This window comes from Ferrovibrio sp. GW821-FHT12E11, from assembly GCF_058806975.1.
In genome coordinates this window covers 1-54291 of record NZ_JBXAQG010000002.1, presented here as the reverse complement: position 1 = coordinate 54291, position 54291 = coordinate 1, and the positions used below count along the sequence as shown (strand labels likewise).

Genomic DNA, 54291 nt, shown 5'->3' with positions numbered 1-54291 from the left:
CACCGATGCGGCCAAGTAGATCACGGCATTGAACAGCAACCCGTCCATGCTGCGGCCTACCGGTCGATCGCCGGCACCGCCGGCTTGGCGCAGATGGCGCTGGCCTTGGGATGCGGATAAGCGTCGAGCCAGGCACGATAGGCCTCGGCATGCGCCTCGACCTCAAGCTGTTTTTTCAGGCGTGCGCCCTGCAGCAGGAAGGGTTCGCGATAGGTCATGCCGCAAAGCGCTGCCGAGCGTTCGAAGGGACGCAGCAGCTCGGCCATGGTGATGCCGTTATAGCCATCCGTCTTGTAGGCGTCGTCCGGCCCGCCGGTGGAAACCGCCTGGGCCAGTTCCTTGCCGCGCAGCGCCTCGCCACTGGTGCCGTAGGCCCAGCCATATTCAAGCACCGCATCCATCCATTCCTTCAGGAGCGACGGGCAGGAATACCAGTAGAACGGATGCTGCATCACCACAACATCATGGGCAGTCAGCAGCGCCTGCTCGCGTCGCACATCGATATGGAAATCCGGATAGATTTCGTAAAGATCGTGCAGGGTCACATGCGGCAGCTCGCGGGCCATATCCGCCATGGCGCGGTTGACCCGCGACAGATGCGGATAGGGATGCGCAAACAGCACCAGGATTTTCGGCTTTTCCGTTTCCGGCACTATGCTCACACGGCCCTCGTCTTTCCGGCCTCAGGTTATAGCCAGACCATCATCGGCGGCAATGATCGCGCCATTGATGAATCGGGCTTCATCGGAGGCCAGCAGCATCAGCAGGCCGTCCAGGTCCTTGGCCTCGCCCACCCGCCGGCGCGGCAGAATCTCGATCAGCTTCTGGCCACCCGGTGTCGCCCAGTAGTCGCGGTTGATCTCGGTTTCGATATAGCCCGGGCAGATCGCATTGGTGTTGATCCCGTAGCGCGCCCATTCCAGCGCCATCGCCTTGGTCATATGCACGACAGCCGCTTTCGACATGCAGTAGACCGACAGCTGGCTCAGCACCCGCAGTCCGGCAACCGAGGCGATATTGATGATGCGCCCTGCAACCTTCCTGGCAATCATGTCCCTGGCCGCCGCCTGGGCGACAAAAAAGGCGCCCTTGGCATTGGTGTTCATGGTGAAATCGAAGTCTTCCGGCGTCACGTCGACAATGCGGCCCTGCTTGCTGACCCCGGAATTGTTGACCAGGATATCCACCCCGCCCAGTTTTTCAGCAATCTCGGCAAAGGCCGACTGAATGTTATCGTAATCGTTGACGTCCAGTTTCACCGTGATCGCCGTGCCGCCGGCTCCGGTGATCCGCTCGGCCAGCGCACTCAGCCGGTCGGTGCGGCGCGCCGCCAGCGCCACGCTGGCCCCGGCCCCGCTCAGCAGTCCGGCGAACCGTTCGCCCAACCCGCTGCTGGCGCCGGTCACCACCGCCACCTTGCCCTTCAGACTGATACCCTGGCCCATCGAATCCTCCTGTTTTGCCAGCCGGATCGTCGGTTTCTCGTCCCCTGCGGTCAAGGGGCTGGTCTGGCCGGCAACCCTGCGCTACCGTTGCGGCATGCGCATCGAAATCGTTTCTGACGTCATTTGTCCCTGGTGCTTCATTGGCAAGCGCCGCCTCGAACAGGCGCTGGCCCAGCGCCCGGATGTGGAATTCGAGATCGGCTGGCGACCGTTCCAGCTCAACCCCGATATGCCGCGCGAGGGGGCCGACCGCAAAAGCTACCTAGAAGCCAAGTTCGGCGGCCCGGCCCGCGCGAAAGACATTTATGCCCGGGTTTCCGCTGAAGGCGCCAAGGAAGGCATCGCCTTCGACTTCGACGGCATCAAGCGTACACCCAACACCCTGGCCGCTCACAGCGTCCTGCGCTGGGCCCTTACCGCCGGTGCGCAGAACGAATTGAAGGAGCGGCTGTTCCGCCTGTATTTCCTCGAAGGCCGGGATATCGGCGATCATCAGGTGCTGGCCGATGCCGCGGCTGCCGAGGGCATGGATGGCGCTCTGGTGAAACAGTTGCTGGATGAAGGTCGCGACGCCGACGTCATCCAGTCCGAAGACATGATGGCACGCGAGATGGGCATCACCGGCGTCCCCTTCTTCATCTTCGAGCGCAAATATGGCGTTTCGGGCGCACAGCCCGCGGATGCCCTGCTGCAGGTGATCGACAAGGTTGCCGCCGAACCCCGTGAACAGGCACAGGCCGCTCAAAGCTGACCATGAACGTCGAGAGCTCCGCCATAACGCCGCAGGGCATGCCACACCTTGGTTTTGCTGCGGACGCCGAAAGCGTGCAGGACTCCAATGTGCGGCAGTTTCTGCAGCTATGGTTCGACGCGCGTGCCGCAGGCGAAATGCCGGGCAAGGAATTCCTCGATCCCCTGCGCCTGCGTTTCCTGCTCGGATCTCTGTCCCTGCTGGAAGTGCATGCCGATCCGCTGCGCTTCCGGTATCGTCTGGTCGGCACCGACATCGTCGAACGGCTCGGTCATGAACTGACCGGAAAATGGCTCGACGAACATCCCGATTCCAACTGGCGTCCCTTCCTGCTCAAGGGCGCGACCATGGTCCATCACGCCGCCATGCCGGTCTACGGCCATGTGAAGTCCCGGGCACTGGGGCAGGACTGGCTGCTGGAAGTGGTGGCCGTGCCGCTCTTCGGCCCCGATGGCGAAGTCGCCTATATCGGCGCAGGCCAGAGCTTCCCGCCCTATAAGTCCGAACTGCCAGGCCGCCCCAGCTAGGCGACTTTCTTTTTCGCCTTGCCCGCGATCTCGGCCAGCCGCAGGGCGGCATGCAGCACGCCCTTGAGGCGATCATGCGGCTCGGGCCAGTCACGCATCAGCACCACTTTATGGTCCGGCCGCAGCTTGGCGCCGCGTTCCGACTGGATGAACATCACCAGGCCGGCCGGATCGGCAAACAGGTTGTCGCGGAAGGTGAGCGTCGCGCCTTTCGGCCCGGCCTCGATTTTCAGGATATTCGCTTCCAGGCAGAATTTCTTGATCGCCACAATGTCCAGAAGATGGTTCACCTCCTCGGGCAAGGGCCCGAAGCGGTCGATCATCTCGGCGGCAAAGGCATCGATATCGGCGCGGCCATCCAGATCGGCGACGCGGCGATAAAGCTGCATGCGCAGATTGAGGTCCGCGACATAGCTTTCGGGAATGAGAACCGCCGTGCCGATCTGGATTTGCGGCGACCATTTGTCGCCCGAACCCGCCTTCTCGCCGCGCGCCGTCGCCCGGGCAGCGACAATCGCCTCCTGCAGCATCTCCTGATACAGCTCGAAGCCAACCTCGCGGATATGGCCCGATTGTTCCTCGCCCAGAAGATTGCCGGCACCGCGCAGGTCGAGATCGTGGGAGGCCAGCGTGAAGCCGGCGCCGAGCGTATCCAGGCTCTGCAGCACGCGCAGCCGCTGTTCCGCCCCGGTGTTGAGCAGGCGTCCGCCCTGATAGGTAAAATAGGAATAGGCGCGCAGTTTCGAACGGCCGACGCGGCCACGCAGCTGGTACATCTGCGCCAGGCCGAACAGGTCGGCGCGATACACCACCAGCGTATTGGCCGAAGGGATATCCAGGCCGCTTTCGACGATATTGGTCGCCACCAGCACGTCGTAGCGCCGGTCGTAGAAGGCGTTCATCACGTCATCCAGCTCGGTCGGCGCCAGTTGGCCATGCGCCACCACGGCCTTCAGTTCCGGCACATGGTCGCGGATGAAGGCCATGGCGGTATCGAGAAATTCGATGCGCGGACAGACGAAGAAGCTCTGGCCGCCACGGAAATGCTCGCGCAGCAGGGCCTCGCGGATCACCACTGGATCGAAGGGCGTGACAAATGTGCGCACGGCCAGGCGGTCGACCGGCGGCGTGGCGATCAGGCTGAGCTCGCGCACGCCCGACAGCGCCAGTTGCAGCGTGCGCGGGATCGGCGTGGCCGACATGGTCAGCACATGCACCTCGGCCTTGAGCTGCTTCAGCCGTTCCTTGTGCTTGACGCCGAAATGCTGCTCTTCGTCGATGATCAGCAGGCCCAGTCGTTTGAAATCGATGCTCTTCGACAGCAGGGCATGCGTGCCGATCACGATGTCGACGGTGCCCTCGGTCAGGCCCTTCTTGGTATCCGCAGCGGACTTCGCCGTCACCATGCGCGAAAGCTGCTCGATGCGTAGCGGCAGACCCCGGAAACGCTGGAAGAAAGTGCGGTAATGCTGGCGGCAGAGCAGTGTGGTCGGGCAGATCAGCGCCACCTGCTGCCCCGACATGGCGGCCGCGAAGGCCGCGCGGATCGCTACCTCGGTCTTGCCGAAACCGACATCGCCGCAGATCAGCCGATCCATCGGCTTGCCGCTGGCCAGGTCGTCCAGCACCTCGTTGATGGCGCGGTCCTGATCCTCGGTTTCCTCATAGGGGAAGCGGGCGCAGAATTCCTCGTACAGGCCGTCCGGCGGCGTGACGCGTTCGCCCTGTCGCAACTCACGCTCGGCCGCCACCTTCATCAACTCGCCGGCCATGTCCTTCAGGCGCTGCTTCATGCGCGCCTTGCGGTTTTGCCAGCCGACACCGCCGAGCTTGTCGAGCGTTACTTCCGCATCGGGCGAGCCGTAACGCGACAGCATCTCGATATTTTCGACCGGCAAGTACAGCCGGTCGCCGCCATCGTAATGCAGCAGCAGGCAGTCATGCGGCGCACCGGCCACATCCAGCGTCACCAGGTCCTTGTACTGGCCGATGCCGTGGTCGATATGCACGACGAAGTCGCCGGGCTGCAGCGCGCTGGCCTCGGCGATGAAGTTCTCCGCCCGGCGCTTTTTCTGGCGCGGGCGCACGAGACGATCACCGAGAATGTCCTGCTCGGCGACGACGCAGAGGTCCTTCGCCTCGAAGCCATGCTCCAGCGGCAGTACGGCAATCGCCGGTACGCTCTTCGCCAGGGCGTCGATGTCGTTTGCCGCCTCGATGATCTGCGGCATCGGCAGGCCGTGATCCTTCAGCACCAGGGCCAGACGGTCGCGCGCGCCGACAGAGAAGGTTGCGAACAGCACGCGCTTGCCGGCCATCACCTGCTTAGCCAGATGGCCGCCCAGCGCATCGTAGACGCTGACCACGGCCGCCTTCTTCTCGGCGGCTTGCGCCGCCTGTGTGCGTTCCGGCGCGAAATCGCGGCCGGGCCGGGCGCCAAGATCGACCACGGTCACATCCGGACCGCCAACCGCCTCGAATGGATACAGCATGCCGACGGCACGGCGTTCCTGTCGCGCCGCCCATTCGCCGGCGGTCAGATACAGCCGGTCGGGCGGCAGCGGCTTGTAGGGCGCTCCGCCCTCTTCCAGCCCGCGCTTCATGGCGGCGCGGCGGGCGTCATAGTGATCGGCAATCGCCTTGAAGCGCTCGTCCACCGCATCGCCGGCCAGATGATCGAGGATCACCGCCGCCTGCGGCACATAATCGAACACGGTGGCCAACTGTTCGAAGAACAGCGGCAGCCAGTGCTCCATGCCGATCTGGCGGCGGCCGGAGGAGACGGCTTCGTAGAGCGGATCTTCCTTGGTAACGGTGCCGAACAGCTCGCGATAGCCGCCACGGAAGCGCGCGATGGCATCCGGATCGAGCGGCACTTCGCTCATGGCTGTCAGCGACAGCTCGGTCACCGTATCGATGGTGCGCTGGGTGGCCGGGTCGAAACGGCGGATGTTCTCGACCTCATCGCCGAAGAAATCCAGACGGTACGGCGCCTCGGTGCCGGGTGGAAACAGATCGACCAGGCCGCCGCGCACGGCATATTCGCCGGGTTCGTTCACGGTGGAAACGCGGCTGTAGCCGTTGCGGCTCAGATACTCGATCAGCGTCTCCGGTTTGACCCGGCCGCCCTTGGCGGCGCGGAAGCCGGTGGTGGCCAGATAACCCGGCTGCGGCAGGCGCTGCAGCGCCGCGTTCACCGTGGTCAGCAGCAGCCACGGCACATCCGGCCGCTCACCGGCCAGACGGTTCAGCGTGTCCATGCGCCGTGCCGCGATCTCGGCATTGGGCGACACGCGATCATAAGGCTGGCAGTCCCAGGCCGGCAGGGTCAGCACCGGCAGATCGGGAGCAAAGAATTTCAGTGCCGCTTCCAGCGTCGCCATGCGGGCGTCGTCGCGGCAGACATGCAGCACCCCCTGACCCTTCCGGCGGGCAGCGAGCGCGATCAGCAGGCGCGCGTCCTGGCCCTCCGGCGCGCCGGCCAATGCCCAGCGGCCCGACCGGGTCAGGATATCCGGCAGCACGAAACTCATGGCGTCATCACGGCAATCGGCGTTACAGGGGGAGCTTGTAGGCTTTCAGCAATTTCATCACGCCGGTATCCAGGTGCGGCGGCACCGGATCGCGGCCAATGGCCCAGGCATAAATCTGGGGATCGTCGTAATTCTCCAGCAGCGCCTCGTACTGATCGAGCTCCACATCGGTGAAGGTCTGCAGGTGACGGCGGGCGAAACTGCCCAGCAGGATGTCGACCTCCTTCATGCCGGTATAGAGGCTGCGATGCAGCAGGCGCTTGCGGCGGGTCTCGATATCCTCGGCCATCTGAAATTGCCCCTGGGGGTGTTTCCGGAACGTGGGCAGGATATAGTACGCGAACCGATGGATTCTCAAGGTTTCCCAAGAATTTTCCCTCAGTCATGCGCCCGGAATCGCTGTTTCCCGCCTTCGCGCCGATCACCAGCCTGAAAGGCTGCGGACCCAAGCTCGCCCCGCTGGTGGAAAAGCTGGTTGGCGGCGGCCGGGTCGTGGACCTGTGGTGGCATCTGCCCTCAGGCATCGTCGACCGCCGCTACCGCCCGGCCATCGCCGAGGCCGAGCCAGGCCGCATCGCCACGATCCGGCTGACCATCGACAAGCATCTGCCGCCGCGCAACACCCGCATGCCCTACAAGATCACCGGCCATGACGGCAGCGGCCGGCTGACGCTGGTCTTCTTCAACGGCCGCGAAGACTTCCTCCGGCGCAACCTGCCCGAAGGCGAGAGCCGCGTGGTCAGCGGCATGGTCGAACTGTTCGACGGCCAGGCGCAGATGACGCATCCCGACCGCATCGGCACCGAAGAGGAAATCGAGCAGCTTGCCGCCGTCGAACCGATCTACCCGCTCACCGCCGGCGTGATGCCGCGCGTGCTGGGCAAGATCGTCGATGGCGCGCTGGCCCGCGTGATGGACCTGCCGGAATGGCTCGATCCCGCCTATCAGAAGCGCGAAGGCTGGCCCGGCTGGCGCGAGGCGCTGCTGACGGCGCATCGGCCGGAGAATGCCGATGACCTGGAACCGTTCACCAAGGCGCGACAGCGATTGGCCTTCGACGAGCTGCTGTCGAACCAGCTGGCCCTGCTGCTGATCCGGCGGCGACTGAAACGGCTGTCGGGCCGGCCGCTGACGGGCGACGGGCGCTTGCGCGACCGGCTGGCGAAGCTGCTGCCCTGGCCGCTGACCAACGCGCAGACCCTGGCCATTGCCGAGATCGCCGGCGACATGGCCTCGGGAAAACGCATGCTGCGCCTGCTCCAGGGCGATGTCGGCAGCGGCAAGACCATGGTGGCGCTGAACGCCATGCTGCTGGCGGTGGAAGCCGGCGCGCAGGCGACGCTGATGGCGCCGACGGAAATCCTCGCCCGCCAGCATGCCGAAACCCTGCGCCCCTACGCCGAGCAGCTCGGCTTGACGCTGGCCCTGCTGACCGGCCGCGACAAGGGCAAGCCGCGCGCGGCTTTGCTGGAGAAACTGGGCAACGGCGAGATCAATATCCTGATCGGCACCCATGCGCTGTTCCAGGATGACGTGGTGTTCCACGACCTTGCTCTCGCCGTGATCGACGAGCAGCATCGCTTCGGCGTCAGCCAGCGGCTCGGCCTCGCCGCCAAAGGGCAGAGAGATAAAGGCGGCGTCGATGTGCTGGTGATGACGGCGACACCGATTCCGCGCACGCTGTCGCTCACCGCCTATGGCGACATGGACATCTCGCTGCTGACCGAAAAGCCGCCGGGCCGCACGCCGGTGGACACACGCACCATCGCCGCCGACCGCTACCAGGACGTTGTCGCTGCTGCGAAGCGCAAGATCGCTGCCGGCGAGCGGGTCTACTGGGTCTGTCCGCTGGTCGAAGAGAACGAGCAGATCGACCTCGCCGCCGCCGCCGAGCGTCACTCGGCCTTGAAGCTGGCGCTGGAGCCCGAACTCGGCGAGGGCAGCATCGGACTCGTTCATGGAAAAATGAACCCTGCGGAAAAAGACGCCGCGATGGAGGCCTTTGCTGCCGGTCGATCGAAGCTGCTGGTCGCCACCACGGTGATCGAGGTCGGTGTCGACGTGCCCGAGGCGACGCTCATCATCATCGAGCATGCCGAGCGCTTCGGTCTGGCGCAGCTGCATCAGCTGCGCGGCCGGGTCGGACGCGGCGGCAAGCCCGGCGCCTGCCTGCTGGTCTATTCGGGACCACTGGGCGAGACAGCGAAAGCGCGGCTGAAGATCATCCGCGAGACCGACGACGGCTTCCGCATCGCCGAGGAAGACCTGCGGCTGCGCGGCGCCGGCGAAGTGCTGGGCACCCGGCAGAGCGGTCTGCCGGAATTCCGCGTTGCCGATCTGGCCGCCCATGGCGATCTGCTGGCCGCCGCCCGCGACGATGCAAGGCTGATCCTGGAGCGCGACCCGAAACTGGCGAGCGAGCGCGGCAAGGCGCTGCTCACCCTGCTGTATCTGTTCGAACGGGATGCGGCGATTCAGTACCTCCAGTCGGGTTAAGCCTATGATTTTATTGAGATCACATGCGCGGCCGGAGCCGGCAAACCTGCCATGTCGAGCCAAACCGGACCAAACTTTGCCATTTCGAGCCAGCGGCACGCCAAGTTTGACCATCCCTGGCCATTTCGGACCTTTTCGAGCCTTCTCTGTCCCACCCTGCACGCGCCGCCCTCCGGTTTCGAACCCTGCCTTGGGCCTCGTAAGAACAATTAGGAAACATTTCTCTGAAATCAAGTTCGACATACAGTGGTAATTGAGAGTTATTCGCAGTCCAGCTAAGGTGCGCCACCTAACCCCGGACACCTCGTTTGCTCACCCTCGATTTCGATCTGCTGTTCCGCCGCCACGGCCGCGACCTGCTGCGCTTCCTGCGCCGCCGCCTGTCGACGGCACAGGCCGCCGAGGATGTGGCGCAGGAAGCTTTTGTGCGGCTGCTGCGCCATCCGGCTGCCGGCGAGATGCGCGATCCGCGTGCCGTGCTGTTCACCACCGCCGCCAATCTCGCCCGCGATTACGGCCGTCACGAACGTGTGGCGCGGGTTCTGGACGATCCCGATCCCACGCTGGTAATCCTGGCCGATCCGACCCCGAATGCCGAAACCGCTGTCGGCGACCGCCAGGTGCTGGCGCAAGCGCTGGCTGTGCTGGACACCCTGCCCGAACGCACCCGCATTGCATTTGAAATGCACCGCCTGGGCGGATGCAGCCAGACCGAAATCGCGCGCGAACTGGGCGTGTCCACAACCCTGGTCTGGCGTATGATCCATGAAGCTTATGCGCGACTGCGCGATGGCCTCGGCGAACAGGCCCTCGCGGTCGATGCCAATAAATCGGACCGACCGGTAAAAAAATGACGGCGTCATTCGTCTTATAGGTATCAAGACCACCAGGCCACGCCCGAACGCAATGACCGCCTCGTATCAGCCGCCCGATCCTTCCAGCGACGATGCCCTGTGGCAGACCGCAATGGAGTATGTGCTGGCGCTGAAGGCCTCGCCACCCGTGCCGCTGGGCACGGTCATGGTCCGCGCCCAGGCCGAAGCCTGGTGCAACGCCGATCCGCGCCATGCCAAAGCCTTTGCCGAAGCCGAACGCGTCTGGACATTGGCTGGCGACCTGCCGCCCCGCTACAGCCATAACCGGCCCAGGCCTGCCCTGCAGACGCGGCCGTCGCGCCGCCAATTGATCGCCGGTGGCGGCCTCGCCCTGGCCGCCAGTGCTGCCGGCGTCGCTGTTCTGCCGCAGGCCACGCACTGGCTGCGCGGCGACAGCATCACCGGCGCAGCAGAAATGCGACGCATCGATCTGCCCGATGGCAACCGCATCACCCTGGGCCCGCGCAGCGCCATGCGCATGCTGGACAAGGGCGACCGGAACCGGCATGGCATCGAACTGCTGCATGGCCTGGCTTTCCTCGAGCTGCGCCCATTGGGCGATGGCAGCATCCTGATCCAGGCGGGTCGCCTGAGCGCGAGCACCACCAGAGCCGACTTTGAACTGCGTCATGACGACGACGCGAGCGCGATCGCTGTGCAGCAGGGCACGCTTGAGATCGACTTCGGTGCGGAGCGCAAACGCCTGACCGCCGGCGAGTGGCTGGCGCTGCAGACCGACCGCATCGACAACGGCCATACCGACCCGCAGCGTGCCGGACAATGGCGCGATGGCATCCTGACGGTCGAGAACAGACCGGTGCGCGCCGTGACAGCCGAGATCGCCCGCTGGCATCGCGGCCGCGTTCTGATGCTGGACGACTCCCTGGGCCAGCGTCAGGTGAGCGGCGTGTTCGATCTGACCCAGCCCGAAGCCGCCCTCCGCGCGATGCTCAAACCCTTCGGCGGCCGCCTGCGGACTGTCTCGCCCTGGCTGACCTTGATCGACCTCGCCTGATTTTTTCGGCGCGGCTGTTAAAAATCCCGCCCCTCGTCCGTCCTGAAAGTGCGAATGCGTCGCAGAATTAGCCCTGCGTCGCCCATTTTGTACTGTTCGGACGCCTTGGGGGGCGATTTTATGAATAAATATCAAGGTGTTCCCGTGTGGCTGCTGGCCCTGATGCTGAGCGCCGCCCTGCCGGCGGGCTTTGCCGCGGCGCCGGCCCGGGCCCAGTCCGCCACCCAAGCCATCGCCTTCGATATTCCGGCCGGCCCGCTTGGCACCGCCCTGGCCAACCTCGGACGCCAGGCCCGCCTGCAACTGGCCTATGACCCGGCCATTATCGGCAGCCGCCAGTCCAGCGGTCTGCGCGGCAGCTTCACGCCCGACCAGGCCCTGCAACAGCTGCTGGCCGGCAGCGGACTGACGCATCGCTTTTCCGATCCCACGACCGTGACCCTGATCGAGGCGCCGCGATCCGGCGGCGCCACGGTGCTGCCCTCCATCGCCATTCAGGGGACGCGCACCACCGATCCCGCCCGCACCGAAGGCAGCACGTCCTATACCGCCGATGTCGCGACCGTCGGCGGCAAGGGCGCCACCGCCATCCGCGATGTGCCGCAGTCGGTGTCCGTGGTGACGCGGCAGCGCATGGAGGACCAGAATCTCGTCACGCTGCAAGACGCGATGAAGCAGACGACGGGCATGACCGTCACCCGCTTCGATGGCGCCGGCCAGTTCAACACCATCCAGGCCCGTGGCTTCGATATCGATGCCGTGCTGCTGGATGGCGTGAACATGACCACCAACGGCAATCTGGCCACTGCGCTCGACAATGTGATGTACGATCGTATCGAGGTGCTGCGCGGTCCGGCCGGCCTGTTCCAGGGGTCGGGCGAACCGTCCGGCGTCATCAACATGGTGCGCAAACGCGCCCTGCCCGACCTGACAATGAGCGGCGGCTTCATGGTCGGATCCTGGGAGACCTATCGCGCCGAGGCCGATGTCACCAGCAAGCTGGTCGAATCCGGCCGGGTGCGCGCCCGTCTTGTCGCCGCAAACGACGAACGCGACTCCTTTGTCGACATCCTGTCGTCGCGCAAGAAGTTCGCCTACGGCACCATTGAGGTGGACCTTACGCCAGACACCACGCTTTCCTTCGGCGGCACCAACCAGGAAGTCGAATCCGTTCTCGACCAGGGTCTGCCGGCCTATGCCGACGGCAGGCTGGCCAATATCAGGCGCTCCACCTTCACCGGTGCGCGCTGGAACCAGCTCGACACCGACTCCCGGGACATGTTTGCCGATCTGGAACATCGCTTCAGTAACGGAGCGACGGCCAAGCTGAGCATGCATCATTTCGATCGCAGCATGCTGTATTACGGCTACCGGGCGAATACCGCCATCAACGCGACGACCGGCGCCTTCAGCATCCAGCCGTCGAAATTCGATCTGAGCCGTGAAGACCTTTCGACCGATGCCAACTACACCACGCCGTTCGAGGCCTGGGGCCTGACCCACAACCTGACGGTGGGCACCGACTATCGCCAGAACAAGGATACCAGCCTGTCCGGGACAGGGACAAATATCGCGTCCAACATCTTTAACCCGGTCAACGACGTTCCGGTCATCGGCGTACCCTATACCTCGCAGACCACCGCAGAGCAGGAGCAGTATGGCATCTACAGCCAGCTCCGCATCAAGCCGGTCGCCTGGACGACCCTGATCGGCGGCGCGCGGGTCAGCCGCTTCAATGCGCAGAGCCACAACCTGCTGACCAATGCCCAGACGGCCGGTTATGCCGTGAAAGACGAGATCACGCCTTATGCCGGCGTGATCTTCGACCTGAACAAGCATCTGGCGCTGTATGGCTCCTATGCCGGAATCTTCAAACCGCAGTCGAACACCACGGTGGCCGGCGAGTTCCTGCCGCCCCGGACCGGCGAGCAGTACGAAGTCGGCATGAAGACCGATCTGTTCGATGGCAAGACCAATGCGCATCTCGCCTTCTTCCAGATCAACGACAGCAACCGGGCGATGACCGACCCGGCCAACACGACGTTCTTCATTGCGGCCGGTGAAGTGGAAAGCCGGGGCATGGAAACCGAAATCAGCGGCTCGCCGGCACCCGGCTGGGACCTGCTGGCCGGCTATTCCTACGTGATAACCGAACACGTCACCGGCACGACAGCGTTGCAGGGCACGCCCTTTGCGACATTGACCCCGAAGCACACTGTGAACCTCTGGGCCAAGCACAGCTTCCAGGATGAACTGCTGAAGGGCTGGTATGTCGGCGCCGGCCTGCGTGCGGTGAGCGATTACTATTCCCAGAGCGGCGCGGTTCGCCTGACCCAGGAAGGGTATGCGATCGTGAATGCCAGCGTCGGATACCAGTTCACCCCCAATCTGGGTGTGGCGCTGACCGTCAGCAACCTGTTCGACGAAGTCTATTACGAGAAGGTCAGCGGCACGACGCGACAGAACATGTATGGCGAACCGCTGAGCGCCATGCTGGCCGTCAAAGCGAAATGGTAAGGATCATGATGAAAACCGCAACACTGCCGGCCCTGATCATAGCGGCCCTGCTCAGCCTCCCCGCCCACGCCCATCAGGTCTGGGCCGAATGGACCGGCGGTTCGGAAGCCAAAGCCTATTTCGGCGAATGGGAAGACGACCTGCGCGAAGGCCGCGACTTCCTCGCCAAATATGCGGCTGAACCGCAGTCGGTCACCGTCAATGCGCCGCCGCGTGCGGCCACGCTGAATGACGGCTTCTTCACTTTCCCTGTGGCGCCCGGCGGCGATGCCCGCCTGACCGCCGGCTATGTCTCCGACCGCGGCTCGGCCTCGATGTTCCATGCCCGCGCCGGCCGCAGCGACATCCGTGGCGCGCTGGCTCTGGAGCTGGTGCCGGTGACCGCCAATGGCAACAGCTTCCGGCTGCTGTTGAATGGTCAGCCGGTGGCCAAGGGCAAGGTGGTGGTGATCGGTCCGCCGCGCTGGACCAAGCACCTGACCACCGATGCCGAGGGTATCGTCAGCATCCAGACGCCGTGGCCGGGCCAGTATGTGCTGGAAGCCATCGTCGAGGACAACACCGCCGGTAGCTGGAACGGCAAGGCTTATACCAAGCTGCGTCATGTGACGACGCTGTCGTTCACGACGGCGCCTTGACGCCGGCCCTGCATATCATCCAGCGCGTGATAGCCGCCCTCCCGGGCGGCTATGGCGTTTCTGTGCTGGCCTCCATCGGACTTGCGCGCATCCTGCCGATGGAACGGTCGGAAGCCGTGATGACGGCGGTGATGATCGCCTTCTTGCTGCATGCCTGCGTGGCGATCTGGGCCTTTGCCGCCAACGGCCTGCTGCGTATGTGGACGTGGCTGGCACTGGCGACGGCACCACTGGCGGTGCTGACATGGATGTGAAGGCGTACGGGGGTTCAGGGACGTGAAAGACGGTTTCCGGCAATCGATGGCGTGGTTGCATACCTGGGCCGGCCTGATTCTTGGCTGGCTGCTGTTCGCCATGTTCCTGACCGGCACGGCCAGCTATTTCCGGCCGGAGATTTCCAACTGGATGCGGCCCGAACTGTCGGCACCGACGGTGTCGAATACGGTCGCCGCCGACAATGCCCTGCGCACATTGACACAGCTCGCCCCCGGTTCGCCGCGCTGGTTCATATCGCTGCCGGACGAGCGCGACCACGAACTGCGCATCTCCTGGCAGGATGGATCGCGGTTCCAGAACCGTCTGCTCGACCCCGCCACCGGCGACCCGATCACGGCGCGGGAGACCTATGGCGGGCAGTTTTTCTACCGCTTTCATTTCGAGCTGCATATGCCGCGACCGTTCGGGCGCTGGCTCGCCGGTGCCGCGGCCATGACGATGTTCGTCACCATCATCAGCGGCATCATCACCCATCGCCGCATCTTCAAGGACTTCTTCACCTTCCGCCCGCGCAAGGCGGCGCAGCGCTCCTGGCTGGACGGCCATAACGCGCTGGCGGTGCTGGCCCTGCCCTATCACCTGATCATCACCTATACCGGGCTGATCACGCTGATGTTCACCTACCTGCCCTGGGGCATGACGCCGCTATATCCCGAGGGACGCCCCACCGCCACCGCCGAGATTTTCGCGGTGCCGGTGCCGCCGAAGCCGGCCCGCCAGGCTGTGCCGCTGGCGCCCACCGCACCGATGGTGGCCGAAGCCGCCGCGCGCTGGCCCGACATGCCGATCGAGCAGATCGGCGTCTTCCTGCCCGGCGACGCCAATGCCGTGGTCGAGCTGGGTCGCTATGGCACCGACCTGCAGCACCATCGCCGCGCCCTGCAGTTCAATGGCGCCACCGGCGCTTTTGTGGCCGAACTCGAGAATGACCGGCCGGTGTCGCAGATCCGCCAGACGCTGTATGGCCTGCATCTGGGCCGTTTCGGCGGCCTCGACCTGCGCGGCCTGCTGTTCTTCTGCGGGCTGATGGGCACCGCCATGGTCGGCTCCGGCCTGGTGCTGTGGGTGGTGAAGCGGCGCGAGCGCGCCGAAACCCGCGCCGCGCGCTTTGGCATTGCGCTGGTCGAGCGGCTCAATGTGGCCGTCATCCTCGGCCTGCCGATTGCGATGGCCGGATTCCTGCTCGCCAACCGCCTGCTGCCGGTCGGCATGGCCGGGCGTGCCGATCGCGAGGCGCTCGCCTTCTTCATGGTCTGGCTGGCGGCCGCGCTGTTTGCCGCCCTGTGTCCGGCGCGGATCAGCTGGCGCGCCCTGCTGCTGACCACCGCGCTCACCAGCGTTTCTGTGCCGGTGACCGGCTGGCTCACCGCCGGCCTGCGCGATGCGGCCTTCGACACCGCGCTGTTCGCAATCGGTCTGGGCTTCCTGCTCGTCTGGCATCGTCTGCATCGTCGCAAAAGAGCCATCGCATGATGCTGCTGGCCGCCGGACTGATCTTCGCCGCAGCCGCAGCGTTATGCATGGCGATGGAGCGACATCAGGGACAGGTGCTGATGGCGCGGCTGCAACCGCCGACGGTGCTGATCCTGCGCAGCACCGCGGTGCTGCTGCTGCTGGCGGCCTATAGCGCGACGGCCGCGGCCAAGGGCTGGAGCATCGGCGCCGTCGCCTGGTTCAGCCTCTGCGCAGCCGCGATCTCGGTTTTGGTGCTGCTGCTGACCTATGCGCCGCGCCTGCTGCCGCGGCTGGCGCTGCTCGGTCTGGCCGCCGGCGGACTGGCCGGTCTCGCGGGGCTGTGACGCCGGTGGGCCGTCAGTAGGGGTTCATGCCGGCATTGCCACCGGGACTGGCTGGCTTGATCACGGTCGAACGCGGCAGGATTTCGACTTCAGTGATCCGCACTTCGCTGCCATCGGGCACCAGACGATATTTGGCGAACATGCCAGCCGGCTGCGGCACCCAGGAATGATAACGGAAGAAGATATAATAACTCTGCAGCATCACCATCACGTCGATGCCGGCGCCGGAAGCACCGACCAGATCGTAGTAGCGCACGCCGTCAAGCTTCAACTGACTCGGATCCGGGGCCTTGGCCACACTGTTGTAGAGCCAGCGGTTATCGGCATGGCCGAAATGATCGCGCACCGCGCGCTCGACAGCGGGCCAGTTGCTCTTGACGTAATCCTCGCCGGTGCGGCGGTCGAAAGCGGTGAGCGGTGCCGACAGCGACGCCACCTGGGTCTGGGTGGCGGCGCGCGCCGCAGCTTCCGCCTCAATCTGCTGGGTGCGCACCAGCGCTTCCTTCGCCGCCTTGTCGGCCGCATCGCGGGCGGCCTTGGAAATCTGCTCGTCGCGCGCCGCGCTCAGCACTTCGATGCGGCGTTTGGCCAGACCCACATACAGGCCGCGCGGCTGCGCTTCCAGATAGGTGCGGTAATCGGCCGGATCACTGCTGTCCTTCACCGCATTCCACAGCGCGGTATCGCCATCCTCGGCCGCAGGCGTCGCCGGGGTGGCCTGCTGGCGGAACACGAAATTGCCGATCACCGAGGAGGATTCCCACGGTGTCTGCCGGCCATTCGACTTGTTCACCACCTCGGCGCGCGCCAGCTTGAAGGTCTGTTCCAGCGGCAGATTCGGCGTGCGCAGCGCCGAAACCAGTTCGCCGGTGTAAAGTCCATTGGCGCCCTGCCCGTCGGCCGCCACCGAACCGGGCGCCGTGGCATAGGCGATCAGGGTGCCGCGCGGTGCGCTGATCGCGGCCAGACCGCTGCTCGGCGAGCGGAAAACACGCTCGAAGGGATTATTGCGGCAGGCATCGAGAATGACGATGTTGAACTGGTTCTTCGCCGTCGACATGCGGGCCAGAATGTAGTTCACATCCATCGCCTCGACTTCGACCTCGTCCTCGCCGGCCACATGCGCGCCGATCGGAATCAGGTAGTTGTTGCCGCGCACCTGCATGCCGTGCCCGGCGAAGTAAAACAGCCCGACTACGTCATCCTTCAGCTTGCGGCCGAAATCCAGGCTGGCGCGCTGCATCGCCACGCGGTCGGCATTTTCCAACAGGGTAACGTCGAAATTCAGTTCCCGCAGGGTTGCGGCCATGGCACGCGCATCGTTGACTGGATTGCGCAGCGGCGATTCCGCATAGGCGCCATTGCCGATGACCAGCGCCACCCGGCGCTCGCCTGCGGCATGGGCTGAGCCCCAGACTGCAAGGCCAAAGCACAGAACGGCAATCAGGGCGGCGATGCGGGCCGGCTGCATCAGTATGGATTCATGCCGGCATTGCCGGTCGGCGCCTGGCGATAGCGGGCAGCGATTTCATCCTTCCAGACGCGCGAAAATTCCCGGATCGTCAAAGTGCCATCCGCGCCATCGAAGCCATATTTGATGAAGACGGAGAAAGGCTGCACCCCGCTTGTCTGGATTGCACGCGACATCGGCCAACTGCCCTGCATCAGCACCAGCACGTCCACCGACCCCGTCCTGGATGGCACGACGTCATAGAAGGACACCTTGCCCAGCGAAAGACGGGCGCCATCAACCGGCCTGATCTGGCCGTAATAGAACCAGTTGTTCTCGGTATCGTTGAAATGCGCCCAGACGGTCTTTTCCATGGCCTTCCAGTTGGCCTTGACATACTCCTGCGCATTGGCGGCGTCGTAGACTGCCAACGGTGCCGGCGACAGTGACGCGACCTGCTTCTGGCTAGCCGCGCGGGCGGCTTCGGCCTCGATCTTCTGGGTCCGCGCCAGGGCTTCCTTCGCCGCCTTGTCGGCCGCGTCGCGCGCCGGCTTGGAAATCTGTTCGTCGCGCGCTGCGTCCAGCACTTCGATGCGGCGCCGGGCCAGGGTTGCATAGACCCCCTGGGGCTGGGCATCCAGATAGCCGCGGTAGTCGGCCGGATCGCTGCTGTCCTTCACAGCGGTCCACAGCGCGGTATCGCTGTCTGGCGCCGCCGGCGCCACCGCCTGCTGGCGGAACACAAAATTGCCGATCACCGAGGAGGACTCCCAGGGTGTCTGCCGGCCGTTCGACTTGTTCACTACTTCGGCACGCGCCAGCTTGAAGGTCTGTTCCAGTGGCAGGTTCGCCGTGCGCAGGGCCGAAACCAGTTCGCCGGTGTACAGCCCGTTGGCGCCCTGTCCGTCGGCCGCCACCGAACCGGGCGCCGTGGCATAGGCGATCAGGGTGCCACGCGGCGCGCTGATCGCGGCCAGACCGCTGGTCGGCGAACGGAAGGCGCGCTCGAAAGGATTGTTGCGGCAGGCATCGAGAATGACGATGTTGAACTGGTTCTTGGCAGCGGCCATGCGGGCCAGGATGTAGTTCACATCCATCGCCTCGACTTCCACCTCTTCCTCGCTGCCGACCTGGGCCGCAATCGGGATCAGGTAATTCACCCCGCGCACCTGCATGCCGTGCCCGGCGAAGTAAAACAGCCCGACCACGTCGTCCTTCAGCTTGCGGCCGAAATCCAGGCTGGCGCGCTGCATCGTCACCCGGTCGGCATTCTCCAGCAGGGTGACTTCGAAATTCAGATCGCGCAGGGCCCCGGCCATCGCGCGGGCATCGTTGACCGGATTGCGCAGCGGCGCTTCCGCGTAGCTGCCATTGCCGATGATGAGCGCGACGCGGCGCTCGGTCGCGGCAGAAGCAGGCGATATCAGCCCCGCCATCGCAATGGCGCAGATCGCAAGCCCCAGAATGCGTAAAACCGTCCCCCGAACCATGCTGTCCCCAACCGCCGCCACCCGGTCACCCTGATTGGGCTACCCAGCCCAGCCAACCCAGTACACAGGGCTGTAAAATCTTACCGCAACCGGCGAAAAGCGTAAAGAACGAACAAAAAACATCGGCTGCGGACGAATTCTGCCATGTGCGACCTCACCATTTCGGGAATTTTCAGCCACGCAACGATCACAGCCTGCCGTGGAAAGGTGCCGATCCGGACACAAAGCCGCCATGAGCGGTTCGTGAACTAGAGGTGCAGGTCGTCGAGGAGTCGCCGGCCGCTTCCCAGGAGTCAGCATGTCCACGCATCGAGGGTTCACTGTCGCGATCAGGGTCGCGCGGCACGCTCTTGTCGCCTGTGCCGCCACAAGTCTAATCGCGAGTACGGCACTGACGCCGATCGCCAGCGCCTTTGCCCAGACTGCGCCGCAAGCGCAGGCACAGACCGGGGACACCAAAGCCTGGCCCGGGCCGCCGATCACGGCGCAGAAGGCTGCCAACGATCCCCCGGCCCGGGTCGGCCGCATCGCGAAGATGACCGGTACGGTGTCGTTCCACACCGCCGATGAGGACCAGTGGGGACCGGCGACGCTGAACTACCCGCTCACCGCCGGCAACGCGCTGTGGACCGAACCGGGCGCGCGCGCGGAACTGCAGATCGGCAGTGCCAACCGCCTGGTGATGGACAGCGGCACCGAGCTTAATGTCAGCACCCTGAACGACACCGGCTTCGAAGCCGGGCTGCCGCAGGGATCGGCCTATCTCAATCTCAGCGACGTGGCGCCGGGCGACAGTTACACGATCCAGACACCGCGCGGCACCGTGCAGCTCACCGAACCGGGCCGCTATGTCATGACGGCCGGCGATGACGACACGCCGACCAGCGTAACTGCTCTGGACGGCGGCAAGGCACAGCTCAATGGTCGCGGCCTGAACCAGACGGTGCCGGCCGGTCAGACCGCGACACTCAGCGGGCCGCTGGATGGCGACGAACCGGTGAAGGCAGCGCTGGCGCCGATGCGACCGAACAGCTTCGCGCAATCCCTGCTGGCCGAGGAAAAGACGCCGCCCCCCGCACCGGCGATGGCGGCAGCACCCGCTCCCGCTGTTGCCCCCACGGCGCGGCAGGCCGGCGCACCAGCCGCAATACCGGCCGCCATGCCGGCGCAGGTGCAGGGCATGACCGGCGCGCAGGATATGGCCGCCTATGGCTCATGGTCGACCGCACCGGATTATGGCAGCGTGTGGTATCCGCCGGTGCAGGCCGGCTGGGTGCCCTATCGCCATGGCCACTGGGCCTATATCCAGCCCTGGGGCTGGACCTGGGTGGCCGACGAACCTTGGGGCTTCGCACCCTTCCACTATGGCCGCTGGGTCATGGTGCACGACCGCTGGGCCTGGAGCCCGGGCAAGCACCATCGACACCACCATCACCATCCGCGGCCGGTCTATGCGCCGGCGCTGGTGGCGTTCTTCGGCACCGGCAGCGGCCTGTCGATCAGCATCACGGCTGGTAATGTCGGCTGGGTCCCGCTGGGCTGGCATGAGCCTTACTATCCCCCCTACCGGGTCAGCCGCAGCTACATCCGCAATGTCAATGTCACCCATGTCACCAATATCACGCGGGTGACCAATGTGACGAACGTGAACAACGTCACCGTGAACCGGTATGTGAACCGCAACAGCGCCACGGTGGTATCGGTAGACGCCATGCGGCGCTCGCAGCCGGTGCAGCGTGCTGTGCAGACGGTGGATCGCCGCCAGGTCGACAATGCCCGCATCGATCGCCGCGCCCAGATCCAGCCGACCGCGGCCACGGCCGGGATGTCACCGCAAGCGGCACAGCGCATGGGCATGCGGGATGACGGCAATATGTCACGCCGCCCGGATGCCCCGGGCCCGCAGATCCGCCAGTCCGATCCGCGCCCGACGGACCTGCGCCGTGACAGCCGCAGTCAGCCGATGGCAACGGCAGCGCCCCAGCCGTCACGCCAGGATGCGCGTCGCCAGACCGCCGCGCCCGCGCAGGCCAATGACCCTGCACCGCGGCCGATGTCGCGCGAACAGGCCGCGCAGCCCGGCAATGCCCGCCAGTTCGAGCAGGGGCAGCGCGCCCAGCGGCCGGCTGAGCAGCGCAATACCGCACGCGGCGCTGACGAACGGCCGCAGGCCCAGCCGCGCCAGCCGGTGCGCAGCGAACCCCTGCCCCAGCAGCAGCCGGATAACCAGCGTCAGAATGCCCAGCGCCAGCAGGAACAGGCCCAGAGGCAACACCAGGACATGCAGCGCCAACACCAGGAGCGTCAGCAGATGCAGCAACAGAGCCAGCGACAACAGGAGACGCTGCGGCAGCAGGCGGACCAGCAGGCACGTCAGCAGCAGGAAATACAACGCCAGCAGCAGCGTGAGGTACAACAGCGTCAGCAGGATGTGCAGCAGCAGCGCCAGCAGGAAGCGCGGCGCCAGCAGCCGGAGACACAGGCTGACACGCCGCGCCAGCGGCGCCGCGACACTGCCGACTAGGTCACTGCGCCGACAGCTCCAGGCCCGGCGCGTAATCGCCGGGCTTCTCCTTGACGATGGCCTGACCAGCAATCACCTTCGCTTCGTCCCAGGTTTCAAGCCGGAAGGCCAGCAGGCCGGCCTGCACGATCAGGCTGGCGATCACCAGGAAATCGTAGCGCACCAGCATGGCGTCGCGCGGATACCACAAATGTGTGGCGATCAGCAGCGCCAGCATCAGTCCGCCGAACAGGCAGGCCCAGCCCTGCTTGATGCCAAAAACCAGAAATTCGTAGGCATAGGCCGTCCAGCGCCCATGCCGGATCGCACGGTCGCCCAGACTGTCCTGAAGAGCCAGCAACCGCGTCGCCAACGAACCGTCGACGCGGGCTTCGTTCAGAGCCATCTCAAGCGAATTCCAGGATCACCTGATCGACGGCCAAGCTGTCGCCCTTCTTGGCATTGACCTTCTTCACCGTGCCATCGCGCTCAGCGCGCAGCACGTTTTCCATTTTCATGGCTTCCACCACGGCCAGCGCCTGGCCGGCCTTGACCGGCTCGCCTTCGGCAACGGCAATCGATACCACCAGGCCCGGCATCGGGCAGAGCAGGTATTTCGACATGTCGGGCGGCAGCTTTTCCGGCATCAGGCGCGCCAGCTCGGCCGCACGCGGCGTACGAACCGCCACGTCCAGCTCGGCGCCGCCATGGACGACGCGCACGCCGTCCGGCCGCGCCGAAACGCGGGCAACAACCGTCTCGCCGTTCACGGTGCCGCGGAAGAACGGCTCGCCCGGCTTCCAACTGCTGCGCACCTTCAGCACTTTGCCTTTGCCGATCTTCACATCGCAGCCGCCTTCGGCATCGGTCACGGTAAGCGGATATTCGGTCTTGTTCAGCACCGCGATCCATGCGGCATCAGGCACCCATTCCGGCAGGCCCAGCTTGCCGCCCAGATGGCGGGCACGCAGTTCGTTGCGGATATGCAGCAGGGTCGCCACCGCGAGTGCCGCGTTCTGGCGGTCTTCGGGCAGCACCGTGCCGCCGAAACCGTTGGGCCATTCCTCGGCAATGAAATTGGTCGAGATATTGCCCGAACGAAAGCGCGGATGATCCAGCACGGCCGAGAGGAAATTGACGTTATGGCCGATACCGCTGATCCAGGTTTCGTCCAACGCCGCCGACAGGGTCGAGATCGCCTCGGCGCGGTCTTTGCCGTAAGAGCACAGCTTCGAGATCATCGGATCGTAGAACATGCTGATCTCGCTGCCTTCGACCACGCCGGTATCGTTGCGGATCACCGCAGACTCCGGCGCGGTGCGCCAGCGCGAGAGGCGCCCGGTGCTGGGCAGGAAGCCACGCAAGGGATCCTCGGCATAGATGCGGACTTCCAGCGCCCAGCCATTCAGCTTCACGTCAGCCTGCTTGATCGAGAGTTTCTCGCCGGCGGCGACGCGGATCATCTGCTCGACCAAGTCGATGCCGGTGATCAGTTCGGTGACCGGATGCTCCACCTGCAGGCGGGTGTTCATTTCCAGGAAGTAGAAGCTGCGATCCGGGCCGACGATGAATTCCACCGTGCCGGCGCTGTCGTAATTCACGGTCTTCGACAGCGCGACGGCCTGCTCGCCCATCGCCTTGCGGGTCTTCTCATCCAGGAACGGGCTCGGCGCTTCCTCGACAACCTTCTGGTGGCGTCGCTGGATCGAGCATTCGCGCTCATGCAGGTAGATCACATTGCCATGCTTGTCGCCCAGCACCTGGATCTCGATATGGCGCGGCTGCTCGATGTATTTTTCTATGAAGACGCGATCATCGCCGAAGGAGTTCTTGGCCTCGTTGGTGGCCGAGGAAAAGCCCTGCGCCACTTCGTCGGCCGAGCGCGCAATGCGCATGCCCTTGCCGCCACCGCCGGCCGAGGCCTTGATCATCACCGGGAAACCGATCTCGGTGGCGATCTTCACGGCTTCGTCTGTCGATGCAATGGCGCCCAGATAGCCCGGAACCGTCGACACGCCGGCCTTCTGCGCCAGTTTCTTGGACTCGATCTTGTCGCCCATGGCGAAGATCGCCTCGGGATTCGGGCCGATGAAGGCGATGCCGGCGTCTTTCAGCGCGGCCGCGAACTTGCGGTTCTCCGACAGGAAGCCGTAACCCGGATGCACCGCCTGCGCGCCGGTCTGCTTGCAGGCCGCAACGATCTTCTCGATCACCAGGTAGCTTTCGGCCGCCGCCGCCGGACCGATATGCACCGCTTCGTCGGCCATGCGCATATGCAGCGCGCCGTCATCGGCGTCGGAATAGACCGCCACGGTCTTGATGCCCAGCCTGCGGCAGGTCTTGATGACGCGGCAGGCGATTTCGCCGCGATTGGCGATCAGGATTTTCTTGAACAGTGTCTCGGCCATGATACGCGCTACCCTTACAACGGAATGTTGTCGTGCTTCTTCCAGGGATTCTCCAGCTTCTTCTCGCGCAGCATGGCGAGCGAGCGGGCGATCCTGTAGCGCGTGTTGTGCGGCATGATCACATCGTCGATGAAGCCACGATGGCCTGCGACGAAGGGGTTGGCGAATTTCTGGCGGTATTCTTCGGTACGCGCGGCGATCTTCTCGGCATCGCCGATCTCGCCGCGAAAGATGATCTCCACCGCGCCCTTGGGGCCCATCACCGCAATTTCCGCCGAGGGCCAGGCATAGTTGACGTCGCCACGCAGATGCTTGGACGACATCACGTCATAGGCGCCGCCATAGGCCTTGCGCGTGATGACCGTGACCTTCGGCGTGGTCGCCTCGGCATAGGCGAACAGCAGCTTGGCGCCATGCTTGATGATGCCGCCGTATTCCTGGCTGGTGCCGGGCAGGAAGCCGGGCACGTCGACAAAGGTGACGATCGGAATGTCGTAGCAGTCGCAGAAGCGCACGAAACGCGCGCCCTTGCGGCTTGAGTCAATATCCAGGCAGCCGGCCAGCACCATCGGCTGGTTGGCGACGATGCCCACGGTCTGGCCGCCGATGCGGGCGAAACCGATGATGATATTCTTGGCGTAGCCGGGCTGTACCTCGAAGAAGTCGCCCTCGTCCACCACCTTCTCGATCAGCTCCTTCATGTCGTAGGGCTTGTTCGGATTGGGCGGCACCAGCGTGTCGAGCGAGGATTCCTGGCGACTGATCGGATCCCAGGTCTCGCGGACCGGAGCTTTTTCGCGGTTGTTCAGCGGCAGGAAGTCGAACATGCGGCGCGTCTGCGCCAGGGCCTCGACATCGTTCTCATAGGCATTGTCGGCCACCGAGGACTTGGTGGTATGCGTCACCGCACCGCCAAGCTGTTCCTGGGTCACCACTTCCTGCGTCACCGTCTTCACAACGTCAGGGCCGGTGACGAACATGTAGCTGCTGTCCTTCACCATGAAGATGAAGTCGGTCATCGCCGGTGAATAGACCGCGCCGCCGGCGCAGGGCCCCATGATGACGGAAATCTGCGGCACGACACCGGAGGCCAGTGCATTGCGCTGGAATACCTCGGCATAGCCGGCGAGGCTGTCGACGCCTTCCTGGATACGCGCGCCGCCGGAATCGTTGAGTCCGATCACCGGCAGGCCAACCTTCATGGCGCTGTCCATGATCTTGCAAATCTTGCCGGCATGGCTGGCCGAGAGCGAGCCGCCGAACACGGTGAAGTCCTGGCTGAAGACGAAGGTGGCGCGACCGTTGATGGTGCCGTAGCCGGTGACGACGCCGTCGCCGGCCACCTTCTGCTCGGCCATGCCGAAATCCGTGCAGTCATGCTCGACGAACATGTCCCACTCCTCGAAGGAGCCGGGATCGAGCAGCAGTTCGATACGTTCGCGGGCGGTCAGCTTGCCCTTGGCGTGCTGGGCCTCGATGCGCTTCGCTCCGCCGCCCTGCCGCGCCTGCGCGCGCTTTTCTTCCAACTGCCGGATGATGTCCTGCATGCAACTCCCCGTTATTGGCGCTGACTGCTGGGGCGCCTTATGACATGGCCGTGACACGGCAATAGCACATCGCGCAAGCCGGCAAAATAGCCGGCGCTGCAGTGCAATAGTCTAGTAGAAAACCCTGCGATAAAAGGAATTTATCGGGTCTGATATATCAGACCGCAGCGCGTGTCAGGACTGCCGCTGCGGCAGCCGGGCCTCGGTCAGATCGGCACCCTCCAGCAGGGCACGCGCCATGTCGGCATCGTCCAGCCAGGCCTGTCGCAACCTGGCGCCGCGCAGGTCGGCGTTGCGCAGCAGACAGCGCGTCAGGTTCGCCGGGAAGGATCGTACCTGGCCCACCACCAGCGGCCCCAGATCGGCATCGCGCAGATCGGCACGCACCAGCTGGGCGCCGGTCAGGTTGGCGCCGCGCAGATCGGCAGCGAACAGGTTGCAATCGCGCAGATCCGCGTCCACCAGTTTGGCACCCTGCAGCGATGCACGCTCCAGGTTCAGTCCCTGCAGCACCGCCCCTTCCAGCACGGCGCCGGTCAGCACCAGGCCGGGGCGCGGGCCGATGCTGCGCAGATCGAAGCGGCTGAAATCGAACAGCCGTCCGCTGGTGCCATCGGTCTCGACCCACAGGCGATAGAGCCGGAAGGCCTCGTCGATTGAAACATCCAACTCGGCGATCGAACGTCCCCGCGGCGTATCGTCCAGCACGTCGCGCAGATCCGCATCGGCCAGCTGGGCATTATCCATGCGGATGCCAACCATGATAGCACCGCGCAGCTGGGCGCCGCGCAGGTTGGCATTGCTGAGATCGGCACCGGAGAGATTCGCGCCGGAGAGTTTTGCCGCGGCAAGGTTGGCCCGGCCAAGCATGCAGTTGATCAGAACCGCATCGCTGAAATCGGTGCGGCCGGCATTGACGCCGCACATGTTGGCGCCGGTGAGATTGGCGGCCACCAGCTTGGCGCCGCCCAGGTCGACGGCATCATGCTCGGGCTTGGCGATGCGTGCCGAGCCATTCGCGTCGCGGCCGGTGGAAACACCGTCGCAAAGATCGGCTTCCTGCAGTTGCGCGCCGGTCAGATCGGCGCCGCGCAGCGATGCGCCGCGGAGATCGGCATGGTCCAGCCGCGCATGCTGCATGCTGGCACCGCGCAGATCGGCACCGAGCAGCGTGGCGCTGCTGAGATTGGTATCGGCCAGATTGACGGCTTGCAGATTGCAGCCGGTGAAGTCGGCCCCGGCCAGATCGGCGCCGGCCATGGTGAGATGCGACAGGTCGCGGTAATGCAGGATCGCCCGACGCCCGCCGGGCAGTCGCTGACGATACTTTTCATGGTCCGCGATGGTCGCGAGCAGCTCACCATAGCCAACCTTTGGCCGCTGGCGCTGCAGTGTATCTTTACCTGCCATTATGTCGGGCCCCCCCAAAGGCCGACATCAGAGTCCCTGTTCAGGATACAACTATAGCAAGCGATTTGCCGGTTCAGTAGAAAAGGTTGCAGCCAGAGGTGACATACAACTTTCGGCAATAAGCCTAAGGGGTCACCTGTAGCAGAGCTAGAAATTGCTCGGTAGCCCGCAGATCGGCGGCCAGATTTGACCGCCGATGGGTCGCCTCGGCATCCTCGCCCCATAGTCCGACCTGATACAGCTCGTCGAGCAGGCTGGCTTCCCAGGCTGTTTTTGCATCGACTCGCCCTTCCAGCAGCGCAAGGCCAAGGACCACCGAGCCGGTATTGGTGGTGGCCGCATGCAGGGCGGTCAGCCGGAAGGGATCGCAGTCATCGCAGGCCTGCCGCAGCCGGGCCTGCAGCGCCGGCGGCTGTGCCACGGCCATGATGCCGCCGGCAACGGCCAGTTCGATGCCGTAGCGCTCGCGGAACCAGTCGAGCAGCGGCTGCCAGACGGCTGCCTGCCGCGCCATCAGTTCCACCGGCTCGGTGGCCCGGTAGACCAGCAGATCAGTCTGGCCATACCGCAGGATTTCCTCGGCGGCGATGGCAGGATTGAGCTGCACACGGTCGATGGCGGTGGCGGCCAGCCGGGTCAGCGGCATCGCATCGGGCCGAATCTCGGTCTGCTGGGCGTCCCACTCGGCGGCGATCGCCGCGGCCAGGGCCGGCACGGGCAGCCGCATCTCCGCCTTGGCCGGCGTTTTCAGGGGCCGGCCGTCCAGCCGGATGGTGGCCGTGCCGTCAGGCTCGGCCTGCGCCGTCGCCGTCTTGTAAAAACGCTTCATGGCCGCGGCTTATAGCGACGCCGCCAGGCAACGGCAACCAGCCCGGGTCACCGGCCGAACAGGCGCTTCAGATTGTCGACCGGATTGTTCGACTGCGGCTGCTGCGGCTGGGTCGCTCCCGGCTTGGCGGTCGAGGCCGGCACCGGACGCCCTTCCGCCAGCGCGACCGCCTTGGAACAGGCGGTGGCCGCATCGTCGCCACCCGAACCCAGCGCCGGCGACAGCAGCGCCAGCGGCCCGAGCGCCGCATAGCCGGCCGCCGTGCCCAGCATGTTCTTGGCCAGTGCCGCCGTATCCGGCGTAAAGCCTGGATCGGTCAGAGGCCCGCGCACCATCACCGGCGGCAGCGCCGCGGCCAGACCGGTATCGCGCGAGGACGGCACCAGACGCAGGTTGAGCTGCTCGGTGCCCAGATTGACGGTGCCGTCGCCGGTCATGGTGAAGCTGCCGGTCTCGGCCAGCATCGCCTTGGGCGTCACCACGCCAGCCTTGATATCGAGGCCTGCCACCACGCATTGCAGCTTGGTCTTGGCCGTGGCGCGATCCAGGGCTGCGACCGACCGGGCCAGACCCGGCAGGAAGTCGCGCATGTATTCTTCCTTCAGCTCGCCCTCGCCCACCTTCAGAATTGCCTTACCGTTCAGGCCGGCCATCAGCTGGCGCATGCTGCCGCCCTGGCTGCTGACATCCAGCACCAGATCGGTCGGCGCACCCCGCCGGACGATGTCGGTGATGCCGGCCTTCTGCAGGTATTCGCTAAGCACGATACCCTTGCCATCGAGCTTGGCATTCAAGGTCTTGGCCTTGCCATTTAAGGTGATGTCACCGTTCAGGCTGCCCTGGGCCAGCGCCGCAATGACGGGCTTCACATTCAGCACGCCGTCCTTCAGGACAATCGCCAGCGCCACGCCCTGGGCATCGATGGTCGGGGCCTTGAAACGGTCGGCCTTGTAGCTGACCTGGGCGTCGGCGGCATTCAGGCCATCGAGCGGCAACGGGTCATTGCTGAACAGGCGACCATCGCCGGATTTGGTCGCAGCCGGCTTCGGCCCGGCCGCCGTGCCACCGCCGGCAGCCGGTTTGGCTGCCGCATTGTCCTTGGGCATCAGCGCGACCACATCCATGGACTTGGAGACAAGATCGGCTTTCACCGCCGGCTTGGCGCCGGCGAGATTCAGCTCTGCGGTGCCGGCAAGATCGCTGTCGGCAATTTTCGCGGCGATGTTGCTGAGGGCATAGCGCTGCGGTCCGGCATCCTTCACATCCGCCTGGAAAGTCAGTGGCACGGCCGGCATCCCGGCCGCGCCAAAGGCCGCAGCCAGCTTGGCCATATCCGGGGCTTCGGCCGAAACCTTCAGCGCCAGGCCTTTGGCCTGCATCGGCTGCGCGATGCTGCCATCAACTGCCATCTTACCGCCCGGAACCGTGACATTCAGTTTCACCGGCCAGGGCCGGCTCGGCGCCATCAGGTCGTCCAGGTTGCCGAGCGTACCGTCAGCCTTGATCTCGTTGCCGTTGACCACCGCCACCAGCTTGGTGGCCAGCAGGTTGCCGCTGGCCTGCTTGATCGAAAACTCACTGAGATTCACATCGGTCTTCGCGCCGGTCTGGGCATCGTGATAGGCCAGCTTCACATTCTTCAGCGAGACATTCTCGATCTGCGGCAGGCTGCCGCCAGTCCCTGACTTCGCAGCCAGAGGTGTGGAGGGCTGCTGCTGCGGGGCCGGTTTCTGGCTGGCGAAATCCCAGTTCGCCCGGCCCTGGCGATCCTTTTCGAGCAGCAGATCGACATCGGCCAGCACCAGGCTGTCGACCTTCACCTGGCTGCGGATGAGGGCCATCAGGTCAACCTGCGCCGTGAACTCGCCGATGGTGGCCATCTGCGGCCGGCTGCCCCAGGCAGCATTGGCGAAGCTGACCCGTTTCACCCCGATGCCCAGCGGCCAGAGGCTCAGCTTCATATCCTCGGCGATCTCGAGCTTGCGGCCGGTGGCTTCCTCGACGGCGGCCACGATCTGCGGCTTGAAGCGGTTCACGTCGACGGTCAAAGCCGCGACCACGACAGCGACGACCAGCAGCACCACAACGACGGCAATCCATTTCAACGCGCGCATCTGGCACCTCCGGTCAAAGCTGAAATCGATCAGGCCATCAGTTCGACAACCAGATCAGGAAGTTCCCCGAAGTTCTTGATTATCCTTGCTGCTCCGGCACGAAGCAGAATCTCTTCGTCATGATAGCCCCAAGCCACGCCGATCGCCATCACGCCGGCATTGCGGGCCATCTCCATGTCGTAAGTTGTGTCGCCCACCACGATTGTCGAGCCCGGCACGGCACCGGTTTCCGCCATCGCCTGCAATACCATATCGGGCGCCGGCTTGCCGGCCGCCACCACATCGCAGGTCTGCAGGGTGACGAAACGATCGGCCAGGTTATGGGTGGCCAGGGTGAAGTTGAGACCGCGACGGGCCTTGCCGGTGGCCACGCCGAACAGGAAGCCGGCTGCTTCCAGACGGTCGAGCGCCGGTACCAGGCCGGGGAACAGCGGTTCTTCGTGATCGGGCTCCAGACGCTGGGCCACGGCCGCGACCTTGTAGGCCTCAACCACCGGCGCCAGCGCCCTGCCGCCCAGCGGCAGCAGCAGGCGCTCGATGGCCACTTCCAGCGGCAGACCGACCGTGCGACGGACGCTGTCGGCCTCGGGCAATGCCAGGCTGTTGGCGGCAAAGGCGCTGTGCATGGCGCTGACAATATGATGCTGGCTGTCGACCAGCGTGCCGTCGCAATCGAACAGCACCAGCTTCGGTGGGGTGAAATCGGCAGCAACAGAGACAGAGCGTTCCATGGCGGCAAAAATCGCATGGCCGGCCTCCGGGCTCAACCACGGGCCGGAATTTAACACAGAGATTATTGGAAATTGGCAAAAAGAAGGCCTCCGCCACCAGACGAAGGCCTTCTTCCGATCAGAAACCGGCAGACTTAATTGGTCGCCTTCTTGGCGTCGCGCGCCTTCTGGTCCTGCTTGGCCAGATCCTGCTTGGCCTGGTCCTTCTTCAGATCGGCTTTGCGCTCGTCGGCCTTCTTGATGTCGGCCTTTTTCTCAGCCTTCTGCACATCCGCTTTCTGCTCGGCCTTCCTGACCGACGGCGTCGCCGGGGTGGCGGGCTGGGTCACGCCCGGCTGCGTCACGCTGGGCTGCGCCGGGGTCGCCGGCTGGGCCTGCGCGAAGGCGCCGGAAACGGCGCCAAGCGACAGGGCGCTGGCGAAAGTGACGGCCGTGGCGAGCATCTTGAGACTGGTCATGGGTGCCTCCTTCGGGGGCATGCGCACCGACGGTACATCCACCCGGATGCCTGCGGTCGGTACGGGCATCACGATGCCGGCGGATCGTGGCGACACGGGGATGCAATCAAGGCGTTGTTATGGCAGATAGAGAGCATGACAAAGCCGAAAAAAGCCACTGCCCGTCCCGCCGCCACCCGTCGCGCCACCTCCGTGGCCGGCCTCACCCAGCTTGGCCATGAGACGCATCAGCCAGCCAGCCCCGAGCTGGCCGTGCTCGAAACCGTACCCAATCCGCAGCCGGGCACGCTGTATCTGATCCGCTTCACGCAGCCCGAATTCACCAGCCTGTGCCCGATGACCGGCCAGCCGGATTTCGCCCATCTGGTGATCGACTATGTGCCGAACCGGCAGATCGTTGAATCGAAATCGCTCAAGCTGTTCCTCAACAGCTTCCGCAACCATGGCGCTTTCCACGAGGACTGCACGGTCAGCATCGCCAAGCGCCTGGTGAGTGCCATGCAGCCGAAATGGCTGCGCATCGGTGGCTACTGGTATCCGCGCGGCGGCATGCCGATCGACGTGTTTTATCAGACCGGAAAGCCACCGACAGGACTGTGGCTGCCCGAACAGGGCGTCGCCTCCTATCGCGGCCGCGGCTGAGCCATTGATGCTGGCGCGCGGTCTCGTGCTGCTGGTCTTTGCGGTCGGACTGGCCGCATGCAGCGGCATGGAGAACAGCGTGCGCGACCTGAACCGCAGCCTGTATCGCGGCCTGGGTGGCGAAACGCGCACGCGACCGGTCGACAGCACCAGCAGCAGCGCCGGTACGCCCTGCTTCAGCGCAGATACCGGCCTGCTCTACACGAGCCAGACCGGACGCTGCGCACCGGGCTACAGCCCGGTCGGCAGCGAACAGGCCGAACGCCAGTATCAGGCTGCATCGACACGGGAGCCGGTCGCCGGCCGCGGCGCGCCGGAAATCACACCGGCCCCGTCGCGCAGTTTCACCCCTGCATCGCGGGCACCCGGCATCGGCACCGTGCCGCAATCCAACGTGCCACCGGGCGGACCCGGCGGCGCAGCGGTGACACCCTATCCCAGCAACGAGGCGCGCGTGGGCGAAGGCATCTATGCGCTCTGCTATAACGACGGCAGCGGCCATGTTTTCGAGGCGCAGGCCTGCCCGCCGGGCAGCCGCTGGATCAACACCGAAGAGGCCGAACTGCTGCAGCGTGCGCAACTGGCGGAAGCCTCCTGGTGTTTCTATCCCGACCGCCGCCTGCTCTATCGCAGCCGCGCCTGCCGGCCGGGCGACCAGAAAGTGAATCTGGCCGAAGCCAACCGCATCTGGGACACCCTGCCGGCTGACCGGCGCACCCGAAACCGCCCATCGGAAACCGGCGGCGGCGTGCAGCCGGTACCGTCGATGAACGCCGCACCGCGCGGCGGCGTGAATGCTACGCCGCTGCCTGCGCCGAAATAGCGCTTGCATCCTTCAGCACGATGGCGAAGCGGTCGTTCAGCGCTGCCATGGTGATGCGATGCAGGTCCGCGGCCTTCACCGTTTCGGTGCCGGCCGGATCCGGCAGGTCGCGATCCGCACAGGCTGACCCCACCACCGCTGCACGGTAGCCATGATCCAGAGCGCTGCGCGCCGTGGCGCTGATGCACATGTGGCTCTGGAAACCGCAGATAATCAGATCGCTGCGCCCCAGCCCCTTCAGCACCTCGTCCAGGTTGGTCCTGGCGAAGCTGTTGGGCAGGCCCTTGGTGACGATGGTCTCGCCATCCAGCGGCCGCACGGCAGAAATGAAATCCGCCTTCGGACCTTCGGGGTTGAACAGCGCGCCGCCCGGGCGACCATGATGGCGCACATGGATCACCGGTGCGCCATGGGCGCGAGCAGCGGCCAGCAGCTTGCCGATCTCGACCACGGCCGGCTCGATACCGGTCAGCGGCAGTCCGCCATCGGCCAGGTATTCATTCTGGGCGTCCACCACAACCAGGGCAGCCTTGTCCCACAGGAACGGCACGCCGGCAGCGCCGGCCATTTCAAGCAAAGTCTTCGGGCGAGTCATTGACGCCTACTCCATGTTGCAGTCCGGCCGGATGGCCGTATGCCGGATTTAAGCCATGGCGGCCTTTGTGCAAATTCCATAAGATTGCGCGATGACTATGCAAAAACGCACAGAGGGAAAAAGCCAGGGCCAGCCTGACTGGAACGACCTGCGCTATGCGCTGGAGCTGGCCCGCCACGGCAGCCTGTCGGCCACCGCCCGGGTGCTGAAGGTCAACCATGCGACCGTGGCCCGGCGCATCGCGGCGCTGGAAGAAACCCTGGGCTATGCACTGTTCGAGCGACGGGCGCGCGGCTACCGCCCGACGCCGCTGGCCGCGCCGGTGCTGCAGGCGGCCGAGCAGATCGAGGCCCCCCTGCTCCGTCTTGGCCGGCTGGCCGATGCGCAGCGTGGCGAAGCGGTGGAAGGCCTGGTGCGCATCACGGCCACCGAAGGCGTCGCCAGTCATACCATCGCGCCCTGCCTGGCCGAGCTGCGCCGGCGCTGGCCGCGGCTGGAACTGGAAATCCTGGTCGATCATCGTTCGCTCAGCCTAGCGCGCCGCGAGGCCGACATCGCCATCCGCTGGGCCCGGCCGAAGACCGGCGAACTCTATGCCAGCCGGCTCGGCGCCGTGCCGTACCGCCTGTATCGCCATGCCGCAGCCCTCGACCGCACGACGGTCGCCGCCTTCGACGAAAGCCTGGACGAGCTGCCGGAATCCTTGTGGCTGAAAAAATCCGGCCTGCGCCAGGCGATCCGCAGCAACAGCATGATCCCGCTGGTGGCCGCCGCCCGTGCCGGTGCCTGCGCCGTGCTGCTGCCCGACTATATCGGCCGGCAGTATCCCGAGCTGACGGCAGACCCCGGCAAGCCACCGGTGACGCGCGAACTCTGGCTGGTGCTGCACCGCGACCTGCGCAAGGCACCCAGGGTGCGCGCGGTGGCTGATTACCTGTCGGCGACCATCAAGACGGCGCTGCGCACCACCGGATAATCCGCCAGCTAATGCAGCCCAGCCTTTTGCAGCGAACGGCGGAAGCGGCGCAGGCCCCACCAGACGATTAGCGCCACCACCGGGATGGCGGCACCGATGGCGATCTCCTTGTCGACCGGCAGGCCCAGCGCATGCAGCGCCTGCGCCGCATAGCCGACGAGACCAACCGTATAATAGGTGATGGCGGCGACCGAGAGACCTTCGACGGTTTCCTGCAACCGCAATTGCAGCCGTGAGCGGCGGTTCATGGCGTCCAGAAGCTCGACATTCTGCCGCTCCAGCGCCACGTCGACGCGGGTACGCAGCAGATTGGCCATACGGGTGGCACGACGCGACAGGCCTTCGATGCGTTCCGCCATGGTGATGCAGGTGCGCATGGCGGGCGAGAGCCGCCGTTCCATGAATTCGCCGATGGTCGGCTGGCCTTCAATCCGGGCCTCGCGCAGCTCGGCTATGCGGCGCTCGACCAGGGCATGATAGGCGCGCGCCGCACCGAAACGATACGGCGTCTCCACCGCCAGCGTCTCCACCTCGGCGGCCAGGCCGGCGATTTCACGCAACAGGGTCTGCTCGCTTTCATGAGTCTCGTCGACCATGCGGGCCGCGAGCTTTGCCAGGCCCTGCTCCAGCACCGTGATGCGCGGCGCCACCTGCTGCGCCAGCGGCAAAGCCAGCAGAGCCATCATGCGATAGGTTTCAATATCCAGCAGGCGCATGACGATGCGGCCGCATTGCGCCGCTGTCAGGCCGCGATCCTGCAGGATGAACCGCACGGTATCGTCGGCACCAAGATGGAAGTCGGTCCATACCGTGGCCTTGCCTTCAGCCAGCTCACTGGCGGCCAGGGTCGGCCCGTCGAGCAGCTGCGCCAGTGCCGTCTGGGCCGGCATGATATCGGCAGCGGACAGCACCGTGACATCGGCCGCGATCATGAGCCGGCCCGGCAGATGGCCGAGCCAGTTGGACGGCAGCGGCAAGGCGGCAGCCGGCTGCTGCAGCGGGGCGCCAGTCGTACGGCTGAGATAGAGTGTATAGGTGGAAAATTCGGTGCGTTTTTCCCAAATCAGATGGCCGCCATCAGCCAGCGGCACGGCCACATGGCGGGCACCGGTCTCGGGTTCCGGCAAGCCGGCGGACCGGCACAGCGCAGCCAGATGAGCATGTTCGGCCGCGGCATCGTCGGGCCTGAGCATCAGGCCGAGATGCAGCACGCGCGCCGGAGCAGCCAATGGCAACGGCGGGCGGGCATGGACCTCGGCGGCCAAAGCCGGGCGCAGCGGGTGAGCCCGCTGCCGCAGATCGTCAGGCAGAAGGGGCTGGTCTATTCCAGCCATGCATCGGCGCTTTTCTCGATCTCCAGACCGAGAAAGTCCCAGGTCGCCTGCATGTGTTCTGACAGCGGCGCCTTGACCTCAAGAAAACCGCCATCGGGATGCGCCAGGCGGATGGCGCGGGCATGCAGATGCAGCTTGCGGCTGACGCCGCCGGTAAGATGCGCTTCGGCGCCACCATACTTGCCATCGCCGACAATCGGCCGTCCCATCAGGGCAGCATGAACACGCAGCTGGTGCGTGCGACCCGTCAGCGGCGCCATGGCCAGCCAGGAGGCACGACGGCCGGCCGTGTCGATGGTGCGATAGAGCGTGACGGCATTCTTGCCGTCGTCTTCGTCGGCCGCCATCTTCTCGCCGGCAGCGCCCGGCAGTTTTGACAGCGGCATGTTGATCTTGCCCTGACGAATTTCCGGTACACCCATGACCAGGGCCCAGTAGAGCTTGTGCGCCTCGCGCGCCTTCAGCGCACCGGCGAGCTTGGCCGCGGCCGAAGCCGTACGTGCAAGCAGGATGACGCCGGAAGTATCCTTGTCCAGGCGATGCACCAGACGCGGGCGGTCTGGCGCGCCAAATTTCAGAAACCCGAGCAGGCCATCCAGATGTTCGGTCAGACCGGTGCCGCCCTGGGTCGCCAGACCGGGCGGCTTGTTGATGACCAGAACCGCATCGTCCTTGTGCAGGATGGCGGCTTCGAGTTCGGCGATACGCGCCGGCGTGGCGCGGGCCGGCCGGGGTTCGCGCGGCCTGTCATCATCCTTGGGCGGATCGCCCAGCGGCGGAATGCGGATCGCCTGCCCGGCCTCAAGCCGGGTGGCGGCCTTTGCGCGACCGCCATCGACGCGAACCTGGCCGGTGCGCAGCAGCTTCTCCAGCTTGGCATGGCCAAGCCAGGGATAGTGGCGCTTGAACCAGCGGTCGAGCCGCAGATCGGCTTCGCCGTCATCGACGGTGCGGGTGATTACCTGGGACATGAAGGAATACTCTGTGTGAAAGGCGATGGACCGCTCAGCGCCAGACGCGGCGCACGCGATCTTTTTCCTGTGGTTCTTCCGGCGGTGTCTGCGCGACCGGCTCGGCAGCGCGCTGGCGCGCCTTCTCGGCCTGGCGCTCGACCCATTCCTGACGCTTCTGCTCGTGGACTTCCAGCGACTGCACTTCGATTTCGCATTCCTGCCCGGCCTGGAAGATGATCTGCCGGGTCACATTCTTGAACTGTGCGAGCTTGCTGTAGAAGCAGTCCTCCCGACTGGGCACCTGGCCCGGCGTATAGAACGGCTTTTCCTTCGGCATGTTGATGGCATAGTTGACCAACCCGCCGACTGCCAGCAGGCCAAGGGCAAAACCGCCATAGATGCCGAGCCGTTGCAGCACGGAAAATCGCTCCATGACATTGCTGAATGTAGACGCCATACGCCCATTATATACCGAAACAGCCTAGCGGTCAGCGGTTCACGCTTGGTTAACAGGCTTCCGGGGCTATCCGCCCCCGCCCTCCTGCCGGCGCGCCCGCAGCTTTTGCCAGTAGTCCAGCCTTTTCAGGATGTCGCGTTCGAAGCCACGCTCCACCGGGCGGTAGAAGGTCTGCCGGTCCATATCCGACGGGAAGTAGTTCTGGCCCGAGAAGCCATCCTCCGCATCGTGATCATAGGCATAGCCGGCATTGTAGCCGAGATCCTTCATCAGCTTGGTCGGCGCGTTCAGGATATGCATCGGCGGCATCAGTGAGCCATGTTCACGCGCCGCGCGCTTGGCCGCCTTCTCCGCCTTGTAGGCCGCGTTCGACTTCGGCGCCGTGGCCAGGTAGATCACCGCCTGCACCAGACCGAGTTCCCCTTCCGGAGAGCCGAGGAAGTCGTACATGTCCTTGGCCGCCAGCGCCTGCACCAGCGCCTGCGGATCGGCCATCCCGATATCCTCGGCAGCGAAGCGTACCAGGCGGCGGGTGATGTAGAGCGGGTCCTCGCCCCCGGCCAGCATGCGCGCCATCCAGTACAGCGCCGCATCGACATCGGATCCGCGCAGCGACTTATGCAGGGCCGAGATCAGGTTGTAGTGTTCGTCCTGGGTCTTGTCATAGATCGGTGCGCGCTTCTGCAGCGTCTCGGCGAGACGGGCATTATCGAGCGGTTCGGTCTCCACCGGCAGGGTATAGATCTGCTCGGTCATATTGAGCAGGTAGCGGCCATCGCCATCGGCCATGGCGCGCAGGGCCGCACGGGCTTCGGCCGTCAGCGGCAGTACGCGGTTCTCGATGGCTTCGGCGCGGCTCAGCAGCGATTCCAGAGCGGCATCGTCGAGGCGATGCAGCACCACAACGGAGGCGCGCGACAGCAGGGCCGAATTCAGGGCGAAGCTGGGATTTTCGGTGGTGGCGCCGACCAGCACCACGGTGCCATCTTCCACATAGGGCAGAAAACCATCCTGCTGGGCCCGGTTGAAACGATGGATCTCGTCGACGAACAGCAGCGTGCGCTTGCCCTGGGCCCGGCGCTCGCGCGCGGCCTCGAAGACCTTGCGCAGATCGGCGACGCCGGAGAACACTGCCGAGAGCGGCGCGAATTCCAGATCGGTGGCATCGGCCAGCAGGCGGGCGATCGAGGTCTTGCCGGTACCCGGCGGGCCCCAGAGGATCAGGCTGGCCAGCTTCTTCGCCTGCACCATGCGGGCCAGCGGCCCCTCACCCTTCAGCAGATGGTCCTGCCCGATGATGTCGTCCAGCGTCTGCGGCCGCAGGCGGTCGGCCAGCGGCCCGGCCGGTGCAACCTCCATACCGGCCGCACTGAACAGCGTTTCGGCGGTGCCGCCGGTCTTCTTGGTCATAGCTTCACCGAGAAGCTGAGCAACTGCTTGCCGCGCCGCAGGACAATCGTCCACTGACTGCCGCGCAGCAGGCCCTGCAACTCGCGTACGTCATCGACATCCTGGTTGTTGATCTTCACGACGATGTCGCCGGGGCGCAGGCGTAGCCGGTTGGCCGGCGAGCCGGCCACAATCTCGGTGACGATCACGCCGCGCTCCAGCGTATCGACGCCGATCTCTTCGGCATAGGCCGGCGACAGGTTGGCCACGGTGGCACCCGCCAGCGGCTGGTTGCCGGCAAGCGGCGTCACCTGCCGCGGCGGATGTTCCGGCGCCTCGGTGAGCGCGATCTGCAGACTCTGGCGCTGGCCGCGGCGCAGGACGTCCAGGCGCGCCGCCTCGCCCAGCTTGCGGGTGGCGATACGGAAGCGCAGCGCCTGTGCGTCATTCACCTCGCGCCCGTCGATGGCCAGCACCACGTCGCCGGCCCGAAGGCCGGCACGGTCGGCGGGACCATCACGATAGACCTCGCCGATCAGCACGCCATTGGGACGTGTCAGGCCGAGCCCCTGCGCGATCTCGTTGGTCACGGCTTCGCCGCGCGCACCGAACCATGGCCGCTTGATTCCCTTACCGGCCATGGCGCTGGCAACCGTGGATGACACCAAATTGGCGGGGATGGCAAACCCGATACCGATCGAACCGCCCGAGCGCGAGAAGATCGCCGTATTGATGCCGGCGAGCCGGCCATCCAGGGTCAGCAGCGCGCCTCCGGAATTGCCGGGATTGATCGCCGCATCGGTCTGGATGAAGGACTGTGCGTTCAGGTCTTCCGAGATGGCGCGGCCGACAGCCGAAACGATGCCCTGCGTCACCGTCTGTCCCACGCCGAAGGGATTGCCGATGGCGACCACCAAATCACCGACCAGCAACTCGTCGGAATCGCTGAACTCCAGATACGGCAGCGTCTCGCCCTGCGTCTCGATGCGCAGAACGGCCAGGTCCGAGCGCGGATCGGCCGCAATCACCCTGGCTTCGAATTCACGACGGTCGCTCAGGGCAACGACGATTTCGGTGGCGCCATCGATCACATGGTTGTTGGTGACGATGATGCCCTCGGCCTCAACGATGACGCCGGACCCGAGCGACTGCGCCACACGCTCACGCGGCTGGCCGCCCTGCAGCTGGTCGCCAAAGAAGCGACGAAAGAACGGGTCGTCCAGCAGGGGCGAACGCTGTACTTTCTCCACCCGGCGGGTATAGACGTTGACCACCGCCGGCGCGGCGCGCTGCACCAGCGGCGCAAAGCTGAACTGGATTTCGGCCCGGCTGGCCGGCACCTGGCGCTGGGCCGTCTGCGCCAGCGGATGACCGGCCGGGGCCAGACTGAACAAGGTCAGCAGCGAAAGGATCAGGGCGCGGAGAGCAAGGCGTATGGTCATGGCCCCGGTTAAATAAGGATGTTTCCAAAAGGTTTTCAATGGGCCAGCGTCTGTTGCGTCATATTAACCCGGTATTCACGCCACCAGCCCGATGTTAGCGCATGATTCTTGAGCAGCCAGTCCTACAGAAACTGCGCGCCTACTGGGATGCCAAGCGGGGCAGCCTGACTTATCCAGCCCGCGATCAGATCGACCCGCTAGACCTGCGTTTTATTCTCGGCAGCCTGATCCTGGTCGATGTGGAACCGGAGCCGCTGCGCTTCCGCTACCGCCTGTTCGGAAGCGACATCGCACGCCGCCAGGGTTTCGACATGACCGGCAAATACCTGGAGCAGCATCCCTGGCCCGAACTGGCGGCCATGGCGCGCGAAACCTATTGCCAGGTACTGGAAAGCGGCGGGCCAGCACTGATCCGGCGCCAGGGCCTGATCGACGATCAGTATGTCGACCACACTTCACTGATTCTGCCGCTCGGCCATGAGCGTGTCGAGATGCTGCTGGCCGGCGTGGTCTTCACGCCCCTGCCCCATCCGGCCTGATGTAAATGAAAACGGCGGCCCGGAAACCGGACCGCCGCTTCAGATACGATATGCGTCAGCCGATCAGGCTGCTGCTTCGGCCTCAGCCACGTCCTGCACCGGACCGGAGTCCAGGCCCTTGGCCGACGGGTCGCGATCGACGAGCTCGACCACGGCCAGCGGGGCGGCATCGCCATAGCGGAAGCCGGCCTTCAGCACGCGGCTGTAACCGCCGCTGCGCGAGGCGTAGCGCTCGTTCAGCGTCGAGAACAGCTTGTCCACCGCAGCCTTCTCCGGCAGGAAGGACAGCGCCTGGCGACGGGCATGCAGATCGCCGCGCTTGCCGAGCGTGATCAGCTTATCGATCAGCGGCTTCAGCTCTTTGGCCTTCGGCAGCGTGGTCGTGATCTGCTCATGCTTGATCAGCGACGCGGCCATGTTGCCGAACATCGCACGGCGATGAGCGCTGGACTTGTTCAGTTTGCGGCCGGCATTGCGGTGACGCATAGCTACTCTCCTCGATCTTCGTCAGGCGGGCAGGATCAGTATTGATCCTGCAGCTTCTTCGCCAGTTCTTCGATATTCTCCGGCGGCCAGTTGGGAACATGCATACCGAGATGCAGCCCCATCTGAGCCAGAACTTCCTTGATCTCGTTCAGCGACTTGCGGCCGAAATTCGGCGTCCGCAGCATCTCCGCCTCGGTCTTCTGGATCAGATCACCGATGTAGACGATGTTGTCGTTCTTGAGGCAGTTGGCCGAACGGACCGACAGCTCGAGCTCATCGACGCGACGCAGCAGGTTCGGATTGAACTCCGGCTCGGTCGTGATCTTCTCGCGCGACTCAGCCTTGGGCTCTTCGAAGTTGATGAAGAGCTGGAGCTGGTCCTGCAGGATGCGGGCGGCATAGGCCAGCGCGTCATCCGGCTTGATCGCGCCGTTGGTTTCCATCTGCATGGTCAGCTTGTCATAGTCGAGAATCTGGCCCTCGCGGGTATTCTCGACCTTGTACGAGACCTTGCGGACCGGGCTGTAGAGCGCATCGACGGGGATCAGGCCGATCGGCGCATCTTCCGGACGGTTGGCCGACGCGGGCACATAGCCCTTGCCGGTCTCAACGGTCAGTTCCATGCGGATGGTGGCGCCAGCATCCAACGTGCACAGCACGTGGCTCGGATCCATCACTTCGATGTCATGACCGGTCTCGATCATCTTGGCGGTGACTTCGCACGGACCCTGGGCGTTCAGGTGCATGCGCTTCGGGCCTTCGCCGTGCATCTTCAGCGCCATCGACTTGATGTTCAGCACGATGTCGGTGACGTCTTCACGCACGCCGGGGATGGAGGAGAATTCGTGCAGCACGCCGTCGATCTTGATCGACGTGACGGCGGCACCCTGCAGCGACGAGAGCAGCACGCGGCGCAGCGCATTGCCCAGCGTCAGGCCAAAACCACGCTCCAGCGGCTCGGCGACAATCGTGGCTGTACGGCCCGGCACGGCGCCAGGCTCGATAACCAGTTTGTTCGGCTTAATCAGATCGGTCCAATTCTTCTGGATCACCTGTAACCTCGTTCGGTTGCGGCGGGCGCGGACACACCGCCTAGACCACCTCGGTTGCGGCTACGGCCGCCCCTGTCTCGTCGGAGGGGGGCGGCCGGCCACGCTATTCTTTTCTGCGCCGGACCTAAATCCGACGCGGACCGTTTAGATGCGGCGACGCTTCGGCGGACGGCAGCCGTTATGCGGGATCGGCGTCACGTCGCGGATGCTGGTGATCACGAAGCCGACGGCCTGCAGGGCGCGCAGAGCGGACTCGCGGCCCGAACCCGGGCCCTTCACTTCGACTTCCAGCGTACGCACGCCGTGCTCGGCAGCGCGACGGCCAGCGATGTCGGCGGCGACCTGAGCGGCATACGGCGTCGACTTGCGCGACCCCTTGAAGCCCTGGCTGCCAGCCGACGACCAGGCAATGGTGTTGCCCTGGGCGTCGGTGATGGTGATCATCGTGTTGTTGAACGAAGCATTCACATGCGCAACAGCGGATGTGATGTTCTTCTTTTCCTTGCGCCGGGGGCGCGCGGTCTTGTCCTTGACCATGGATCCTGCAGTCCTTCGAAACGGGGGCTAACGGTTTAGCGCGCGGCTTTCTTTTTGCCGGCGATGGCGACCGCCTTGCCCTTGCGGGTACGGGCGTTGGTATGGGTACGCTGACCACGGACCGGCAGGCCCTTGCGATGACGCAGGCCGCGGTAGCAGCCCAGATCCATCAGGCGCTTGATGTCCATGGCGATTTCACGGCGCAGGTCGCCTTCGACCTTGTAGTCGCGGTCGATCGCTTCACGGATCTGCAGCACTTCGGCATCGGTCAGCTGATTGACACGACGCTCCGAAGGCAGCCCCACCTTCTCGCAAATTTCTTTCGCCTTCACCCGGCCGATACCGTAGATGTAGGTCAGTGCGATCTCGACCCGCTTGTTGGTCGGAATGTTCACGCCAGCGATACGCGCCACGTTTTTCTCCTCGAATCACACGCCCCGGACAGCCGGAACGTTCACCTTAGGCACCGTTTAGACACGAGACAAACCCAACGAAGTCAATGACTTACGTCGGGATCCGCTGCCTCTTATCCTGCTCGCGCCCGTTGCCTAAGGGGCGCGATTATAGAAACTCTTCCTACTCAGTCAACTACTTAAGTGGGATCAAAGCGCGGCTAAAACAGCCTCGATCTGACCCGTCACATCGTCTATTTCCGCCATGCCGTCCACCCGCTTCAGGATGCCGCGCCCGTCATAGTACGGAAGAAGCGGCGCCGTCTGCTCGTGGTAAGCCTTCAGGCGCGGAACCACGGTCTCGGCCTTGTCATCCGCACGGCGGCTGAACTCGGTCGAACCGCAGCGATCGCATACGCCTGGCTGCTTGGTCGGCTGGAATTTGTCATGGTAGCCCGCGCCACACTTGGTGCAGGTGAATCGGCCGGTGATTCTCTCAACCAGAATGCCATCATCGACCTTCATTTCGATCACGGCATCCAGCTTAAGCTTGCGCTCGGCCAGCATCTTGTCCAGGGCTTCCGCCTGCTTGGTGGTGCGCGGGAAGCCATCCAGGATGAACCCCTTGCGGCAGTCCGGCTGGTCGATCCGATCGGCAATGATGCCAACCACGATCTCGTCCGAGACCAGGGCGCCGCTGTCCATGATCGCCTTGGCCTTCAGGCCAATGGCCGAGCCAGACTTGACGGCGGCGCGCAGCATGTCTCCGGTCGAAAGCTGGACCAGGCCATGCTTGGCCATCAGACGCTGGGCCTGGGTGCCTTTGCCGGCGCCCGGCGGCCCGAGCAGGATCAACCTCATTTGCGCGCTCCCCTCAGCTTGGCCTTCTTGATGAGGCCCTCATACTGGTGTGCCAACAGGTGCGACTGAATCTGCGCAACGGTATCCATGGTCACGCTGACCACGATCAGCAGCGAAGTACCGCCGAAATAGAACGGCACCGAATACTGCGAGATCAGGAACTCGGGCAGAAGACAGACCGCGGAGATATAGGCCGCACCGACCACCGTCAGACGGGTCAGCACGTAATCGAAATACTCGGCCGTACGCTGGCCCGGACGGATGCCCGGCACGAAGCCGCCGTACTTCTTCAGGTTATCCGCCGTCTCGTTCGGATTGAATACGACAGAAGTATAGAAGAAGCAGAAGAACACGATCAGGGCGACGTAGGTCGCCATATAAAGCGGCTGGCCATGGCCCAGCAGCGTGGTGATGGTGGTGACCCAGCCGGGCGCGCCGGCGCTGGCGGTGAACTGTGCAATCGTCGCCGGCATCAGCAGCAGCGAGGAGGCAAAGATCGGCGGAATCACACCCGAGGTGTTGAGCTTCAGCGGCAGATGCGAGCTTTCACCGCCGAACATGCGGGCGCCCTGCTGGCGCTTGGGGTACTGCACCAGGATGCGGCGCTGGGCGCGTTCCATGAACACGATCACGGTGATCACGACGACGATCAGGATGAGCAGGAACAGAATGAAGAAGGTGCTCAGCGCACCGGTACGGCCGAGTTCCAGTGTCGCCGCCATGGCGCGCGGCAACTCGGCGACAATGCCGGCGAAGATGATCAGCGACGTGCCCTGGCCAATGCCGCGCTGGGTGATCTGCTCGCCCAGCCACATCAGGAAGAGCGTGCCGCCGGTCAGGGTCACCACGGTCACCAGACGGAAGAACAGGCCGGGCTCCATCACGGCGCCGCCACGGCTGCCGGTCATGCCTTCCAGGCCGACGGCAATGCCGTAAGCCTGCACGATGGCCAGCAGCACGGTGCCGTAACGGGTATATTGGTTCAGCTTCTTGCGGCCGGCCTCGCCTTCCTTCTTCAGCGCTTCGAGCTGCGGCGTCACCGCCGTCAGCAGCTGCACGATGATGGAGGCCGAGATATACGGCATGATGTTGAGCGCGAAGATGGTCATGCGCTCGAGCGCACCGCCGGCGAAGACGTTGAACATCCCGAGGATGCCGCCGGCCTGCTGACGGAAGATGTCCGCCATGATCATCGGATCGATGCCAGGCAGCGGAATATAGGTGCCAAGCCGGTAGACGATCAGCGCGCCGATCGTGAACCAGATGCGCTTCTTCAATTCGGTCGCTTTGGCGAACGCCCCAAGATTGAGGCTGCCAGCCATGCGTTCCGCTGCCGATGCCATATGCGAGCCCTAAAAATCCGACCGCGTGAACCTGAGACGGACGGCGGGGCCTGTGAGCCCCGCCTCCGGACCTGAAAAGGTCTGACTTACTTCTTCTTGCCTTTGCCCTTGGCCTTCTTCTCGGCCTTCGGCTCGGCTTCCGCCTTCGGAGCGATCAGCACCGTGATGCTGCCGCCGGCCTTTTCCACCGCCGCCTTGGCCGTCGCCGAAGCGCCGCTCACGGTGATGGTGACCTTGGCCTTCAGCTCGCCGGTGCCCAGCAGGCGAACGCCGCCGGCCTTGCGCGAGCACAGGCCGGCCTTCTTCAGCACCGCTTCGTCGATCGGCTGCGCGGCATCGAGCTTGTTCTTCTCGATGGCCGACTGCAGGCGGCCGATGTTGACGGTCTCGAAGTGAACCGGGTTCAGCGGGTTGAAGCCGCGCTTCGGCAGACGACGATAGATCGGCGTCTGGCCGCCTTCGAAGCCCTTGATGCTGACGCCGGTACGAGCCTTCTGACCCTTGACGCCACGGCCCGAGGTCTTGCCCTTGCCGGAGCCGATGCCGCGACCAACGCGCATGCGGTCCTTGCGGGCGCCCGGATTGTCGGCGATCTGATTGAGACGCATGTTTCTAACCCTTCCGCTCGGGTCGGCCCCCGTGGAGCCGACCACTTAATCCTTAGCCTTCGACCTGGAGCAGGTGCTGCACCTTGGCAATCATGCCGCGCACCGAGGGCGTATCCTCGAGTTCACGCGACTGATGCAGCTTGCGCAGGCCCAGACCGACCAGCGTACCCTGCTGATCGGCAGTCCGCTTGTTCGCCGAGCGGATCCAGGTCACCTTCACCGTCTTGCCGGCCGCCTTGGCGGCCTTCTTCTTCGCCGGAGCCATGGGGCTTACTCCTCAGTCTCGGACTTGCGGCCGAGAATGTCAGCCACCTTCTTGCCGCGCTTGGCCGCAATATGGCGGGGCGCGTTGAGCTGCTTCAGGGCCTCGAACGTGGCCTTCACCATGTTATGCGGATTCGAGCTGCCCAGCGACTTGGTCACCACGTCGGCAACACCGAGCGTCTCGAACACGGCGCGCATCGGACCGCCGGCGATGATGCCGGTGCCCGGAGGAGCCGAGCGCAGCACGACCTTACCGGCGCCATGACGGCCCTCGATGTCGTGATGCAGCGTGCGGCCTTCGCGCAGCGTAACGCGGATCATGTTGCGCTTGGCATGCTCGGTGGCCTTGCGGATGGCTTCCGGCACTTCACGCGCCTTGCCCGAACCGTAGCCGACGCGGCCCTTCTGGTCGCCGACAACGACGAGTGCGGCAAAACCGAAACGCCGACCGCCCTTAACGACCTTGGCGACGCGGTTAATGCTGACCAGCTTGTCGACGATATCGCTTTCGCCGCGGTCGCGATCGCCACCGCGGTCGCCACGCTCGCCTCGTTCGCGTTGAGTAACAGCCATGATACCCGAACCTTTCTTAGAAACTCAGACCGGCTTCGCGCGCAGCCTCGGCGAGCGCCTTGACGCGCCCGTGATAGAGGTACGCACCGCGATCGAAGGTCACCTCGGTGACGCCGGCGGCCTTGGCGCGCTCGGCGATCAACTTGCCCACTTCCGACGCAGCGGCCGTATCGGCGCCGGTCTTCAGCGAACCACGCAGGCTCGACTCCAGCGAAGACGCCGAAACCACGGTCACGCCCTTCACGTCGTCGATGACCTGGGCGTAGATGTAACGCGACGAGCGATGCACGCTCAGGCGCGGACGGCCATGGGCCGCCTTGACGATACGAGTCCGGTTGCGGGCCTTGCGGCGGGCATCCAGATCGTTCATGCGAGTCTTGTTGCTCATCGTCGCGATCCTTACTTCTTCTTGCCTTCCTTGCGGAGGATAGTCTCGTTGGCATACTTGATGCCCTTGCCCTTATAGGGCTCCGGCGGTTTGACCGAGCGGATGTCCGCTGCGACCTTGCCTACGAGCTGTCGATCCGCGCCCGAAATCTTGATCGAAGTGGGCTTTTCCACCTTGATCTCGATGCCGGCCGGAATGGGATAAATCACTTCGTGGCTGAAGCCCATGTTCAGCTGCAGGTTCTTACCCTGCATCGCCGCACGCAGACCGACGCCGTTGATTTCCAGTTCCTGGCTGAAGCCGTCCTTGACGCCCTTGACCAGGTTGCTGACCAGCGTGCGCTGCATGCCCCACATGGAGCGCGAGCGACGATTGACCTGGCGCGGCTTGACGGTGATCTTGCCGTCAGTCAGGGCCACGTCGAGGTCCTCGACGATGGTGAGCTTGAGCTCGCCCTTCGGGCCCTTGGCCGTCAGGGTCTGGCCAGCCAGCTGGACCTGAACGCCCTGCGGCACCGGAACCGGATGCTTGCCGATACGCGACATGATCGACTCCTTAGAACACGCGGCAGAGGACTTCGCCGCCAACATTGGCAGCGCGAGCCTCAGCGTCGGACATCACGCCGCGCGGGGTCGACAGGATCGAAATCCCGAGACCGCCGCGAACCTTGGTGAGGTCCTTAATACCGGAATAAACGCGACGACCAGGCTTCGACACGCGGTCGATCGTCTTGATCACCGGCTCGCCCTCAAAATACTTGAGTTCGATACGGAGGTTGCGCTTGTTGGCTTCTTCCTGCAGCTCGTAGCCGCGGATGTAGCCTTCTTTCTTCAGCACTTCGAGCACGTTCATACGCAGCTTCGAAGCCGGGGAAGCGATTGCCGCCTTACCCGCCTGCTGGCCGTTACGGATACGGGCCAGCATATCGCCCAGGGGATCGGTCAGAGCCATCTGTTGCTCTCCTTACCAGCTCGACTTGGTCATGCCGGGGATCTGGCCGCTCGAGGCCAGTTCACGCAGCATGTTGCGCGACAACTTCAGCTTGCGATAAACGGCGCGCGGACGGCCGGTCAGTTCGCAACGGTTGCGCACACGGATCTTCGCGGAATTGCGCGGCAGTTCGGCCAGCTTCAGGACCGCCTCGAAACGCTCTTCCGGGGTGACATTCTTGTTCTTGATCGCAGCCTTCAGCTTCGCGCGCTTGGCGGCGAACTGAACCGACATCTTGCGGCGGCGCTCGTTTTTCTCGACAGAACTCGTCTTTGCCATATCAGGGGTCCCTTCTCGGCTCAGTTCTGGAACGGCATGCGGAAGGCGGCCAGCAGGGCCTTGGCTTCCTCATCCGTCTTCGCCGTGGTGCAGATGATGATGTCCATGCCGCGGACGTCAGCAACCTTGTCGTAATCGATCTCGGGGAAAATGATCTGTTCCTTGAGACCGAGCGCATAGTTGCCGCGACCGTCAAAGCTCTTGCCGTTCACGCCGCGGAAATCGCGGACGCGCGGCAGCGCGATGTTGATCAGGCGGTCCAAGAACTCGTACATGTGCTCGCGGCGCAGCGTGACCTTGCAGCCAACGCCCTGGCCTTCGCGGAGTTTGAAGTTCGCGATCGCCTTGCGGGACTTGGTCAGCACCGGCTTCTGGCCGGTGATGGCGGCCATCTCGGCGGCGGCAGCGGTCAGCTTCTTCGAGTCCTGCGCGGCTTCGCCCACGCCCATGTTGACGACGATCTTGTCGATCCTCGGCACTTCCATGGCGTTCTTGTAGCCGAACTTCTCGGTCAGCTGCTTGCGGACCTCGGTTTCGTAAATGTCTTTCATACGCGGATTGGCCATCTTAGCCTCCATCAGCGATCGATGACTTCGCCGGAGCGCTTTGCAACGCGCACCTTGCGACCGTCATCAAGGAACTTGACGCCAACGCGGGTCGGCTTGCCGTCTTTCGGATCGGCCAGCATCACGTTGGAAACATGCAGCGGGGCTTCGCGCTGCTCGATGCCGCCGGCCGCGGCGCGGCTCGGCTTGACATGCTTGGTCACCTTGTTGGCGCCGGCCACAGTCACGCGACCACTGTCGCGGCTGACGCTCAGCACCTCACCGGTCACGCCCTTGGAGCGACCGGTGATCACGACGACCTTGTCGCCCTTCTTGATCTTCATAGCTTCGGCCATGGCTTACAGAACCTCCGGCGCCAGCGAGATGATTTTCATATGGCCCTTCGAACGCAGTTCGCGCGTCACCGGCCCGAAGATACGGGTGCCGATCGGCTCTTCCTGCTTGTTGATGAGCACTGCAGCGTTGCGGTCGAAGCGGATGGCGCTGCCATCGGCACGACGGATTTCCTTGGCGGTGCGGACGATGACGGCGCGATGCACGTCACCCTTCTTCACCTTGCCGCGCGGAATGGCGTCTTTCACGGAGACGACGATCACATCGCCGACCTGCGCCGTCCGACGTTTCGCGCCACCCAGCACCTTGATGCACTGGACTCGGCGCGCGCCCGAATTGTCGGCGACGTCGAGATTGGTTTCCACCTGGATCATTGGACCTGTACCTCGCTAAACTATTTTGGTGCGGTTCAGGAAGCGTTTTCGACGACGATCCAGCGCTTAAGCTTGGAAATCGGCTTCGATTCCTGAATCGACACAACCTCGCCCTCTTTCCGAGAATTGTTCTCGTCATGGGCATGGTAATTCTTCGACCGGCGAATGAACTTCTTATACACCGGGTCCATGATGCGGCGCTCAACCTTCACAACAATGGTCTTGTTGCCCTTGTTGCTCACCACGACGCCCTGCAATACGCGCTTCGGCATCTTATCTCTCCTTACGCCTTCTTGGCGGCCGACTGCTTATGCAGCGCGGTCCGCACACGGGCGATATCGCGGCGCACCTGGGTGACGCGCGCGGTGTTCTCGAGCTGACCCGTCGCCTTCTGGAAGCGCAGGTTGAACTGCTCCTTCTTCAGATCGACGAGCTTGGTAGCCAGCTCATCCTTGGTCTTGCCGACCAGTTCGTTACCCTTCATGGCTTACGCTCCCTCACCCAGTCGGGTGACGACCTTGGTCTTGATCGGCAGCTTGGCGGCGCCAAGCAGGAAGGCTTCCTTGGCGAGATTCGCCGGGATGCCGTCCAGTTCAAACATGATGCGGCCAGGCTTCACGCGGCACACCCACAATTCAGGCGCGCCCTTGCCCGAGCCCATGCGGACTTCGGCCGGCTTCTTCGACACCGGCAGATCCGGGAAAACGCGGATCCACATGCGGCCCTGGCGCTTGATGTGACGGGTGATCGCACGACGGCAGGCCTCGATCTGGCGAGCGGTGACGCGCGCCGGCTCCAGAGCCTTCAGGCCGAAGGCGCCAAAGTTCAGATCGGTGCCGCCCTTGGCGACGCCCTTGATGCGGCCCTTAAAGGCCTTGCGGAATTTAGTACGCTTGGGTTGCAACATTTCTCGTTACTCCCGACTCAACCCTGGCGACCCTGGTGGCCCTGATGACCCTGGACCTGTTCGGCCATGCGCTTGTCCTGCGCCATCGGGTCATGAGCCATGATCTCGCCCTTAAACACCCAGACCTTCACGCCGCAGCTGCCATAGGCAGTCTTGGCGGTGGCACGGGCAAAGTCGACATCGGCGCGCAGCGTATGCAGCGGCACGCGGCCTTCGCGATACCACTCGACGCGCGCGATTTCAGCGCCACCAAGACGGCCGCCGCAGGTGATGCGGATGCCGCCGGCGCCCAGACGCATCGCCGACTGCACGGCGCGCTTCATGGCACGGCGGAACGCAACGCGGCGCTCCAGCTGCTGGGCGATATTCTCGGCCACCAGCTTGGCATCGAGCTCCGGCTTGCGGATTTCGACGATGTTCAGATGCACTTCCGACTTGGTCATCTTGGCCAGATCGGAGCGCAGCTTCTCGATGTCGGCGCCCTTCTTGCCGATCACCACGCCCGGACGGGCCGAATGGATGGTGATACGGGCCTTCTTGGCCGGACGTTCGATGACGATGCGGGCAACACCGGCCTGGGCCAGGCGCTGCTCGAGATACTTGCGGATCTTCAGATCCTCATGCAGCAGGCCGGCATATTCCTTGTCGCTGGAATACCAGCGGGAATCCCAAGTGCGGTTGATGCCGAGGCGAAGCCCGACCGGATTGACTTTCTGACCCATTACGCCTGCTCCCCGCTCTGCGCTTCAGCCTTCTTCGACTTCGGCGCCGCCTTGGCGCCCTTCGACTTAGACTGGGCCGGAGCCTTCTTCTCTTCCTCGCGCTCGCGCACCACGATGGTCAGGTGGCTGAACGGCTTCTGAATGCCGGCGCCGCGACCACGCGCACGGGCGTGGAACCGACGCATGACCAGGCCCTTGCCCACGCTTGCTTCGGAAACGACCAGACGGTCGACATCGAGCTGGTGGTTGTTCTCGGCATTGGCGATCGCCGACTGCAGGACCTTCTTGACGTCCTTGGCGATGCGGCGCTTGGAAAAGGCCAGCTCGGACAGGGCCGCCTCGACCCGCTTGCCGCGGATCAGGCCGGCAACCACACCAAGCTTGCGCGGGCTCACACGGATGTTGCGCCCGATAGCCATGGCCTCGGTCTCGCCGAGGCGGGATTCGCGTGCCTGCTTGCTCATGGTTACTTCTTCGCCTTCTTGTCGCCGGCCGTATGGCCCGGGAAGGTGCGGGTCGGCGAGAACTCACCGAACTTATGCCCGACCATTTCCTCGGTCACGTTCACCGGGATGAACTTGTTGCCGTTATGCACGCCAAAGGTCATGCCGACGAACTGCGGCATGATCGTCGAGCGGCGCGACCAGGTCTTGATGACCTCCTTGCGGCCCGAAGACTGAACCTTGTCGGCCTTCTTCAGCAGATACCCGTCAACGAACGGGCCTTTCCAGACAGAACGAGTCACGATCTACCTCCTAGCCCGATCAGCTGTGCTTGCCCGACGGGCGGCGGCGCAGGATCATCTTCTGCGTCCGCTTGTTGTTACGGGTACGCTTACCCTTGGTGTTCTTGCCCCACGGGGTCACCGGATGGCGACCGCCCGAGGTGCGACCTTCACCACCGCCATGCGGATGGTCGATCGGGTTCATGGCAACGCCGCGCACGGTCGGGCGAATGCCCATCCAGCGCTTGCGGCCGGCCTTGCCCAGATTGGTGTTCTGGTTGTCCGGGTTGGACACCGCACCGATCGTGGCCATGCATTCGGCCTGCACCAGGCGCTGCTCGCCCGAAGTCAGACGCACGAGCGCCATGCCCTGGTCCTTGCCGACCAGCTGCACGAAGCTGCCGGCCGAACGGGCCATCTGGCCGCCCTTGCCCGGCTTCATCTCCACATTGTGGATGATGGTGCCGACCGGGATCGACTTCAGCGGCATCGCATTGCCCGGCTTGATGTCGGCCTTCTCGCCGGCCACCACGCGGTCGCCGACCTTCAGGCGCTGCGGTGCGATGATGTAGTTCAGCTCGCCGTCGTCGTACTTGATCAGCGCGATGAATGCGGTGCGGTTCGGGTCATACTCGATCCGCTCGACCGTGGCGCCGATATCGAACTTGCGGCGCTTGAAGTCGATCATGCGGTAACGGCGCTTATGGCCACCACCGATATGACGGGTCGTGATGCGACCGAAATGATTGCGGCCACCGGTCTTCTTCAGGCCTTCGGTCAGTTCCTTGACCGGGCGACCCTTGAAGAGCTGCGAGCGGTCGATCAGGACCAGCTGGCGGGTGGACGGCGTAACCGGCTTGTAATTCTTCAAAGCCATGACTTTAGATCCCCGTCGTCACGTCGATCTTGTGGCCGTCGGCGAGGGTGACCATCGCCTTCTTCCAATCTGAGCGCTGGCCCAGTTCGCCACGGAACATCTTGACCTTGCCCTTCACGCGCAGGGTGTTGACGGCCTTCACCTTGACCTTGAACAGCGCCTCGATGGCGGCCTTGATCTCGGGCTTGGTGGCCGACAGCGGCACCTTGAAGGTGACCTGGTTGTACTCGGAAGTACGGGTCGCCTTTTCGGTGATCACCGGCGAAAGGATCACATCGTAGTGGTTCACGTTGCTCATTTCAGGCGAGCCTCCAGAGCCTCGACCGCGGCCTTGGTCAGAACCAGGGTATCGCGACGCAGGATGTCGTACACGTTGGCGCCCTGCTCCGGCAGCACGTCGACATGACGCAGCATGCGCACAGCGCGGGCAAAATTCTCGTCCAGCACCTTGCCGTCGATGACCAGCGCGCTCTCCAGGCCCAGGCCCTTGAACTTGCCAGCCAGCTCCTTGGTCTTGCCGGCCTTCAGCACGGCACTGTCGACGATCTTCAGCTTGCCTTCGGCCAGCTTGGTCGACAGCGCGGTCTTCAGGGCCAGCTTGCGGACCTTCTTCGGCAGATCGATGGCATGGCTGCGCGGCACCGGGCCGAACGCCTTACCACCGCCGCGGAACTGCGGGGCGCGGATACCGCCATGGCGAGCGCCACCGGTACCCTTCTGCTTGATGATCTTGCGGGTCGAACCGGCAACCTCACCGTAGGTCTTGGTCTTGTGCGTGCCCTGCTGACGCTTGGCAAGCTGCCAGACCACGTAGCGCTGCAGCAGGTCGGCGCGCGGCGGCAGGCCGAACACGTCCTTGGACAGCGTCAGCTTGCCCGAGTCCTTGTTCTCCAGCGTCGTCACGGCGACTTCGATTGTCTCAGCCATGATTCTCTACCCTTACTTCTCAGCGGTCTTGAGGGCCGCCGGCATCGGCAGATCCTTGGCGGCCGGCTTCTTCACCGCGTCACGGATCACCACATACTGGCCCTCAGAACCGGGAATGCTGCCCTTGACCATGATCAGGCCGCGGGTAGCGTCGGTACGCACGATCTGCAGGTTCTGCTGGGTGCGCTGACGGTCGCCCATATGGCCGGCCATCTTCTTACCCTTGAACACCTTGCCCGGATCCTGGCGCTGACCGGTCGAACCATGACTACGATGGCTGACCGACACGCCGTGGCTGGCTTCCAGGCCGCGGAAATTGTGGCGCTTCATGACACCGGCAAAGCCCTTACCGATCGTCGTGCCCGTCACGTCGACGAACTGGCCGACGAGGAAGTGCTCGACCGACAGCTCGGCGCCGACCTCGACCAGGCCTTCGACCGGGACGCGGAATTCGACAACCTTGCGCTTCGGCTCCACATTCGCCTTGGCGAAGTGGCCGCGCAGGGCCTTGGTGACATTCTTCGGCTTGGCCGCTTCGATACCGAGCTGGAGGGCCGTATAGCCGTCCTTTTCCTCGGTGCGCTGCGCCACCACCTGGCAGTTGTCCACCTTCAGCACGGTCACCGGCACATGCGTGCCGTCGTCCGTGAACAGCCGGGTCATGCCCAGCTTGCGTGCAACCAATCCGGTCCGCATGGGTTCCGTTCCCTTACAGCTTGATCTCGACATCCACGCCGGCGGCGAGGTCGAGCTTCATCAGCGCGTCCACCGTCTGCGGGGTCGGGTCGACGATGTCCAGGAGCCGCTTATGGGTGCGGATCTCGAACTGCTCGCGCGACTTCTTGTCGACGTGCGGCGAACGGTTCACCGTGAACCGCTCGATATGGGTCGGCAGCGGGATCGGGCCACGCACGCGCGCACCAGTGCGCTTGGCGGTGCTGACGATCTCGCTTGTGCTCTGGTCGAGCACGCGATGATCAAACGCCTTGAGGCGAATGCGGATATTCTGACTATCCATGATCTCTGTATCCTGGTTCGCTCGGCGTTACTTACGCGATGACCTTGGCGACGACGCCGGCGCCGACGGTGCGGCCGCCTTCGCGGATCGCGAAGCGCAGGCCTTCAT

At 64.5% G+C, this 54291-nt stretch carries 63 protein-coding genes and 1 pseudogene (1 of these 64 only partly in view); 15 read left to right on the top strand and 49 right to left on the bottom strand.

Annotation, left to right across the window (positions count from 1 at the left end; translation table 11 throughout):
- The 3 genes in view from kefC to AC1ROT_RS20350 are tightly spaced (at most 21 nt apart) and all read right to left on the bottom strand, a layout consistent with a single transcriptional unit that may run on beyond the window.
- Window positions 1–48: the start of a glutathione-regulated potassium-efflux system protein KefC gene (gene kefC, locus AC1ROT_RS20360; protein ID WP_493001298.1), read on the bottom strand. Its footprint begins 1758 nt before the window's first position; 48 of the gene's 1806 nt are visible here — the first part of the coding sequence; the start codon lies at window positions 46–48; its stop codon lies beyond the left edge, outside the window.
- Window positions 49–56: 8 nt separating this feature from the next.
- Complete coding sequence (gene kefF, locus AC1ROT_RS20355; protein ID WP_493001296.1) at window positions 57–662, bottom strand: glutathione-regulated potassium-efflux system oxidoreductase KefF; 606 nt, start codon at window positions 660–662, stop codon at window positions 57–59.
- A 21-nt stretch (window positions 663–683) separates the two neighbouring features.
- Window positions 684–1445: an SDR family oxidoreductase gene (locus AC1ROT_RS20350; RefSeq protein ID WP_492972888.1), complete on the bottom strand. Its 762-nt coding sequence runs from the start codon at window positions 1443–1445 to the stop codon at window positions 684–686.
- Between the two features lie 94 nt (window positions 1446–1539).
- On the opposite strand from AC1ROT_RS20350, the gene AC1ROT_RS20345 reads away from it, so the two are divergent.
- Entirely contained in the window at window positions 1540–2196 is a 657-nt protein-coding gene (locus AC1ROT_RS20345; RefSeq protein ID WP_493001294.1) for a DsbA family oxidoreductase, read from the top strand.
- Window positions 2197–2198: 2 nt separating this feature from the next.
- Window positions 2199–2723 (top strand): PAS domain-containing protein, encoded by a 525-nt coding sequence (locus tag AC1ROT_RS20340; protein WP_493001292.1) that lies wholly within the window; start codon window positions 2199–2201, stop codon window positions 2721–2723.
- On the opposite strand, the gene mfd is transcribed toward AC1ROT_RS20340, so the two are convergent.
- Together mfd and AC1ROT_RS20330 are read right to left on the bottom strand one after the other, a co-directional pair.
- Complete coding sequence (gene mfd / locus AC1ROT_RS20335) at window positions 2720–6256, bottom strand: transcription-repair coupling factor (protein ID WP_493001290.1); 3537 nt, start codon at window positions 6254–6256, stop codon at window positions 2720–2722. The genes AC1ROT_RS20340 and mfd overlap by 4 nt on opposite strands.
- Window positions 6257–6278: 22 nt before the next feature.
- Entirely contained in the window at window positions 6279–6545 is a 267-nt protein-coding gene (locus tag AC1ROT_RS20330; RefSeq protein ID WP_492972884.1) for an FAD assembly factor SdhE, read from the bottom strand.
- Between the two features lie 95 nt (window positions 6546–6640).
- On the opposite strand from AC1ROT_RS20330, the gene recG reads away from it, so the two are divergent.
- From recG to AC1ROT_RS20290, 8 genes are all read left to right on the top strand, one after another.
- Window positions 6641–8752 carry an ATP-dependent DNA helicase RecG gene (gene recG / locus AC1ROT_RS20325; RefSeq protein ID WP_493001288.1) on the top strand — a complete coding sequence of 704 codons (2112 nt, stop codon included), beginning with the start codon at window positions 6641–6643 and terminating at the stop codon, window positions 8750–8752.
- 308 nt (window positions 8753–9060) lie between these two features.
- On the top strand, window positions 9061–9606 hold the full coding sequence (locus AC1ROT_RS20320) for an RNA polymerase sigma factor (protein WP_493001286.1): 546 nt from the start codon (window positions 9061–9063) through the stop codon (window positions 9604–9606).
- A gap of 52 nt (window positions 9607–9658) precedes the next feature.
- A complete protein-coding gene (locus AC1ROT_RS20315) occupies window positions 9659–10642 on the top strand; it encodes a FecR family protein (protein ID WP_493001284.1) in 984 nt (327 codons plus the stop codon).
- 120 nt (window positions 10643–10762) lie between these two features.
- Window positions 10763–13159 (top strand): TonB-dependent siderophore receptor, encoded by a 2397-nt coding sequence (locus AC1ROT_RS20310; RefSeq protein ID WP_493001282.1) that lies wholly within the window; start codon window positions 10763–10765, stop codon window positions 13157–13159.
- A gap of 5 nt (window positions 13160–13164) precedes the next feature.
- Window positions 13165–13797 carry a DUF4198 domain-containing protein gene (locus tag AC1ROT_RS20305; RefSeq protein WP_493001280.1) on the top strand — a complete coding sequence of 211 codons (633 nt, stop codon included), beginning with the start codon at window positions 13165–13167 and terminating at the stop codon, window positions 13795–13797.
- Window positions 13794–14051 carry a DUF3649 domain-containing protein gene (locus tag AC1ROT_RS20300; protein WP_493001278.1) on the top strand — a complete coding sequence of 86 codons (258 nt, stop codon included), beginning with the start codon at window positions 13794–13796 and terminating at the stop codon, window positions 14049–14051. The genes AC1ROT_RS20305 and AC1ROT_RS20300 overlap by 4 nt, the downstream gene beginning before the upstream one ends.
- Window positions 14052–14097: 46 nt before the next feature.
- Window positions 14098–15546 carry a PepSY-associated TM helix domain-containing protein gene (locus AC1ROT_RS20295; protein ID WP_493001276.1) on the top strand — a complete coding sequence of 483 codons (1449 nt, stop codon included), beginning with the start codon at window positions 14098–14100 and terminating at the stop codon, window positions 15544–15546.
- Window positions 15543–15872 (top strand): DUF3325 family protein, encoded by a 330-nt coding sequence (locus AC1ROT_RS20290; RefSeq protein ID WP_493001274.1) that lies wholly within the window; start codon window positions 15543–15545, stop codon window positions 15870–15872. The genes AC1ROT_RS20295 and AC1ROT_RS20290 overlap by 4 nt, the downstream gene beginning before the upstream one ends.
- A gap of 13 nt (window positions 15873–15885) precedes the next feature.
- On the opposite strand, the gene AC1ROT_RS20285 is transcribed toward AC1ROT_RS20290, so the two are convergent.
- Window positions 15886–17343: a caspase family protein gene (locus AC1ROT_RS20285; RefSeq protein ID WP_493001272.1), complete on the bottom strand. Its 1458-nt coding sequence runs from the start codon at window positions 17341–17343 to the stop codon at window positions 15886–15888.
- On the bottom strand, window positions 17343–18812 hold the full coding sequence (locus tag AC1ROT_RS20280; RefSeq protein ID WP_493001270.1) for a caspase family protein: 1470 nt from the start codon (window positions 18810–18812) through the stop codon (window positions 17343–17345). The genes AC1ROT_RS20285 and AC1ROT_RS20280 overlap by 1 nt, the downstream gene beginning before the upstream one ends.
- 298 nt (window positions 18813–19110) lie before the next feature.
- Between AC1ROT_RS20280 and AC1ROT_RS20275 the strand changes: the two genes are divergently transcribed.
- Window positions 19111–21336 (top strand): DUF6600 domain-containing protein, encoded by a 2226-nt coding sequence (locus AC1ROT_RS20275; RefSeq protein WP_493001269.1) that lies wholly within the window; start codon window positions 19111–19113, stop codon window positions 21334–21336.
- 1 nt (window position 21337) lies between these two features.
- Here AC1ROT_RS20275 and AC1ROT_RS20270 read toward each other — a convergent pair whose 3' ends face one another.
- The 8 genes from AC1ROT_RS20270 to AC1ROT_RS20235 form a co-directional block, all read right to left on the bottom strand.
- Window positions 21338–21721 (bottom strand): DUF817 family protein, encoded by a 384-nt coding sequence (locus AC1ROT_RS20270; RefSeq protein WP_493001267.1) that lies wholly within the window; start codon window positions 21719–21721, stop codon window positions 21338–21340.
- 1 nt (window position 21722) lies between these two features.
- The gene (locus tag AC1ROT_RS20265; RefSeq protein ID WP_493001265.1) at window positions 21723–23723 is read right to left on the bottom strand and encodes an acetyl-CoA carboxylase biotin carboxylase subunit; all 2001 of its coding nucleotides are present in this window, start codon (window positions 23721–23723) and stop codon (window positions 21723–21725) included.
- A 14-nt stretch (window positions 23724–23737) separates the two neighbouring features.
- Window positions 23738–25270, bottom strand: coding sequence for an acyl-CoA carboxylase subunit beta (locus AC1ROT_RS20260; RefSeq protein ID WP_493001264.1), 1533 nt, complete (start codon window positions 25268–25270; stop codon window positions 23738–23740).
- Window positions 25271–25444: 174 nt separating this feature from the next.
- On the bottom strand, window positions 25445–26680 hold the full coding sequence (locus tag AC1ROT_RS20255; RefSeq protein ID WP_493001262.1) for a pentapeptide repeat-containing protein: 1236 nt from the start codon (window positions 26678–26680) through the stop codon (window positions 25445–25447).
- Between the two features lie 124 nt (window positions 26681–26804).
- Window positions 26805–27509, bottom strand: coding sequence for an ATP12 family chaperone protein (locus AC1ROT_RS20250; protein ID WP_492972869.1), 705 nt, complete (start codon window positions 27507–27509; stop codon window positions 26805–26807).
- Window positions 27510–27556: 47 nt separating this feature from the next.
- Window positions 27557–29623, bottom strand: a complete 2067-nt coding sequence (locus AC1ROT_RS20245; RefSeq protein WP_493001261.1) for an AsmA family protein — start codon at window positions 29621–29623, stop codon at window positions 27557–27559.
- A gap of 29 nt (window positions 29624–29652) precedes the next feature.
- Window positions 29653–30354, bottom strand: a complete 702-nt coding sequence (locus AC1ROT_RS20240) for an HAD-IA family hydrolase (protein WP_493001260.1) — start codon at window positions 30352–30354, stop codon at window positions 29653–29655.
- Between the two features lie 134 nt (window positions 30355–30488).
- Window positions 30489–30812 (bottom strand): hypothetical protein, encoded by a 324-nt coding sequence (locus AC1ROT_RS20235; RefSeq protein ID WP_493001258.1) that lies wholly within the window; start codon window positions 30810–30812, stop codon window positions 30489–30491.
- A 135-nt stretch (window positions 30813–30947) separates the two neighbouring features.
- Between AC1ROT_RS20235 and queF the strand changes: the two genes are divergently transcribed.
- Together queF and AC1ROT_RS20225 are read left to right on the top strand one after the other, a co-directional pair.
- Entirely contained in the window at window positions 30948–31454 is a 507-nt protein-coding gene (gene queF, locus AC1ROT_RS20230; protein WP_493001256.1) for a preQ(1) synthase, read from the top strand.
- 7 nt (window positions 31455–31461) lie between these two features.
- Window positions 31462–32277 (top strand): hypothetical protein, encoded by an 816-nt coding sequence (locus AC1ROT_RS20225; protein WP_493001254.1) that lies wholly within the window; start codon window positions 31462–31464, stop codon window positions 32275–32277.
- On the opposite strand, the gene AC1ROT_RS20220 is transcribed toward AC1ROT_RS20225, so the two are convergent.
- Window positions 32252–32872, bottom strand: a complete 621-nt coding sequence (locus AC1ROT_RS20220) for a cysteine hydrolase family protein (protein ID WP_493001252.1) — start codon at window positions 32870–32872, stop codon at window positions 32252–32254. The two genes, AC1ROT_RS20225 and AC1ROT_RS20220, sit on opposite strands and share 26 nt — an antisense overlap.
- Before the next feature lie 91 nt (window positions 32873–32963).
- On the opposite strand from AC1ROT_RS20220, the gene AC1ROT_RS20215 reads away from it, so the two are divergent.
- The gene (locus tag AC1ROT_RS20215; RefSeq protein ID WP_493001251.1) at window positions 32964–33848 is read left to right on the top strand and encodes a LysR family transcriptional regulator; all 885 of its coding nucleotides are present in this window, start codon (window positions 32964–32966) and stop codon (window positions 33846–33848) included.
- A gap of 8 nt (window positions 33849–33856) precedes the next feature.
- Here the strand turns inward: AC1ROT_RS20215 and AC1ROT_RS20210 are convergent, their stop codons facing one another.
- From AC1ROT_RS20210 to AC1ROT_RS20190, 5 genes are all read right to left on the bottom strand, one after another.
- Entirely contained in the window at window positions 33857–35182 is a 1326-nt protein-coding gene (locus AC1ROT_RS20210; protein ID WP_493001249.1) for a DUF3422 family protein, read from the bottom strand.
- Complete coding sequence (locus AC1ROT_RS20205; protein ID WP_493001247.1) at window positions 35170–36153, bottom strand: RluA family pseudouridine synthase; 984 nt, start codon at window positions 36151–36153, stop codon at window positions 35170–35172. The genes AC1ROT_RS20210 and AC1ROT_RS20205 overlap by 13 nt, the downstream gene beginning before the upstream one ends.
- Window positions 36154–36187: 34 nt before the next feature.
- On the bottom strand, window positions 36188–36592 hold the full coding sequence (locus AC1ROT_RS20200; protein WP_492972859.1) for a hypothetical protein: 405 nt from the start codon (window positions 36590–36592) through the stop codon (window positions 36188–36190).
- A 66-nt stretch (window positions 36593–36658) separates the two neighbouring features.
- Complete coding sequence (locus tag AC1ROT_RS20195; protein ID WP_493001713.1) at window positions 36659–37951, bottom strand: replication-associated recombination protein A; 1293 nt, start codon at window positions 37949–37951, stop codon at window positions 36659–36661.
- 47 nt (window positions 37952–37998) lie between these two features.
- Window positions 37999–39423 carry a DegQ family serine endoprotease gene (locus tag AC1ROT_RS20190; protein ID WP_493001245.1) on the bottom strand — a complete coding sequence of 475 codons (1425 nt, stop codon included), beginning with the start codon at window positions 39421–39423 and terminating at the stop codon, window positions 37999–38001.
- Between the two features lie 101 nt (window positions 39424–39524).
- Between AC1ROT_RS20190 and AC1ROT_RS20185 the strand changes: the two genes are divergently transcribed.
- Window positions 39525–39962, top strand: coding sequence for a PAS domain-containing protein (locus AC1ROT_RS20185; protein ID WP_493001243.1), 438 nt, complete (start codon window positions 39525–39527; stop codon window positions 39960–39962).
- Window positions 39963–40025: 63 nt separating this feature from the next.
- Here AC1ROT_RS20185 and rplQ read toward each other — a convergent pair whose 3' ends face one another.
- From rplQ to AC1ROT_RS20045, 28 genes and pseudogenes are all read right to left on the bottom strand, one after another.
- Window positions 40026–40448, bottom strand: a complete 423-nt coding sequence (rplQ, locus tag AC1ROT_RS20180) for a 50S ribosomal protein L17 (protein ID WP_493001241.1) — start codon at window positions 40446–40448, stop codon at window positions 40026–40028.
- 35 nt (window positions 40449–40483) lie between these two features.
- The gene (locus AC1ROT_RS20175) at window positions 40484–41500 is read right to left on the bottom strand and encodes a DNA-directed RNA polymerase subunit alpha (RefSeq protein WP_492972855.1); all 1017 of its coding nucleotides are present in this window, start codon (window positions 41498–41500) and stop codon (window positions 40484–40486) included.
- Window positions 41501–41644: 144 nt separating this feature from the next.
- Window positions 41645–42037, bottom strand: coding sequence for a 30S ribosomal protein S11 (gene rpsK / locus AC1ROT_RS20170; protein ID WP_492972854.1), 393 nt, complete (start codon window positions 42035–42037; stop codon window positions 41645–41647).
- A 35-nt stretch (window positions 42038–42072) separates the two neighbouring features.
- On the bottom strand, window positions 42073–42450 hold the full coding sequence (gene rpsM, locus AC1ROT_RS20165; protein WP_492972853.1) for a 30S ribosomal protein S13: 378 nt from the start codon (window positions 42448–42450) through the stop codon (window positions 42073–42075).
- 189 nt (window positions 42451–42639) lie between these two features.
- Window positions 42640–43290, bottom strand: coding sequence for an adenylate kinase (locus tag AC1ROT_RS20160; protein ID WP_492972852.1), 651 nt, complete (start codon window positions 43288–43290; stop codon window positions 42640–42642).
- Window positions 43287–44633 (bottom strand): preprotein translocase subunit SecY, encoded by a 1347-nt coding sequence (gene secY, locus AC1ROT_RS20155; RefSeq protein ID WP_492972851.1) that lies wholly within the window; start codon window positions 44631–44633, stop codon window positions 43287–43289. Before secY ends, AC1ROT_RS20160 begins: the two co-directional genes overlap by 4 nt.
- 86 nt (window positions 44634–44719) lie before the next feature.
- A complete protein-coding gene (gene rplO, locus AC1ROT_RS20150; protein ID WP_492972850.1) occupies window positions 44720–45241 on the bottom strand; it encodes a 50S ribosomal protein L15 in 522 nt (173 codons plus the stop codon).
- Between the two features lie 52 nt (window positions 45242–45293).
- Window positions 45294–45506 (bottom strand): 50S ribosomal protein L30, encoded by a 213-nt coding sequence (rpmD, locus tag AC1ROT_RS20145; protein ID WP_492972849.1) that lies wholly within the window; start codon window positions 45504–45506, stop codon window positions 45294–45296.
- Between the two features lie 5 nt (window positions 45507–45511).
- Complete coding sequence (gene rpsE, locus AC1ROT_RS20140) at window positions 45512–46078, bottom strand: 30S ribosomal protein S5 (RefSeq protein WP_492972848.1); 567 nt, start codon at window positions 46076–46078, stop codon at window positions 45512–45514.
- Between the two features lie 16 nt (window positions 46079–46094).
- Complete coding sequence (gene rplR / locus AC1ROT_RS20135) at window positions 46095–46466, bottom strand: 50S ribosomal protein L18 (RefSeq protein ID WP_492972847.1); 372 nt, start codon at window positions 46464–46466, stop codon at window positions 46095–46097.
- Between the two features lie 11 nt (window positions 46467–46477).
- Complete coding sequence (gene rplF / locus AC1ROT_RS20130; RefSeq protein ID WP_492972846.1) at window positions 46478–47011, bottom strand: 50S ribosomal protein L6; 534 nt, start codon at window positions 47009–47011, stop codon at window positions 46478–46480.
- A gap of 10 nt (window positions 47012–47021) precedes the next feature.
- Complete coding sequence (gene rpsH / locus AC1ROT_RS20125) at window positions 47022–47417, bottom strand: 30S ribosomal protein S8 (RefSeq protein WP_492972845.1); 396 nt, start codon at window positions 47415–47417, stop codon at window positions 47022–47024.
- A 12-nt stretch (window positions 47418–47429) separates the two neighbouring features.
- Window positions 47430–47735 (bottom strand): 30S ribosomal protein S14, encoded by a 306-nt coding sequence (rpsN, locus tag AC1ROT_RS20120; RefSeq protein WP_492972844.1) that lies wholly within the window; start codon window positions 47733–47735, stop codon window positions 47430–47432.
- A gap of 20 nt (window positions 47736–47755) precedes the next feature.
- A complete protein-coding gene (gene rplE / locus AC1ROT_RS20115) occupies window positions 47756–48286 on the bottom strand; it encodes a 50S ribosomal protein L5 (protein ID WP_493001711.1) in 531 nt (176 codons plus the stop codon).
- A 26-nt stretch (window positions 48287–48312) separates the two neighbouring features.
- Complete coding sequence (rplX, locus tag AC1ROT_RS20110) at window positions 48313–48636, bottom strand: 50S ribosomal protein L24 (protein WP_492972843.1); 324 nt, start codon at window positions 48634–48636, stop codon at window positions 48313–48315.
- Between the two features lie 3 nt (window positions 48637–48639).
- Entirely contained in the window at window positions 48640–49008 is a 369-nt protein-coding gene (gene rplN, locus AC1ROT_RS20105) for a 50S ribosomal protein L14 (protein ID WP_492972842.1), read from the bottom strand.
- A gap of 35 nt (window positions 49009–49043) precedes the next feature.
- On the bottom strand, window positions 49044–49280 hold the full coding sequence (gene rpsQ / locus AC1ROT_RS20100) for a 30S ribosomal protein S17 (RefSeq protein ID WP_492972841.1): 237 nt from the start codon (window positions 49278–49280) through the stop codon (window positions 49044–49046).
- Window positions 49281–49291: 11 nt separating this feature from the next.
- Window positions 49292–49492, bottom strand: a complete 201-nt coding sequence (gene rpmC / locus AC1ROT_RS20095; RefSeq protein ID WP_492972840.1) for a 50S ribosomal protein L29 — start codon at window positions 49490–49492, stop codon at window positions 49292–49294.
- A 3-nt stretch (window positions 49493–49495) separates the two neighbouring features.
- Complete coding sequence (gene rplP / locus AC1ROT_RS20090) at window positions 49496–49915, bottom strand: 50S ribosomal protein L16 (protein ID WP_492972839.1); 420 nt, start codon at window positions 49913–49915, stop codon at window positions 49496–49498.
- 17 nt (window positions 49916–49932) lie between these two features.
- Window positions 49933–50637 (bottom strand): 30S ribosomal protein S3, encoded by a 705-nt coding sequence (rpsC, locus tag AC1ROT_RS20085; protein ID WP_492972838.1) that lies wholly within the window; start codon window positions 50635–50637, stop codon window positions 49933–49935.
- 92 nt (window positions 50638–50729) lie between these two features.
- Window positions 50730–51101, bottom strand: a pseudogene (gene rplV / locus AC1ROT_RS20080) (50S ribosomal protein L22); the annotation flags it as partial.
- Between the two features lie 2 nt (window positions 51102–51103).
- Window positions 51104–51382 carry a 30S ribosomal protein S19 gene (gene rpsS, locus AC1ROT_RS20075; RefSeq protein ID WP_492972837.1) on the bottom strand — a complete coding sequence of 93 codons (279 nt, stop codon included), beginning with the start codon at window positions 51380–51382 and terminating at the stop codon, window positions 51104–51106.
- Between the two features lie 19 nt (window positions 51383–51401).
- Entirely contained in the window at window positions 51402–52238 is an 837-nt protein-coding gene (rplB, locus tag AC1ROT_RS20070) for a 50S ribosomal protein L2 (protein WP_492972836.1), read from the bottom strand.
- A gap of 4 nt (window positions 52239–52242) precedes the next feature.
- Complete coding sequence (locus tag AC1ROT_RS20065; protein WP_492972835.1) at window positions 52243–52536, bottom strand: 50S ribosomal protein L23; 294 nt, start codon at window positions 52534–52536, stop codon at window positions 52243–52245.
- Window positions 52533–53153, bottom strand: a complete 621-nt coding sequence (gene rplD / locus AC1ROT_RS20060; RefSeq protein WP_492973280.1) for a 50S ribosomal protein L4 — start codon at window positions 53151–53153, stop codon at window positions 52533–52535. Before rplD ends, AC1ROT_RS20065 begins: the two co-directional genes overlap by 4 nt.
- 24 nt (window positions 53154–53177) lie before the next feature.
- Window positions 53178–53861: a 50S ribosomal protein L3 gene (rplC, locus tag AC1ROT_RS20055; RefSeq protein WP_492972834.1), complete on the bottom strand. Its 684-nt coding sequence runs from the start codon at window positions 53859–53861 to the stop codon at window positions 53178–53180.
- 13 nt (window positions 53862–53874) lie between these two features.
- Window positions 53875–54183, bottom strand: coding sequence for a 30S ribosomal protein S10 (gene rpsJ / locus AC1ROT_RS20050; RefSeq protein WP_144257943.1), 309 nt, complete (start codon window positions 54181–54183; stop codon window positions 53875–53877).
- 31 nt (window positions 54184–54214) lie between these two features.
- On the bottom strand, window positions 54215–54291 hold a 77-nt coding region (locus AC1ROT_RS20045; RefSeq protein WP_445808136.1), incomplete at its 5' end, for an EF-Tu C-terminal domain-related protein.

Bases quoted from the DNA above. Each gene is read 5' to 3' on its own strand.
- AC1ROT_RS20350 (WP_492972888.1), bottom strand. From the start codon at position 1,445: ATGGGCCAGGGTATCAGTCTGAAGGGCAAGGTGGCGGTGGTGACCGGC.
- AC1ROT_RS20345 (WP_493001294.1), top strand. From the start codon at position 1,540: ATGCGCATCGAAATCGTTTCTGACGTCATTTGTCCCTGGTGCTTCATT.
- AC1ROT_RS20340 (WP_493001292.1), top strand. From the start codon at position 2,199: ATGAACGTCGAGAGCTCCGCCATAACGCCGCAGGGCATGCCACACCTT.
- mfd (WP_493001290.1), bottom strand. From the start codon at position 6,256: ATGAGTTTCGTGCTGCCGGATATCCTGACCCGGTCGGGCCGCTGGGCA.
- AC1ROT_RS20330 (WP_492972884.1), bottom strand. From the start codon at position 6,545: ATGGCCGAGGATATCGAGACCCGCCGCAAGCGCCTGCTGCATCGCAGC.
- recG (WP_493001288.1), top strand. From the start codon at position 6,641: ATGCGCCCGGAATCGCTGTTTCCCGCCTTCGCGCCGATCACCAGCCTG.
- AC1ROT_RS20315 (WP_493001284.1), top strand. From the start codon at position 9,659: ATGACCGCCTCGTATCAGCCGCCCGATCCTTCCAGCGACGATGCCCTG.
- AC1ROT_RS20310 (WP_493001282.1), top strand. From the start codon at position 10,763: ATGAATAAATATCAAGGTGTTCCCGTGTGGCTGCTGGCCCTGATGCTG.
- AC1ROT_RS20305 (WP_493001280.1), top strand. From the start codon at position 13,165: ATGATGAAAACCGCAACACTGCCGGCCCTGATCATAGCGGCCCTGCTC.
- AC1ROT_RS20295 (WP_493001276.1), top strand. From the start codon at position 14,098: ATGGCGTGGTTGCATACCTGGGCCGGCCTGATTCTTGGCTGGCTGCTG.
- AC1ROT_RS20290 (WP_493001274.1), top strand. From the start codon at position 15,543: ATGATGCTGCTGGCCGCCGGACTGATCTTCGCCGCAGCCGCAGCGTTA.
- AC1ROT_RS20285 (WP_493001272.1), bottom strand. From the start codon at position 17,343: ATGCAGCCGGCCCGCATCGCCGCCCTGATTGCCGTTCTGTGCTTTGGC.
- AC1ROT_RS20280 (WP_493001270.1), bottom strand. From the start codon at position 18,812: ATGGTTCGGGGGACGGTTTTACGCATTCTGGGGCTTGCGATCTGCGCC.
- AC1ROT_RS20275 (WP_493001269.1), top strand. From the start codon at position 19,111: ATGTCCACGCATCGAGGGTTCACTGTCGCGATCAGGGTCGCGCGGCAC.
- AC1ROT_RS20270 (WP_493001267.1), bottom strand. From the start codon at position 21,721: ATGGCTCTGAACGAAGCCCGCGTCGACGGTTCGTTGGCGACGCGGTTG.
- AC1ROT_RS20265 (WP_493001265.1), bottom strand. From the start codon at position 23,723: ATGGCCGAGACACTGTTCAAGAAAATCCTGATCGCCAATCGCGGCGAA.
- AC1ROT_RS20260 (WP_493001264.1), bottom strand. From the start codon at position 25,270: ATGCAGGACATCATCCGGCAGTTGGAAGAAAAGCGCGCGCAGGCGCGG.
- AC1ROT_RS20255 (WP_493001262.1), bottom strand. From the start codon at position 26,680: ATGGCAGGTAAAGATACACTGCAGCGCCAGCGGCCAAAGGTTGGCTAT.
- AC1ROT_RS20250 (WP_492972869.1), bottom strand. From the start codon at position 27,509: ATGAAGCGTTTTTACAAGACGGCGACGGCGCAGGCCGAGCCTGACGGC.
- AC1ROT_RS20245 (WP_493001261.1), bottom strand. From the start codon at position 29,623: ATGCGCGCGTTGAAATGGATTGCCGTCGTTGTGGTGCTGCTGGTCGTC.
- AC1ROT_RS20240 (WP_493001260.1), bottom strand. From the start codon at position 30,354: ATGGAACGCTCTGTCTCTGTTGCTGCCGATTTCACCCCACCGAAGCTG.
- AC1ROT_RS20235 (WP_493001258.1), bottom strand. From the start codon at position 30,812: ATGACCAGTCTCAAGATGCTCGCCACGGCCGTCACTTTCGCCAGCGCC.
- queF (WP_493001256.1), top strand. From the start codon at position 30,948: ATGACAAAGCCGAAAAAAGCCACTGCCCGTCCCGCCGCCACCCGTCGC.
- AC1ROT_RS20225 (WP_493001254.1), top strand. From the start codon at position 31,462: ATGCTGGCGCGCGGTCTCGTGCTGCTGGTCTTTGCGGTCGGACTGGCC.
- AC1ROT_RS20220 (WP_493001252.1), bottom strand. From the start codon at position 32,872: ATGACTCGCCCGAAGACTTTGCTTGAAATGGCCGGCGCTGCCGGCGTG.
- AC1ROT_RS20215 (WP_493001251.1), top strand. From the start codon at position 32,964: ATGACTATGCAAAAACGCACAGAGGGAAAAAGCCAGGGCCAGCCTGAC.
- AC1ROT_RS20210 (WP_493001249.1), bottom strand. From the start codon at position 35,182: ATGGCTGGAATAGACCAGCCCCTTCTGCCTGACGATCTGCGGCAGCGG.
- AC1ROT_RS20205 (WP_493001247.1), bottom strand. From the start codon at position 36,153: ATGTCCCAGGTAATCACCCGCACCGTCGATGACGGCGAAGCCGATCTG.
- AC1ROT_RS20200 (WP_492972859.1), bottom strand. From the start codon at position 36,592: ATGGCGTCTACATTCAGCAATGTCATGGAGCGATTTTCCGTGCTGCAA.
- AC1ROT_RS20195 (WP_493001713.1), bottom strand. From the start codon at position 37,951: ATGGAGGTTGCACCGGCCGGGCCGCTGGCCGACCGCCTGCGGCCGCAG.
- AC1ROT_RS20190 (WP_493001245.1), bottom strand. From the start codon at position 39,423: ATGACCATACGCCTTGCTCTCCGCGCCCTGATCCTTTCGCTGCTGACC.
- AC1ROT_RS20185 (WP_493001243.1), top strand. From the start codon at position 39,525: ATGATTCTTGAGCAGCCAGTCCTACAGAAACTGCGCGCCTACTGGGAT.
- rplQ (WP_493001241.1), bottom strand. From the start codon at position 40,448: ATGCGTCACCGCAATGCCGGCCGCAAACTGAACAAGTCCAGCGCTCAT.
- rpsK (WP_492972854.1), bottom strand. From the start codon at position 42,037: ATGGTCAAGGACAAGACCGCGCGCCCCCGGCGCAAGGAAAAGAAGAAC.
- AC1ROT_RS20160 (WP_492972852.1), bottom strand. From the start codon at position 43,290: ATGAGGTTGATCCTGCTCGGGCCGCCGGGCGCCGGCAAAGGCACCCAG.
- secY (WP_492972851.1), bottom strand. From the start codon at position 44,633: ATGGCATCGGCAGCGGAACGCATGGCTGGCAGCCTCAATCTTGGGGCG.
- rplO (WP_492972850.1), bottom strand. From the start codon at position 45,241: ATGCGTCTCAATCAGATCGCCGACAATCCGGGCGCCCGCAAGGACCGC.
- rpmD (WP_492972849.1), bottom strand. From the start codon at position 45,506: ATGGCTCCGGCGAAGAAGAAGGCCGCCAAGGCGGCCGGCAAGACGGTG.
- rpsE (WP_492972848.1), bottom strand. From the start codon at position 46,078: ATGGCTGTTACTCAACGCGAACGAGGCGAGCGTGGCGACCGCGGTGGC.
- rplR (WP_492972847.1), bottom strand. From the start codon at position 46,466: ATGAGCAACAAGACTCGCATGAACGATCTGGATGCCCGCCGCAAGGCC.
- rplF (WP_492972846.1), bottom strand. From the start codon at position 47,011: ATGTCGCGTATCGGCAAGCATCCGGTTCCGGTGCCGCAGGGCGTTCAG.
- rpsH (WP_492972845.1), bottom strand. From the start codon at position 47,417: ATGGCTCTGACCGATCCCCTGGGCGATATGCTGGCCCGTATCCGTAAC.
- rpsN (WP_492972844.1), bottom strand. From the start codon at position 47,735: ATGGCAAAGACGAGTTCTGTCGAGAAAAACGAGCGCCGCCGCAAGATG.
- rplE (WP_493001711.1), bottom strand. From the start codon at position 48,286: ATGAAAGACATTTACGAAACCGAGGTCCGCAAGCAGCTGACCGAGAAG.
- rplX (WP_492972843.1), bottom strand. From the start codon at position 48,636: ATGGCCGAAGCTATGAAGATCAAGAAGGGCGACAAGGTCGTCGTGATC.
- rplN (WP_492972842.1), bottom strand. From the start codon at position 49,008: ATGATCCAGGTGGAAACCAATCTCGACGTCGCCGACAATTCGGGCGCG.
- rpsQ (WP_492972841.1), bottom strand. From the start codon at position 49,280: ATGCCGAAGCGCGTATTGCAGGGCGTCGTGGTGAGCAACAAGGGCAAC.
- rpmC (WP_492972840.1), bottom strand. From the start codon at position 49,492: ATGAAGGGTAACGAACTGGTCGGCAAGACCAAGGATGAGCTGGCTACC.
- rplP (WP_492972839.1), bottom strand. From the start codon at position 49,915: ATGTTGCAACCCAAGCGTACTAAATTCCGCAAGGCCTTTAAGGGCCGC.
- rpsC (WP_492972838.1), bottom strand. From the start codon at position 50,637: ATGGGTCAGAAAGTCAATCCGGTCGGGCTTCGCCTCGGCATCAACCGC.
- rplB (WP_492972836.1), bottom strand. From the start codon at position 52,238: ATGGCTTTGAAGAATTACAAGCCGGTTACGCCGTCCACCCGCCAGCTG.
- AC1ROT_RS20065 (WP_492972835.1), bottom strand. From the start codon at position 52,536: ATGAGCAACGTGAACCACTACGATGTGATCCTTTCGCCGGTGATCACC.
- rplC (WP_492972834.1), bottom strand. From the start codon at position 53,861: ATGCGGACCGGATTGGTTGCACGCAAGCTGGGCATGACCCGGCTGTTC.
- rpsJ (WP_144257943.1), bottom strand. From the start codon at position 54,183: ATGGATAGTCAGAATATCCGCATTCGCCTCAAGGCGTTTGATCATCGC.